General features: G+C 69.1%; 52 protein-coding genes (2 of these 52 cut by a window edge). 38 read left to right on the top strand and 14 right to left on the bottom strand.

All coding sequences use genetic code 11. The annotated features are described in order from the left end of the window. The 6 genes from atpD to ASD43_RS09720 all read left to right on the top strand — a co-directional run. A protein-coding gene (atpD, locus tag ASD43_RS09695; RefSeq protein ID WP_056416683.1) for a F0F1 ATP synthase subunit beta crosses the window boundary here: on the top strand, positions 1–959 show its 3' portion. Its footprint begins 496 nt before the window's first position; the window shows 959 of its 1,455 coding nt (coding positions 497–1,455); its start codon lies beyond the left edge, outside the window; the stop codon is at positions 957–959. A gap of 2 nt (positions 960–961) precedes the next feature. Then, positions 962–1,222, top strand: a complete 261-nt coding sequence (locus tag ASD43_RS09700) for a F0F1 ATP synthase subunit epsilon (RefSeq protein ID WP_045255374.1) — start codon at positions 962–964, stop codon at positions 1,220–1,222. Between the two features lie 74 nt (positions 1,223–1,296). Next, positions 1,297–2,043 (top strand): YaaA family protein, encoded by a 747-nt coding sequence (locus ASD43_RS09705; protein WP_056416688.1) that lies wholly within the window; start codon positions 1,297–1,299, stop codon positions 2,041–2,043. A 108-nt stretch (positions 2,044–2,151) separates the two neighbouring features. Beyond that, positions 2,152–2,943: a DUF5684 domain-containing protein gene (locus tag ASD43_RS09710; protein ID WP_149423249.1), complete on the top strand. Its 792-nt coding sequence runs from the start codon at positions 2,152–2,154 to the stop codon at positions 2,941–2,943. A 168-nt stretch (positions 2,944–3,111) separates the two neighbouring features. Continuing rightward, on the top strand, positions 3,112–3,963 hold the full coding sequence (locus ASD43_RS09715) for a PP2C family protein-serine/threonine phosphatase (RefSeq protein ID WP_056416690.1): 852 nt from the start codon (positions 3,112–3,114) through the stop codon (positions 3,961–3,963). Positions 3,964–4,020: 57 nt separating this feature from the next. Next, a complete protein-coding gene (locus ASD43_RS09720) occupies positions 4,021–6,840 on the top strand; it encodes an FtsK/SpoIIIE domain-containing protein (RefSeq protein WP_056416694.1) in 2,820 nt (939 codons plus the stop codon). 21 nt (positions 6,841–6,861) lie between these two features. Here ASD43_RS09720 and ASD43_RS09725 read toward each other — a convergent pair whose 3' ends face one another. Then, positions 6,862–7,857 carry an asparaginase gene (locus ASD43_RS09725; RefSeq protein WP_235564092.1) on the bottom strand — a complete coding sequence of 332 codons (996 nt, stop codon included), beginning with the start codon at positions 7,855–7,857 and terminating at the stop codon, positions 6,862–6,864. An 82-nt stretch (positions 7,858–7,939) separates the two neighbouring features. Here ASD43_RS09725 and ASD43_RS09730 point away from each other — a divergent pair, with 82 nt between their 5' ends. Continuing rightward, the gene (locus ASD43_RS09730) at positions 7,940–8,434 is read left to right on the top strand and encodes an OsmC family protein (protein WP_056416702.1); all 495 of its coding nucleotides are present in this window, start codon (positions 7,940–7,942) and stop codon (positions 8,432–8,434) included. A gap of 45 nt (positions 8,435–8,479) precedes the next feature. Here the strand turns inward: ASD43_RS09730 and ASD43_RS09735 are convergent, their stop codons facing one another. Continuing rightward, positions 8,480–9,259 (bottom strand): lysophospholipid acyltransferase family protein, encoded by a 780-nt coding sequence (locus ASD43_RS09735; protein ID WP_056416704.1) that lies wholly within the window; start codon positions 9,257–9,259, stop codon positions 8,480–8,482. A gap of 93 nt (positions 9,260–9,352) precedes the next feature. Between ASD43_RS09735 and ASD43_RS09740 the strand changes: the two genes are divergently transcribed. Beyond that, positions 9,353–10,372, top strand: a complete 1,020-nt coding sequence (locus ASD43_RS09740; RefSeq protein ID WP_235564094.1) for an FKBP-type peptidyl-prolyl cis-trans isomerase — start codon at positions 9,353–9,355, stop codon at positions 10,370–10,372. A 38-nt stretch (positions 10,373–10,410) separates the two neighbouring features. After that, positions 10,411–11,493 carry a 1-deoxy-D-xylulose-5-phosphate reductoisomerase gene (dxr, locus tag ASD43_RS09745; RefSeq protein WP_056416707.1) on the top strand — a complete coding sequence of 361 codons (1,083 nt, stop codon included), beginning with the start codon at positions 10,411–10,413 and terminating at the stop codon, positions 11,491–11,493. Positions 11,494–11,590: 97 nt separating this feature from the next. Here the strand turns inward: dxr and ASD43_RS09750 are convergent, their stop codons facing one another. Beyond that, positions 11,591–13,210: a Mur ligase family protein gene (locus ASD43_RS09750; protein WP_056416710.1), complete on the bottom strand. Its 1,620-nt coding sequence runs from the start codon at positions 13,208–13,210 to the stop codon at positions 11,591–11,593. A 134-nt stretch (positions 13,211–13,344) separates the two neighbouring features. On the opposite strand from ASD43_RS09750, the gene ASD43_RS09755 reads away from it, so the two are divergent. Continuing rightward, positions 13,345–14,661, top strand: coding sequence for a M50 family metallopeptidase (locus tag ASD43_RS09755; RefSeq protein ID WP_056416713.1), 1,317 nt, complete (start codon positions 13,345–13,347; stop codon positions 14,659–14,661). Between the two features lie 43 nt (positions 14,662–14,704). Here the strand turns inward: ASD43_RS09755 and ASD43_RS09760 are convergent, their stop codons facing one another. Beyond that, positions 14,705–16,588, bottom strand: coding sequence for a chorismate-binding protein (locus ASD43_RS09760; protein WP_056416715.1), 1,884 nt, complete (start codon positions 16,586–16,588; stop codon positions 14,705–14,707). A gap of 230 nt (positions 16,589–16,818) precedes the next feature. On the opposite strand from ASD43_RS09760, the gene ispG reads away from it, so the two are divergent. Both ispG and ASD43_RS09770 read left to right on the top strand, forming a co-directional pair. After that, positions 16,819–17,970, top strand: a complete 1,152-nt coding sequence (ispG, locus tag ASD43_RS09765; RefSeq protein WP_188042367.1) for a flavodoxin-dependent (E)-4-hydroxy-3-methylbut-2-enyl-diphosphate synthase — start codon at positions 16,819–16,821, stop codon at positions 17,968–17,970. A gap of 135 nt (positions 17,971–18,105) precedes the next feature. Continuing rightward, positions 18,106–18,972: a hypothetical protein gene (locus ASD43_RS09770; protein ID WP_056416722.1), complete on the top strand. Its 867-nt coding sequence runs from the start codon at positions 18,106–18,108 to the stop codon at positions 18,970–18,972. A 7-nt stretch (positions 18,973–18,979) separates the two neighbouring features. On the opposite strand, the gene ASD43_RS09775 is transcribed toward ASD43_RS09770, so the two are convergent. From ASD43_RS09775 to ASD43_RS09785, 3 genes are read right to left on the bottom strand one after another with little or no spacing between them, the layout of a single operon-like run. Further along, entirely contained in the window at positions 18,980–19,672 is a 693-nt protein-coding gene (locus ASD43_RS09775) for a nucleotidyltransferase domain-containing protein (protein WP_056416725.1), read from the bottom strand. A gap of 14 nt (positions 19,673–19,686) precedes the next feature. Then, entirely contained in the window at positions 19,687–21,102 is a 1,416-nt protein-coding gene (locus ASD43_RS09780; RefSeq protein ID WP_056416728.1) for an RNB domain-containing ribonuclease, read from the bottom strand. A 41-nt stretch (positions 21,103–21,143) separates the two neighbouring features. Next, positions 21,144–21,851, bottom strand: coding sequence for an HNH endonuclease signature motif containing protein (locus ASD43_RS09785; RefSeq protein WP_056416731.1), 708 nt, complete (start codon positions 21,849–21,851; stop codon positions 21,144–21,146). A gap of 516 nt (positions 21,852–22,367) precedes the next feature. Between ASD43_RS09785 and ASD43_RS09790 the strand changes: the two genes are divergently transcribed. Beyond that, complete coding sequence (locus tag ASD43_RS09790; protein WP_056416734.1) at positions 22,368–23,138, top strand: isocitrate lyase/PEP mutase family protein; 771 nt, start codon at positions 22,368–22,370, stop codon at positions 23,136–23,138. A 42-nt stretch (positions 23,139–23,180) separates the two neighbouring features. Beyond that, positions 23,181–24,938, top strand: a complete 1,758-nt coding sequence (locus ASD43_RS09795) for a proline--tRNA ligase (RefSeq protein WP_056416737.1) — start codon at positions 23,181–23,183, stop codon at positions 24,936–24,938. A 62-nt stretch (positions 24,939–25,000) separates the two neighbouring features. Here the strand turns inward: ASD43_RS09795 and ASD43_RS09800 are convergent, their stop codons facing one another. Beyond that, the gene (locus tag ASD43_RS09800; RefSeq protein ID WP_056416740.1) at positions 25,001–25,504 is read right to left on the bottom strand and encodes a pyridoxamine 5'-phosphate oxidase family protein; all 504 of its coding nucleotides are present in this window, start codon (positions 25,502–25,504) and stop codon (positions 25,001–25,003) included. A gap of 134 nt (positions 25,505–25,638) precedes the next feature. On the opposite strand from ASD43_RS09800, the gene ASD43_RS09805 reads away from it, so the two are divergent. After that, positions 25,639–26,679, top strand: coding sequence for a TIGR00730 family Rossman fold protein (locus ASD43_RS09805; RefSeq protein ID WP_056416743.1), 1,041 nt, complete (start codon positions 25,639–25,641; stop codon positions 26,677–26,679). On the opposite strand, the gene ASD43_RS09810 is transcribed toward ASD43_RS09805, so the two are convergent. Next, entirely contained in the window at positions 26,648–28,003 is a 1,356-nt protein-coding gene (locus ASD43_RS09810) for a flavin monoamine oxidase family protein (RefSeq protein WP_082539346.1), read from the bottom strand. The genes ASD43_RS09805 and ASD43_RS09810 overlap by 32 nt on opposite strands. Before the next feature lie 129 nt (positions 28,004–28,132). Between ASD43_RS09810 and nusA the strand changes: the two genes are divergently transcribed. The 5 genes from nusA to ASD43_RS09830 all read left to right on the top strand — a co-directional run bounded on the left by nusA (position 28,133) and on the right by ASD43_RS09830 (position 35,130). Beyond that, on the top strand, positions 28,133–29,116 hold the full coding sequence (gene nusA, locus ASD43_RS09815; RefSeq protein ID WP_045255356.1) for a transcription termination factor NusA: 984 nt from the start codon (positions 28,133–28,135) through the stop codon (positions 29,114–29,116). Positions 29,117–29,175: 59 nt separating this feature from the next. Continuing rightward, positions 29,176–29,430, top strand: coding sequence for a YlxR family protein (locus ASD43_RS17010; protein WP_082539347.1), 255 nt, complete (start codon positions 29,176–29,178; stop codon positions 29,428–29,430). Positions 29,431–29,524: 94 nt separating this feature from the next. Then, the gene (gene infB, locus ASD43_RS09820; RefSeq protein WP_056416745.1) at positions 29,525–32,344 is read left to right on the top strand and encodes a translation initiation factor IF-2; all 2,820 of its coding nucleotides are present in this window, start codon (positions 29,525–29,527) and stop codon (positions 32,342–32,344) included. A gap of 95 nt (positions 32,345–32,439) precedes the next feature. Then, the gene (gene rbfA, locus ASD43_RS09825) at positions 32,440–32,874 is read left to right on the top strand and encodes a 30S ribosome-binding factor RbfA (RefSeq protein ID WP_056416747.1); all 435 of its coding nucleotides are present in this window, start codon (positions 32,440–32,442) and stop codon (positions 32,872–32,874) included. A gap of 210 nt (positions 32,875–33,084) precedes the next feature. Beyond that, the gene (locus tag ASD43_RS09830; protein ID WP_157550941.1) at positions 33,085–35,130 is read left to right on the top strand and encodes a helix-turn-helix transcriptional regulator; all 2,046 of its coding nucleotides are present in this window, start codon (positions 33,085–33,087) and stop codon (positions 35,128–35,130) included. A gap of 62 nt (positions 35,131–35,192) precedes the next feature. Here the strand turns inward: ASD43_RS09830 and ASD43_RS09835 are convergent, their stop codons facing one another. After that, positions 35,193–36,056 carry an A/G-specific adenine glycosylase gene (locus tag ASD43_RS09835; protein ID WP_056416753.1) on the bottom strand — a complete coding sequence of 288 codons (864 nt, stop codon included), beginning with the start codon at positions 36,054–36,056 and terminating at the stop codon, positions 35,193–35,195. Between the two features lie 132 nt (positions 36,057–36,188). Here ASD43_RS09835 and truB point away from each other — a divergent pair, with 132 nt between their 5' ends. From truB to ASD43_RS09865, 6 genes are all read left to right on the top strand, one after another. Continuing rightward, positions 36,189–37,082: a tRNA pseudouridine(55) synthase TruB gene (gene truB, locus ASD43_RS09840; RefSeq protein WP_056416756.1), complete on the top strand. Its 894-nt coding sequence runs from the start codon at positions 36,189–36,191 to the stop codon at positions 37,080–37,082. Continuing rightward, the gene (locus ASD43_RS09845; RefSeq protein ID WP_056416759.1) at positions 37,079–37,447 is read left to right on the top strand and encodes a hypothetical protein; all 369 of its coding nucleotides are present in this window, start codon (positions 37,079–37,081) and stop codon (positions 37,445–37,447) included. Before truB ends, ASD43_RS09845 begins: the two co-directional genes overlap by 4 nt. A gap of 64 nt (positions 37,448–37,511) precedes the next feature. After that, complete coding sequence (locus ASD43_RS09850; RefSeq protein ID WP_235564096.1) at positions 37,512–37,958, top strand: hypothetical protein; 447 nt, start codon at positions 37,512–37,514, stop codon at positions 37,956–37,958. Further along, entirely contained in the window at positions 37,955–38,905 is a 951-nt protein-coding gene (locus ASD43_RS09855; RefSeq protein ID WP_056416764.1) for a bifunctional riboflavin kinase/FAD synthetase, read from the top strand. The genes ASD43_RS09850 and ASD43_RS09855 overlap by 4 nt, the downstream gene beginning before the upstream one ends. A gap of 202 nt (positions 38,906–39,107) precedes the next feature. After that, the gene (locus ASD43_RS09860) at positions 39,108–41,252 is read left to right on the top strand and encodes a DEAD/DEAH box helicase (RefSeq protein ID WP_056416766.1); all 2,145 of its coding nucleotides are present in this window, start codon (positions 39,108–39,110) and stop codon (positions 41,250–41,252) included. A 221-nt stretch (positions 41,253–41,473) separates the two neighbouring features. Continuing rightward, positions 41,474–42,502, top strand: a complete 1,029-nt coding sequence (locus ASD43_RS09865; RefSeq protein WP_056416771.1) for an ATP-dependent 6-phosphofructokinase — start codon at positions 41,474–41,476, stop codon at positions 42,500–42,502. A gap of 128 nt (positions 42,503–42,630) precedes the next feature. Here ASD43_RS09865 and ASD43_RS09870 read toward each other — a convergent pair whose 3' ends face one another. After that, positions 42,631–44,730, bottom strand: a complete 2,100-nt coding sequence (locus ASD43_RS09870; RefSeq protein WP_056416774.1) for a S9 family peptidase — start codon at positions 44,728–44,730, stop codon at positions 42,631–42,633. 156 nt (positions 44,731–44,886) lie between these two features. On the opposite strand from ASD43_RS09870, the gene ASD43_RS09875 reads away from it, so the two are divergent. Next, positions 44,887–46,251 (top strand): inorganic phosphate transporter, encoded by a 1,365-nt coding sequence (locus tag ASD43_RS09875; RefSeq protein ID WP_056416779.1) that lies wholly within the window; start codon positions 44,887–44,889, stop codon positions 46,249–46,251. Continuing rightward, entirely contained in the window at positions 46,248–46,583 is a 336-nt protein-coding gene (locus ASD43_RS09880) for a hypothetical protein (protein WP_056416781.1), read from the top strand. Before ASD43_RS09875 ends, ASD43_RS09880 begins: the two co-directional genes overlap by 4 nt. Before the next feature lie 75 nt (positions 46,584–46,658). Here ASD43_RS09880 and ASD43_RS09885 read toward each other — a convergent pair whose 3' ends face one another. Further along, positions 46,659–47,225 (bottom strand): TetR/AcrR family transcriptional regulator, encoded by a 567-nt coding sequence (locus ASD43_RS09885; RefSeq protein ID WP_056416784.1) that lies wholly within the window; start codon positions 47,223–47,225, stop codon positions 46,659–46,661. Between the two features lie 80 nt (positions 47,226–47,305). Between ASD43_RS09885 and ASD43_RS09890 the strand changes: the two genes are divergently transcribed. Next, positions 47,306–48,220 carry a metallophosphoesterase gene (locus ASD43_RS09890; protein WP_056416787.1) on the top strand — a complete coding sequence of 305 codons (915 nt, stop codon included), beginning with the start codon at positions 47,306–47,308 and terminating at the stop codon, positions 48,218–48,220. A gap of 93 nt (positions 48,221–48,313) precedes the next feature. Then, positions 48,314–49,774 carry an aspartate ammonia-lyase gene (locus tag ASD43_RS09895; RefSeq protein ID WP_056416790.1) on the top strand — a complete coding sequence of 487 codons (1,461 nt, stop codon included), beginning with the start codon at positions 48,314–48,316 and terminating at the stop codon, positions 49,772–49,774. Positions 49,775–49,850: 76 nt separating this feature from the next. Here the strand turns inward: ASD43_RS09895 and ASD43_RS09900 are convergent, their stop codons facing one another. After that, positions 49,851–50,720, bottom strand: coding sequence for a fumarylacetoacetate hydrolase family protein (locus ASD43_RS09900; protein WP_056416792.1), 870 nt, complete (start codon positions 50,718–50,720; stop codon positions 49,851–49,853). A gap of 88 nt (positions 50,721–50,808) precedes the next feature. Between ASD43_RS09900 and ASD43_RS09905 the strand changes: the two genes are divergently transcribed. The 6 genes from ASD43_RS09905 (at position 50,809) to ASD43_RS09930 (ending at position 55,318) form a co-directional block, all read left to right on the top strand. Continuing rightward, positions 50,809–52,125 carry a PrsW family intramembrane metalloprotease gene (locus ASD43_RS09905; RefSeq protein WP_235564097.1) on the top strand — a complete coding sequence of 439 codons (1,317 nt, stop codon included), beginning with the start codon at positions 50,809–50,811 and terminating at the stop codon, positions 52,123–52,125. A 269-nt stretch (positions 52,126–52,394) separates the two neighbouring features. Next, positions 52,395–52,763: an FKBP-type peptidyl-prolyl cis-trans isomerase gene (locus ASD43_RS09910; RefSeq protein ID WP_045255339.1), complete on the top strand. Its 369-nt coding sequence runs from the start codon at positions 52,395–52,397 to the stop codon at positions 52,761–52,763. Between the two features lie 181 nt (positions 52,764–52,944). After that, positions 52,945–53,499 carry a YceI family protein gene (locus ASD43_RS09915; RefSeq protein WP_056416795.1) on the top strand — a complete coding sequence of 185 codons (555 nt, stop codon included), beginning with the start codon at positions 52,945–52,947 and terminating at the stop codon, positions 53,497–53,499. 208 nt (positions 53,500–53,707) lie between these two features. Then, positions 53,708–53,977, top strand: a complete 270-nt coding sequence (gene rpsO, locus ASD43_RS09920; protein WP_017203073.1) for a 30S ribosomal protein S15 — start codon at positions 53,708–53,710, stop codon at positions 53,975–53,977. Positions 53,978–54,096: 119 nt separating this feature from the next. Then, entirely contained in the window at positions 54,097–54,996 is a 900-nt protein-coding gene (locus ASD43_RS09925) for a hypothetical protein (RefSeq protein WP_235564098.1), read from the top strand. Then, entirely contained in the window at positions 54,989–55,318 is a 330-nt protein-coding gene (locus ASD43_RS09930) for a transcriptional regulator (RefSeq protein WP_056416801.1), read from the top strand. The genes ASD43_RS09925 and ASD43_RS09930 overlap by 8 nt, the downstream gene beginning before the upstream one ends. A gap of 5 nt (positions 55,319–55,323) precedes the next feature. Here the strand turns inward: ASD43_RS09930 and ASD43_RS09935 are convergent, their stop codons facing one another. Continuing rightward, positions 55,324–56,328, bottom strand: coding sequence for an isopenicillin N synthase family dioxygenase (locus tag ASD43_RS09935; RefSeq protein ID WP_056416804.1), 1,005 nt, complete (start codon positions 56,326–56,328; stop codon positions 55,324–55,326). Positions 56,329–56,492: 164 nt separating this feature from the next. Here ASD43_RS09935 and efeU point away from each other — a divergent pair, with 164 nt between their 5' ends. After that, positions 56,493–57,446 carry an iron uptake transporter permease EfeU gene (gene efeU / locus ASD43_RS09940; RefSeq protein ID WP_082539348.1) on the top strand — a complete coding sequence of 318 codons (954 nt, stop codon included), beginning with the start codon at positions 56,493–56,495 and terminating at the stop codon, positions 57,444–57,446. Continuing rightward, positions 57,443–57,671: the beginning of an iron uptake system protein EfeO gene (gene efeO / locus ASD43_RS09945; protein ID WP_056416810.1), read on the top strand. The gene runs 1,004 nt beyond the window's last position; the window shows 229 of its 1,233 coding nt (coding positions 1–229); the start codon lies at positions 57,443–57,445; its stop codon lies beyond the right edge, outside the window. Before efeU ends, efeO begins: the two co-directional genes overlap by 4 nt.

A 57,671-nucleotide genomic window follows, 5' to 3' on the forward strand; every position in this document is an offset into this window, starting at 1 on the left:
TGTTCGGTGGCGCCGGTGTCGGCAAGACGGTCCTCATCCAGGAGATGATCCAGCGCGTCGCGCAGGACCACGGTGGTGTGTCGGTGTTCGCCGGCGTCGGCGAGCGCACCCGTGAGGGCAACGACCTGATCCACGAGATGGAAGAGGCGGGTGTCTTCGACAAGACCGCCCTCGTCTTCGGCCAGATGGACGAGCCGCCGGGAACGCGTCTGCGCGTCGCCCTGTCGGCTCTGACGATGGCGGAGTACTTCCGTGACGTGCAGAAGCAGGACGTGCTGCTCTTCATCGACAACATCTTCCGCTTCACGCAGGCCGGTTCCGAGGTCTCCACGCTGCTGGGCCGCATGCCCTCGGCCGTGGGATACCAGCCGAACCTGGCCGACGAGATGGGCCTCCTCCAGGAGCGCATCACCTCGACGCGCGGTCACTCGATCACCTCGCTGCAGGCGATCTACGTGCCGGCCGATGACTACACCGACCCGGCTCCGGCGACCACGTTCGCCCACCTCGACGCCACCACGGAGCTCTCGCGTGAGATCGCGTCGAAGGGTCTGTACCCGGCCATCGACCCGCTGACCTCGACGTCGCGCATCATGGACCCCCGCTACTTGGGCGAGGACCACTACCGCGTCGCGACGACGGTCAAGCAGATCCTTCAGAAGAACAAGGAACTGCAGGAGATCATCGCGATCCTCGGTGTCGACGAGCTCTCCGAAGAGGACAAGATCGTCGTGTCGCGTGCACGCCGCATCCAGCAGTTCCTCTCGCAGAACACCTACATGGCGAAGAAGTTCACGGGTGTCGAGGGTTCGACCGTGCCGCTCAAGGAGACCATCGAGTCGTTCGATGCGATCACCCGCGGTGACTTCGACCACGTGGCCGAGCAGGCCTTCTTCAACGTCGGTGGCATCTCCGACGTCGAAGAGCAGTGGGCGAAGATCCAGAAGGAGAACGGCTGACCATGGCACTGCACGTCAGCCTCGTCTCCGCGGACGCGGAGGTCTGGACGGGAGAGGCGAGCCTCGTCGTCGCCAAGACCGTCGAGGGCGAGATCGGCTTCATGAGCGGCCACGAGCCGGTTCTGGCGATCCTCGCTCAGGGCGAGGTCCGTATCACGCAGACCGACGGCACGAAGGTGCTCGCCAACGCGCAGGACGGCTTCCTCTCCATGGAGAGCGACGTCCTGACGATCGTGGCGGGCAACGCGGCCCTCATCGCGTAGCAGTCCGTACATCGCGTCCGCCCCGGCACCCCTCGTGGGTCCCGGGGCGGACGCGTCTGCATCCCCGAGGTTTCATGAAGATCCTGCTCCCGCCGTCCGAGACCAAGCGTCCTGGCGGTGACGGCGCACCGCTCGATGTCGACGCGCTGGCGCTGCCGTCGCTGCGCGACGAGCGGCTGGCCGTCGTCGACGCTCTGGTCGCTCTGTCCGCCGACGAGGATGCCGCTCGTGCGGCGCTCAAGCTCAGCGCGAAGCAGGGGGGAGACGTCCTGCACAATCGGATGCTGCGCTCCGGAGCCACGATGCCGGCGGTCGACCGGTACACGGGAGTGCTGTACGACGCGCTCGATGCGGCGTCGCTCTCGTCGGCATCCCGACGATGGCTCGGTGCGCACGTGTGGATCCATTCGGCGCCCCTCGGGCCGATCGGCGCTCTCGATCCGATCCCGCAGTACCGGCTGGCAGCGGGCGTGTCGGTGCCCGGCCTGCCTGCGCTTCGGCGGCACTGGGCGGCTCCGACGACCGCGGCGATCGCGGGGGAGCAACCCCCCTTCGTCCTCGACCTCCGCAGTGAGGCGTATGTCGCACTCGGGCCGGTTCCGCACTCCGTCGCCTCGGTGTACGTGCGCGTGGTGACGGAGCACGGGCGGGCGCTCAACCACTTCAACAAGAAGTCCAAAGGACTGCTCGTGCGGGCGCTGGCGGAGGATCGACCCCGCATCGGATCGCTGCGGGGTCTGCGCCGCTGGGCGGAGCCGCGGGGAGTCGTGCTCCGCGACACCGATGACCAGGGGATCGTGGAGCTCGTCGTCGCCGAATGACCGTCGCGCGGCTCCGCCCGCGTGTGTCGTTGCCCCGTATATCGGCGCACCGATATGGTTGGTGTCGCGGCGCGCACGGCGTCCGCTCCATCGGATCCGGAGGGATTCATGTACAACGACTATTACGACAACGGGGCGGCTCTCGCCGGTCTCTTCGCTGTGCTCCTCATCGCTCTGCTCTTCGCTGCGGCGTTCTACGTGATCTCGGCCATCTTCCTCATGAAGATCTTCGAGAAGGCCGGAGTCGAGGGCAAGTGGCGTGCGTGGGTGCCCGTCTACAACATGATGGTGTTCGCGAAGCTCGGCGACGTCTCGCCGTGGGTGGTGCTCATCGGCATCGGGCTCACATGCATCCCCTACCTCAACTTCCTCACCAGCATCGCTCTCGCAGTGGTCCTGGCCCTCGCGGCCTGGCGTGTGGGTCTCAAGCTGCAGAAGGATGCCGTCTGGGTCGTCCTCTACGTGCTGCTGTCGATCGTCTGGTACGGCATCAACGCGTTCGACAAGTCGCGCTGGAACCCGAACATCGCACCGGCCCCGTGGGCCGGTAACGGCTTCCTCGCCGACAACACCGTCTGGCAGGGCGTGCCCGTGCAGCCGCGTCCGGCGGCAGGCCCCGGCTACGGTGCACCGCAGGGATACGGCGCTCCGCAGGGGTACGCACCGCCCGCACCGCAGGGCTACACGCCTCCGGCCCAGCCCGGGTACACGCCGCCCGCGCAGCCCGGCTATGCGCCCCCGCCCGCACCGTCGAACCCACCCGCACCGTCGAACCCGTCTGCTCCCGGCGTCCCGCCGGCAGCTCCGTCGGCACCGCCCGCAGGTCCGCCGGCTCCTCCGACGGCTCCGCCCGCGGCTCCGCCGGCCCCCCCGACGGACCCCACGCAGCCTCCTGCGTGACCTCGTGACACAGAGCCCCCGACTCCGGTCGGGGGCTCTGTGCTGTCCCGGCCGCGCTCCGCGATTGCAGTGGTGTCGTCGCGAGGCGATAACGTGGAGTAATGCTGTCCACTACGATGTGTGAGTATCCCGGCGCGGCCCGACCCGCAGGACTTTCGGAGGCGACGAGTGTCTGACACGACGACGAGCACGCGACGCGTGACGGTCGCCGAGCGCCCCCTCCTGCTGTCCTGGGCGGGGGTCACCGACGTGGGACGGCGCCGCGAGACCAACCAGGACGCGTTCTTCGCGGACTATCCGTTGTTCATCGTCGCGGATGGCATGGGCGGTCACGCGGGCGGCGAGATCGCCAGCCGCAGCACGGTCACTCGCCTACAGGCGGTGGCGACGTCCGGATCCGTGGCGCGTGCGTCGATCGAGGGGGCTCTCGAGCTCGCCGTGGCGGACATCGCCGATCACCCTGAGGCCACCGACGAGGGCACCGGCACCACTCTCACCGGAGTGTTCCTCGAGTTCGACGACGAGGAGCCGCACTGGGCGGCGCTGAACATCGGAGACTCCCGGGTATATCTGCTGCGCGACGACCGGCTCGTGCAGGTGACCACCGACCACTCCGTCGTCCAGGAGCTCATCGCTGCCGGCAAGATCAGCCCCGAGGAAGCGGAGGGCCACCCGTACAGCAACGTGATCACGCGCGCGGTCGGGGCGAGCGAGCTCACGGCGCCCGATTACGTGACTCTCGACGTGCGGGCCGGCGACCGGTTCGTGATCTGCTCCGACGGGCTCACCAAGGAGCTGACGGATTACGGCATCCAGCACTTCCTGCGCGCGAACGCCGACCCCGCAGCCGCCGTCGATGCGATGCTGGCGGCCGCCCTCGAGAACGGCGGACGCGACAACGTCACGCTGGTCGTCGTCCAGGTCTCCGACGAGTCCGCGTCCGCCGACTCTCCGTCGTCCGACGCGCCGACGGCCTCGGTCGTCGACGTCTCCTCCACGGAAGAGCGTCCGGCCGACTAACGCTCCGGGGCCTGGGGACGATACCCGTGCCCTCGTGAACCGGAGTGCACTGGAGGGATGGAATCCCTCCCGATAGTCATCCCGCCCGCGCCGGTTCCCGCGCGGCGCCCCCCGACGCCCTTCGTCGCCGCTCTCGTGCCGGTCGCGGCGGGCGTCGCACTGTGGGCTGTCACCGGCTCGCTGTTCTCGCTCTGCTTCGCGGCCCTGGGGCCGCTGATGATCCTCGCCTCGCTCGTCGACGGTGCCCGATCCCGCCGCCGGTCTCGTCGAGAGGGGGCGGTGGAGAATGAGCGGGCGTGGACGCGCGTCGAGGAGCAGCTGACCGCTCAGCATGACGAGGAGCGCCGGGGACGCTGGCATCGCCATCCCGATGCCGCGGCGTGCCTCGATCAGCCGCCGCTGCGGGGATCCGACCCTGTGGATCCGCACACCGAGATCGTGGTGGGCAGCGGGGTGGGCGTGAGCGCCGTGCGCGCATCCGGTGGTGATGGGGAACGCGAGCGCGCGTTCCGCGAGCGGTGCGGTCGGCTCGACGACGTCCCCGTCACCGTGCCCCTCGGAGGAGGTGTGGCTCTGCGGGGCGGATTGCCGCTGGTGGAATCGGTGGCGCGGGCGCTCGTCCTCCAGCTGGCCCTGAGATTCGGTGTCGCGCAGCTGATGATCTGCGGAGATCGGCTCGAAGACTGGGGACTCGCCCACCTCCCTCAGGCGAAGGGGGACCGTCGCGGCGCCTTCCGCCTCGGGGTCGCTCTGGCGGGTTCGCGGCGTCCGGATTGCGACAGCGTGATCTGGATGCTGCACCGCGACGACGACGTCGCCGAGGGCATCACCACGGTGATCGACATCGACGAGCCGGGCCGGGCGTTCGTGCGAACGCCGCAGGGCGTCGTCCGGGTGTCCGTCGAGGGCCTGTCGCACGATCAGGCCGTCGCCATCGCCGTGTCCCGAGTGGGGGACGCGGAGGAGGTCGATACCCTTCCCGCGGAGGTCGCTCTCGGAGACCTCCGCCAGCAGGGGTCTCCGAGCGGCCTCCCCGCGATGATCGGCCGCGGTGAGCGCGATGACGTCGGGTTCGACATCGTCGAAGACGGACCGCACGCGATCGTCACCGGCACCACGGGCACCGGCAAGAGCGAGCTGCTGGTGTCGTGGGTGACCGCGGTCGCGACCGCGCACGGTCCCGACCGTGTGGTGTTCGTGCTCGCGGACTTCAAGGGCGGGACGGCGTTCGACCCGCTCAGGGAGCTGCCGCAGGTGGCTGCCGTCATCACGGATCTCGATGAGGAGGGGGCCCGGCGCGGAGTGAGCAGCCTGACCGCAGAGCTGCGGCGTCGAGAGTCGGTGCTCGCCGCGGCCGGAGCCCGCGATGTGCGAGAGGTCGACATGCCTCGGCTCGTCATCGTGGTCGACGAATTCGCTGCTCTCCTGCAGGAACATGCGGATCTGGGGATCGTGTTCACTGACATCGCCGCGAGAGGACGGGCGCTGGGGATGCATCTGATCCTCGGCACGCAGAGGGCGTCCGGGGTGATCCGTGATGCCCTGGCGTCGAACTGCCCGCTTCGGGTCAGCCTCCGGGTGTCGGACTCCGCCGACAGCCGAGCCGTGATCGGCACGGACGCCGCCGCCGAACTGCCGGGGGGAGTCGCGGCCCGCGGGGTCGCGCTGGTACGAAGACCGCAGGACGAGCAGGCGCGGGTGATGCGCGTCGCTCTGACCGGCGCGGCGGACATCCGAGCCGTCGCGGCCCTGTGGGCCGATGCCGAGGCGCCGCGGAGCCCCTGGCTTCCCGCTCTGGAGCGACGGATCCCGTGGAGCGAGGTCCGTGGAGAGCAGAGCGCCGGTCGTGTGATCCTCGGGCGGGTCGACGATCCGGAGCACCAGCGTCAGCCTCTCGACTCGATGGCGGTCGGGTCGGACCGCGGTCTGAGCGTGGTCGGTGCTCCCGGCTCGGGCCGGACGTCCGTCCTGCGCGCTCTCGCGGCGCAGGACGATGAGGCACTGTGGATTCCGAGCGACCCGGAGGAGGCCTGGGACATCGCCGTGGCGCTCTCCTCGGGCCGCGTCAGGCCGCCCCGCCTCGTGCTCTGCGACGATATCGACGTCAGGATCGACAGCCTCCCCGCAGAGTACGCGCAGCACGTGCTGCATCTGTGGGAGCAGATCCTGCGGAACAACACGGACACGACCTTCGTGCTGACCTCCGCACGTGCGGGCGGGGCTGTGGGGCGCGTGCTCGACATCCTGCCGCGTCGTGGTCTGCTGCGGTTGCGGAGCAGGGTCGATCACCTGGCGGCCGGCGGCGATGCGCGCGGGTTCGAGGCGGAGCGTCCGACGGGACGCATGCGGATCGGAGATCGCGAGATCCAGGTCGTCTGGGTGCCGGACACGGCTGCGCAGGTGCCCGGGACGGGCGCGGAGGATGCGGTGGCGGAGCGCACGGGCAGTCCCGGCGGCGTGAGCGTCCGGCGCACGACGCCGCGGCGTCGGGCGAGCGACGGGTGGGTACCCCGGCTCCCGCTCACCGGCCTCGTCACCGCCGGAGCCCCTGCGGTCGCCGAGGCGCTGTCCGCTGTCTTCGCGGAGTGCGACGTCCTCTGCCTGTCAGCCGCACCCGGCGGCGTCGCGCTCTCCGAACGCCCGGCGATCCTGATCGGCGAGCCCGAGGCGTGGCAGCGTGACTGGTCGCTGTGGCAGCGGGTTCGCCGAGACGGCGAGCTGCTGGTCAGAGCCGAGAACGCCGTCGAGCTGCGCCAGCTGGCCGGTGTGCGCGACCTGCCGCCGTTCGCACGGCAGCACGCCGGTCGAGCGTGGTCGATGGTGGCGGATTTCGCACCCAGACGGGTCTCGATCCCGGCTCTCGCGCCGCGACGATGACCTGTCCGCCGCGGACGGCGCTCAGAGGGCGGAGCCGGGGCGGATGCTTCCGACGTTCTGTCCGCCGCCGAGCACCTCGAGCGGGAGCACCGCCTGCAGGGTCGCGACGTCCGCGTCGGTCAGCCCTCCCGCGCGCGCGAGCAGAGTGGCGGCCACGATGGTGCTCGCTCGCGCGCCGCCGTCGAGCATCTTCACCGCGGCAGTCGTGCCGTTCGGGGCGACCATCACGATCACGCCCTCGGCGCCGCTCTTGGCGAACACACCGAGCTTCTCGATGGCGACGGTGTCGGGGCGACCAGGGCCGTCGATGGTCCAGGGATGCTCGCGGACCGCGCGCACGAGTGACCCGGCGACGCGATGCAGCGCGAACGGGGAGCGGTCCGATGCGGTGCCGATGCGGTGGATCGATCGGGCGAGGCCCGTGAGCGTGAGCGCGTAGACGGGCGCGCCGCATCCGTCGATCGCCGTGTGGGCGACCTTCTCGCCGGTGAGCCGCTCGATGACATCACGGATGTGCACCTGCAGCGGATGCGCGGGCTCGAGGTAGCCGTCGGTCGGCCACCCCGTGGCGACGCAGGCCCGCAGCATCGCCGCGTGCTTGCCCGAGCAGTTCATCCGGATCCGGGTCTGCGCACCGTGCTCGCGCACCAGTTCGTCGCGCGCGGCGGTGTCGGAGGGCCAGGCGGGAGGACAGGCGAGGTCGTCCTCGTTGAGTCCGCCCTCCGTGAGGATGTCCCGGACCAGGGCGGCGTGGCGGTCGGTGCCGCTGTGGCTCGCGGTCGACATCGCGAGCTGTTCGCCCTCGAGCGCTGCGCCCGCGGTGACGCACGCCACGGCCTGCAGCGGCTTGAGGCTCGAGCGGGGGAGCACCAGCGCATCGGGGTTGCCGTGTCGAACGACGACGTCGCTCTCGGGGGAGAGAACCACCGCCGCCCCTGCGTGTCGCGATTCGACGAAGCCGCTCCGTTCGACGACGGCGAGTTCCACGGCATCCTGAACGGTCAGAGTCTCCAGCACCCCCTCAGGATATCGTCGGTCGGCGTCCCACCGCGCCAACGATGCCGCGCCGCATGCCCGGGGCGGGTGGCAGACTGACGTCATGGCAGACCGTCTGACGCCTTTCGGCGAGCACCGTTACGCACTCACCGCCACCTGGACCGGGAACGCCGGCACCGGCACGAGCGGCTACCGCGACTATCGACGCGACGTGACGATCGAGGTCGCGGGCAAGCCCGATCTGCTCGCGTCGGCCGACAAGCCCTTCCGCGGCGATCCCGCCCGCTGGAATCCCGAGGATCTGCTGCTCGCCTCGCTGTCCGAGTGCCACCTGCTCTCGTACCTGCATGCGTGCGTCACCGCGGGAGTGGTCGTGGTCTCCTATCGCGACAGCGCATCGGGAACCATGCGCGAGGACGGTGCCGGCGGCGGGGCCTTCGTCGAGGTGATGCTGCGCCCGGAGGTCGTGGTGGCGGAGGCGTCGATGATCGACGCCGCCGAGCGCGCGCACACACAGGCGCACGAGTGGTGCTTCATCGCGAACTCGATGAACTTCCCGGTGCGACACGAGGCGACGGTCCGCGCAGCGCAGGCCTGAGTCGCTCGGCGCGATCGGACGCCACCTCGCGGGCGGGCGCGCCGGTCAGCGACGTTCGTGCGGCAGTGCCTGCTTGATCTTCTCGATCGCGCCCTGAGCGGGAGCCTCGTTGAACGCGTCGGCGAGTTCCTGGCCGGAGAGCGCGTGGATCGCCGCCATGATCTCGTCTGTCGCGAGTCGGCGGGCACGCCCGCTCGTGGCCGGGCCGTGCGGCGAGAGGTCGAGCGGCTCCCCGAACCGCACGGTGATGCGCTCCGAGAGGGTCGGCACCTTCGCTCCGACGGGCATCACCTTGTCGGTCCCGATCAGGCCGACCGGCACGACCGGTGCCCCCGTCTGCAGCGCGAGGAACGCCACGCCGGTGCGGCCCTTGTACAGACGACCGTCGGTCGAACGCGTCCCCTCCGGGTACAGCGCGACCGCGAGTCCTTCGTCGAGGAGCTGACGCTGCACGTCGAGGGCGTCGAGCGCGGCCTTGCCGGCGCCCCGGCGCACGGAGATGGCGCCGATCGATTCGAAGAAGGTCTTGCTGAGCCAGCCCTTCATGCCGGTGCCCTCGAAGTAGGTGGACTTCGCGAGGAAATGCACCGGACGAGGTGCGGCCACCGGGATCGCGATCGAGTCGATGAACGAGAGGTGGTTGCTGGCGAAGATGACCGGGCCGTCCTTCGGGACGTTCTCGCGGCCCTCGATGCGGGGCCGGTAGATGGTGCGCGCGAGCGGGGTGATGAGACCGCGACCCAGCCGGTAGGCGAATCCCGCGTGACGGGGTCCCTGCGTCTCTGCGGGCGATGTTGCGGGCTCCACCGACTGCTCTGACGTCATCAGAGCAGATTACCCCCGGATCCATGCCGCCGTGGGAATGAAGCCCCGGCGCGCGCCTCCCAGCCTCGGCCAAGGGGCGTGCGCCATGATGGGGTGTCCCTCCCGCGAACCCGAGGTCTCATCGTGCGCAAGCGTCCGCTCATCATCCTGTCCACCGTCGCTGCGGCGACCCTTCTCCTCGCCGGGTGCTCGGGAGGTGCGGATCCGGAGTCGACCGCGACGCCCGACGCCTCCGCTCAGAGCTCGTGCCTGGCCGACCTGAAGTCCGGTGCCGGATCCGACGCGGTGTCGGTCGAGGGGTCCGGTGCGGACGCCAAGATCACGGTGCCGGCCGATGCCGAGCTGACCGAGGCCCAGCGTTCCGTGGTCGTCGAGGGCGATGGCGAAGACGTCAAGCCCGGCGACCTCATCTCGTTGCGTTACCAGCTCGTCGACGCCAAGACGAACGAGGTGCTCAGCACGTCCGAGCGCGGCCCCGACGGCGTGCTCTCGGCCCTTCTCGCGGTGCAGCAGCCGCAGCAGATGGTCGATCCCACCCAGTCCACCGTCTTCACGGTCGCTGCGGAGTGCGTGCCGATCGGATCCAGCGTGGTGCTGACGCTCCCCGCCGCGCAGGAGGGATCGAACCCCAGCGTGCTGTACATCGAGACCATCGAGGAGCTGCCCACCATCGCATCCGGGTCCGACGTCGATGCGACCGAGGGGATGCCGAAGGTCGAGCTCGACGACGCGGGCTCGCCGACCATCACGCTCCCCGACACCGACGCTCCCACCGAGACCGAGGTCGCCGAGCTCAAGCAGGGCGATGGCGCCGTGGTCGCCTCGGGCGACCTCGTCACGGTGCAGTACCGCGGGGTCAAGTGGTCGGACGGCACCGAGTTCGACTCGAGCTGGAGTCGCGATGCGGCCCCGACGCAGTTCCAGACCACCAGTGTCGTGCCCGGCTTCAAGATGGCTCTCGAGGGCCAGAAGGTCGGCTCTCAGGTCGTCGTGACCATGCCTCCGAAGGACGGCTACGGCGAGGGCGAGATCAACGCGAACGACCTCACCGGCGAGACCCTGGTGTTCGTCGTCGACATCCTCGCGACGACCCCCATCGAGCAGGCTCCGTAAGCACGGCGGGAGCCGGGGGCGTGCCATAGGCTGGCGGCATGCGTCGCATCATCGTCCTCGGCTCCACCGGCTCCATCGGCACCCAGGCGCTCGACGTCATCCGTGCCAATCCTCGGCGTTTCGAGCTCGTCGGCCTCGCTGCCGGCTCCAACGCCGAGATGCTGGCCGAGCAGGCGGCGGCCTTTCAGGTCGAGAGCACGGCGCTGGGCGCCGCCGAGGCCGAGCAGCTCGTGCGCGATGTCGAGGCCGACGTCGTGCTCAACGCGATCACGGGCTCCATCGGCCTCGGATCCACTCTCGCCGCGCTGACGGCCGGGCGCACGCTGGCTCTGGCCAACAAGGAGTCGCTCATCGTCGGCGGGGAGCTCGTGCTCGCCGCGGCCGCACCCGATCAGATCGTCCCCGTCGACTCGGAGCATTCGGCGATCGCCCAGGCCCTGCGCAGCGGTGCCCACTCGGAGGTCCGCCGGCTGGTCGTCACGGCATCCGGCGGGCCCTTCCGCGGACGCTCGCGTGACGAGCTGCGCGAGGTCACCCCTCAGCAGGCGCTCGCGCATCCGACGTGGGACATGGGTCGGATGGTGACCACGAACTCCGCGACGCTCGTGAACAAGGGGCTCGAGGTCATCGAGGCCCATCTCCTGTTCGACGTCGCCTACGACGACATCGACGTCGTCGTGCATCCTCAGTCCATCGTGCACTCCATGGTGGAGTTCATCGACGGCTCCACGATCGCCCAGGCATCGCCGCCGGACATGCGTCTGCCGATCTCGCTCGGTCTCGACTGGCCGAACCGCATCGGCGGCGTCGGACGTCCGCTCGACTGGACCAGTGCGACGTCCTGGACCTTCGAACCGCTCGACGACGGAGCTTTTCCCGCGGTGGCTCTCGCCAAGGCGGTCGGTCGTGCCGGGGCCACCTTCCCCGCGGTCTACAACGCGGCCAACGAGCAGGCCGTCGACGCGTTCCACGAGGGGCGGCTGCCGTTCCTCGGCATCGTCGACACGATCTCGCGGGTCGTCGACGCGCACGAGCCTCCCGACACCCTGACGGTCGAGTCGCTCGCCGAGGCCGAGGCCTGGGCGCGCCGCACCGCCGACCAGCTGATCGCGAAGGGCTGATCCCACCGAGGAATCTCACGGATCACACGGATCAGGCGGACAAGCCGGATCACGCGGATCAGCCCGACCTGGCGGGGCGGGCCGATCCCGAAGACTCTCAGTCCTCGTCGGCGTACGGAACCGGCCAGTGCGAGTCGGGGACGGGCCACCCGGCGGCGCGCAGCGCGCGACGCGCCAGCTCCCGTGCCGAGTACGGCGTGCGCACGCCTCGGATGTCGCGGTAGTCCTGATGTCCGGGCCCTGCCCACAGGATGGAGTCGCCGTCGCCGACCATGCCGACGGCGGCGATGATCGCCGCCTCCGGTGGTGAGTACTCGTGGATCTCCGCGTCCGGGCGGGCGGCGCGCGCACCGGCGACGAGAGTCGCCCGGATCGAATCCGGATCCTCGAAACGCGGATGGTGGTCGGTGACCACGAGGATGTCGCTGCCCTCGACCGCGGTGCGCGCCATGTCATAGCGCTTGCTGGCATCTCGGTCGCCATCGGCGCCGAAGAGCATCAGCACCCGACCCGGGGTGACCCGGCGGACGGCCGCGAGCGTCTTCTCGAAGGCATCGGGGGAGTGCCCGAAGTCCACGAACACGACGGGGCCCTCATCGCCCGAGACGAGCTGGGTGCGTCCGGGCAGGTGCGCGTCGATGAGTCCGCCGTCGAGCGCCTCGACGATGCGATCCCAGGCGTAGCCACCCTCGAGGAGCATGACGATCGCCAGGGCGGCGTTCGCGGCCATGTGCGGCCCGATTACCGGCACGGTCGTCGTCAGCGAACCCGCGGGGCCGGTCAGCGTGAACGTCGTGCCGGAGGCGCGCTCGTCGTCGATCACGACCACCCAGTCCGCGGCGGAGGCGGCCTCCGGATCTGCGGAGATCGTGGGGGTGCCGACGGTGACCACGGGGATCTCGGCGCGCTCCACCACGACCGCGCCGTTGAGGGAATCGAGGCACACCACGCCCCGGACCGCACGGTCGGGGCGGAACAGCGGAAGCTTCGCCTCGAAGTACTCGTCCATGTCGGCGTAGTCGTCGAGGTGATCGTGGCTGAGGTTCGTGAAGCCGGCGACATCGAAGCGGATGCCGTCGACACGGTGTCGGGAGAGGGCCTGAGCGCTGACCTCGACGGCCACCGCCTCGACCTCGCGCTCACGCATGAGGGCGAGCAGCGCGTGCATCTCGGAGGCCTCGGGCGTCGTGAGTCGCGACACGATGACCTCGCCGGCGATGTGACGCTCGGCGGTGGAGGAGAGACCGGTGACGACGCCGAGCTGGTCGAGGATGCCCTCGAGCAGGTGCGAGACGCTGGTCTTGCCGTTCGTGCCGGTGGTGGCGAACAGCAGCGGCAGGGGGTCGCCGGCTCCGGTGCCGTAGACCCACGCGCTCAGAGCGCCCAGCACGGCGCGCGGATCGTCGACCACGAGGATCGGGAGCCCCGCGGAGGCGGCGATCTCAGCACCGGCCTCGTCGGTGATGATCGCGACGGCGCCCTTGTCGGCGGCGGCTGCGGCGAACTCGGCGCCATGGCGGTTCACCCCCCGGATCGCGACGAAGGCTTCGCCGGCGCGGAGGTCGGCGGTGGCGAGGGTGATCCCCGACAGGGTGACACCGTTCACCTCGCCGCGCACCTCTCGGGCGAATCGGGAGGCGAGTTCGGACAGCTCACGCCGGGGCGGGTTCGCGGGGCGGAGCACGGGAGGCAGGCTCGGTTGTTGTTCAATCGACATGTCCTCTCCATGATCTCACGGCGGCGGTGCGATCTCCGGGTGCGGCACGTCCGCCCGCACACCGCGGTGCGGCGCGTCGTGGCCTCGGAGACTCGTGGGGCTCATTCCTAGGCTGCGCGCACTAACGTGATCACGTGGATGTCCTGCTCTATCTGGGTGGCATCGTGTTCATGCTGATCGGCCTCGGCCTCTCGATCGGTCTGCACGAGGTCGGTCACCTCCTGCCTGCGAAGCTCTTCGGCGTGCGCGTCGGCCAGTACATGATCGGCTTCGGGCCCCGGCTGTGGTCGAAGCGCATCGGGGAGACGGAGTACGGCTTCAAGCTGCTGCCGCTGGGCGGCTTCATCTCGATGTCGGGCATGTACCCGGCCTCCACGGCCGCAGGTCCCGCCAAGGGACTCTTCCGCGCCCTGGTGCAGGACGCGCGGTCGGCGAATGACGAGACGATCGCCGCAGGCGCCGAGGACCGGGTGTTCTACCGTCTGCCGGTCTGGAAGCGCGTGATCGTCATGCTCGGCGGTCCGCTGATGAACCTCATCCTCGCCGTCGTGATCTTCACGGTGCTGGTCTCGGGCATCGGCGTGCAGCAGGGGACCACGACGATCGCCTCGGTGAACGAGTGCGTGCTCCCTGCCGGATCGACCGCAACCGAGTGCGCGGCGGACGACCCCGCGACGCCGGCCGCCGAGGCGGGCATCCGGCCGGGAGACGTCCTCGTGTCGGTGGGCGGGCAGGCCGTCTCGACCTTCGCCGAGGCCACGGCCATCGTGCAGGCGGCACCTGGCAAGACCCTCGATCTCGTGGTCCGTCGCGACGGCGCGGAGAAGACACTGCGCATCACTCCCGTCGAGGCCGAGCGGACGATCACGGATGCCAGTGGCCAGCCGGTGCTCGGGGACGACGGCGACCCGGTCGTCAAAGACGTCGGCTACGTCGGCATGGCCGCCCAGATGGGCTTCGTGCAGCAGCCCCTCTCGGCGGGACCGCAGATGGCGGGTGACACCGTCTCGCGCGTCGGGTCGATGATCCTGACACTGCCTGTGCGCATCTGGGACGTGGGAGTCTCGCTGGTGACAGGAGGTGAGCGGGATCCGAACGGACCGCTGAGCGTGGTGGGTGTCGGTCGCCTGGCCGGTGAGGTCGCCGCCACGGACGCCCCGGTCCTCAACCGCTTCTCGGTGCTGCTCAGCCTGCTGGGCTCGCTGAACGTGGCGCTGTTCGTGTTCAACCTGATCCCGCTGCTGCCGCTGGACGGAGGTCACGTCGTGGTGGCGCTGTGGGACGGCATCCGCCGCGCCTGGGCGACGCTGTTCCGTCGTCCGCCGCCCGCGCCGGTCGACGCCACGCGCCTCGTGCCCCTCACCGTGGTCGTCGCGACGCTGCTCATCGCGATGGGTGCGGTTCTGCTGCTCGCCGACGTGTTCAACCCCGTGAAGCTCTTCGGCGGCTGATCGCCGCTCTGTCTCCGCGGGCGAGGCTCACGGCGACCCGCGTTCAGGACAGGGCGTGCGAGACGAGACGCTCGAGGGTGCGGATGCCGTCGCGCGACAGGATCGATTCGAGGTGCCCCTGCACGGACGCGAAGTGCGGCCCCCGCAGCGCGTAGACATCGCCGGTCGCAGGGTCCGCCGACATCTCCGCGGCTCCCGCCGACGTGGTTCCGGCGGCCACCCTGGCGGTGAACGTGTTGTAGAAGCCGATCGACGCGTCCTCGCCGAACACCGGCACCGCCTTCTGGAGTCCCTGATGCGGGGCGTCGAGCGGCACCAGGGGGATCCCCAGGCCGTCGCTCAGGATCTGGTGGCTGAGGCAGACCGCGAGCAGGGGGGCGCCGGTGTCGACCCGACGCGAGACGACGTCGCGCATCCGGGCGATCCGCGGGCTGTCGAGATCGCGCGGGTCGCCGGGGCCCGGACCGGCGACGACGAGGTCGGCGGCGGCGAGCTCGTCGTCCGTCACCTCGCTCCAGGGGCGGTTGGTCACGTCGAGGCCGAGATGCCGCAGCTGATGCGCCAGCATCGTGGTGAACCGGTCCTCGGCGTCCACGACGACGGCCGAGGTGCCGGTGAACGGACCGGTGAGACCGTCGCCCTGCGGGTTGAGCCAGAAATCCGCGAGCCGGGCGTTGCGCGAGGCGAGCAGGGACTCGATCGTGGGGTCGGCAGCGAGGGAGCGCGGCTCGCCCGGGGCATCGGCGTCCTCCCGTGCTTCTGCCGCACCGTCCCTGTCGATCGCGCCGATCGCTCCGAGCACCCCTGCCGCCTTGCCGTGGGTCTCGGACACCTCGCCGTGCGGATCCGAGTGGCGGACGAGGGTGGCACCGACCGGCACGCTGAGCGCGCCGTCCTGCACGTAGACGGTGCGGATGAGGATCGGGGCGTCGAGGTCGTGTCCGCCCTCGGCGTTGGGGGTGAACAGGGCGGCGACGCCGGAGTAGTACCCGCGCGGCTTGCGCTCGTGACGGCGGATGACCGCGCAGGCGTTCTGCATGGGGGAGCCAGTCACGGTCGGCGCGAACATCGTCTCGCGGAGGATGTCACGGGGATCCAGCGTGCTGCGTCCGCGGAGCATGTACTCGGTGTGCGTGAGCCGCGACATCTCCTTGAGGTGCGGGCCGGTGATGCGCCCGCCGTCGGAGCACACCGCGCTCATCATCTTGAGCTCCTCGTCGACCACCATGAACAGCTCCTCGGTCTCCTTGGTGGAGGAGAGGAAATCGACCAGGGTGTCCTTCGTGGCACCGCCCGCCGGGTGACGGAACGTGCCCGAGATGGGGTTCATCGTCACGACCCCGCCCCGCGCCACGACGTGAGCCTCGGGGCTGGCCCCGACAGCGATGTGGTCGGGGGTGACGACGGCAAAGGTCCAGTACGCGCCGCGTTCGTGAGCGAGCAGAGCACGGAACCAGGTGAGTGCCGCCGTGCGGTCGTCGACGTCGATGTTCGCCGTGAAGTCCCGGCGGATCACGAAGTTCGCGCCCTCACCGCGTCCGATCTCGTCGGCGATCACCGTCTCGACGATCGCCGCGTACTCCTCGTCGGCGATGTCGAAACCGCCGTCTCGCAGCGGGACAGGTTCGGCCGGCAGTGCGGTGAGCAGCTCGGCGGTCGGAAGATACAGGTGCTCCTCGACGACGAGGCAGCGCAGCGGGGCGCCGTCGTCCTGGGCGACGAATCCGCGCTCTCGCACCTGGCGGTAGGGCACCATCGCGAAGATCTCCCGGTCGGTGCCGTCGATCGTGAGGGGGATGTCGGCGAGGAGGTCGACATCCAGGACGTCGCCGGTGAGCAGCTCGACGGATTCGGCGCCGTCGCGCGCGATGAGCACGAACGATGCCGCGGGATCAGCGGTGAGCTCGGAAAGACGTGAGAGGGTCATCGATGTCTCCTGTGCGTGGCTCCGGCTCGGCTCAACGAAAAGACCGCCCCGGAGGCGGTCTGGATTCGTGGGAACGCGAACACACCGCCTAGGAGGCGGGCCACCAGGTGAGGTTCGCGAGCATGGGCTGAAAACTATCACACCACCGACCGCGTCCCCGTTCGCGTGACGGAGGTGGAGAGTGGTCCCGCTTCCAGCCTGCGTGCATCAGGGCGGCGTAGGCTGGGGGGGTGCCAGCAGTCAATCTCGGGATGCCGAAGATCCCCGAAGTCCTCGCCCCACGTCGCAAGACCCGCCAGATCAAGGTGGGCAAGGTGCTCGTCGGCGGCGATGCCCCCGTGAGCGTCCAGTCGATGACCACGACGAAGACGACCGACATCAACGGGACCCTTCAGCAGATCGCCGAGCTCACCGCATCCGGCTGCGAGATCGTGCGCGTGGCCGTGCCGCATCAGGACGACGCCGATGCGCTGAAGATCATCGCGATGAAGAGTCAGATCCCGGTGATCGCCGACATCCACTTCCAGCCCCGCTACATCTACACGGCGATCGACGCCGGTTGCGGCGCCGTGCGCGTCAACCCCGGCAACATCCGCGAGTTCGACGGCAACGTCGGCAAGATCGCCGAGGCGGCGAAGGCCGCCGGCGTCTCCCTGCGTATCGGCGTGAACGCCGGATCGCTCGACCGTCGCATCCTCACCAAATACGGCAAGGCGACGGCCGAGGCCCTCGTCGAGAGCGCCGTCTGGGAGGCGTCGCTGTTCGAGGAGCACGACTTCCACGACTTCAAGATCTCGGTCAAGCACAACGACCCGATCGTCATGGTCAAGGCCTACCGTCTGCTCGCCGAGCGGGGAGACTGGCCGCTGCACCTCGGCGTCACCGAGGCGGGGCCCGCGTTCCAGGGCACGATCAAGAGCGCCACGGCGTTCGGCATCCTGCTCGGAGAGGGAATCGGCGACACCATCCGCGTGTCGCTCTCGGCGCCCCCTGCCGAAGAGGTCAAGGTCGGCCACCAGATCCTGCAGTCGCTGAACCTCCGCGAGCGCAAGCTCGAGATCGTCTCGTGCCCGTCGTGCGGACGCGCGCAGGTCGACGTCTACACGCTCGCCGAGAACGTGACCGAGGGGCTCAAGGACATGACGGTGCCGCTGCGCGTCGCGGTCATGGGCTGTGTCGTGAACGGGCCGGGCGAGGCGCGCGAGGCCGATCTCGGTGTCGCCTCCGGCAACGGCAAGGGACAGATCTTCGTCAAGGGCGAGGTCATCAAGACCGTGCCCGAGGCGGACATCGTCGCCACGCTGATCGAAGAGGCCAACCGGATCGCCGCCGACATGGGACCCGAAGCACCTCTCGGCACCGCGCAGGTCGTCACGGTCTGACGGCCGGAACGCGTCCCGACGCCGTCGGCATCGCGCAGGTCGCCTCGGTCCCACGACCAGATCTCGTCCGCACCCGATTCCGGCGCTCGCCTCCTCCCACGAGGGGCGGCGCCCGTGAGCATCTCAAGGAGCCCCATGCCCTCGTCAACCGTCGTGTCCTTCGCCGGCGGCGATGTCTCGGGATCGAGCACCGTCACCCGGGTCGAATCGACATCCGAGGGCGCCGTGGTCATGGTGGACGCCACACCGTTTCATCCGGTCGATCACACGTGGCCGGATCAGCCCGGTGACAGCGGCGAGATCACGCTCGACGGGTCGGCGGTGCGCGTCACGGAAGCCGTGATGGCCGCGGTGTCGGACGAGGGCCGGTTCGCGGTCGGCTCCGACATCCCCGTGAAGCGCGGCGCGGAGGGATGGACGTGGCTCGTCGGTCATCCGCTCGAGGGCGATGTTCCGTCCTGGCTGGTCGAGGGCGCACGCGTGGAACTCTCGGTCGACTCGTCCAGGCGAGCCGGTCTCAGCCGGGGTCACACGGCGTGCCATCTCGCGTCTCTGGCGCTCGATCTCGCCCTTGCGGATCTGTGGCGCAAGGACCCGGGAGAAGATGCTCTGGGTGCCCCGGACTTCGAGGGCAAGGCCAATCAGTCGAGCCGCATCCATGCGGACGGTGCCGTCGACGAGTACCGCCTGGGCAAGAGCCTGCGCAGGGCCGGCTTCGACACCGAGACGTTCGCCGCGACTCTCGCGGACCGTGAGGCGTCGATCAACGCGCGGCTGGCCGACTGGGTCGACTCGGATGCATCGAGCAGGGTGGTCACAGAAGGTCCGACGATCGTGGATCGGCGCAGCTGGCAGTGCGAGCTTCCCGACGGCACGGCCGAGATCCTGTGCGGCGGCACGCACGCGGCATCCCTCGACGAGTTCGTCTCGATCTCCGTGACGCTCGACCTGACCGATCCGCAGCTGCTGGTCATGACGACGCGGGCCGTTCCCGCGTCCTGAGCCCGGTTCAGCGCACGAACCCGCTCTGCACCCTGCCGCCCGCACGATCGAGCTCGTCGTCGACGCGGTCGGCGAAGGTGGCGTAGTCGCGGTCGAGCAGCGGGATGCTCAGCCGGTCGGCGCGCTCGCGACTGAGCGTCCGGAGCCGCCGGGGGAGCCATTTGCCCGTCGCGATCCAGCGTCCCTCGCTGAGCAGCATCAACTCCGCGATCCGCTCGAACAGGATGGCGGCCTCGACCTGCTGCTCGAGGGGGTCTGCGGCGTCTCTGAGGTCGTCGAGCACATCGGTGATGACGTAGCGACGGAAGGCGGACTCCTGCGCACTGAGTGAGGGGCCCTCGTCGAGGACGCTCTGCCAGCGACGGCGGAGTGAGGCGAGACGGCCGTCGTCTCGGAACGCAGTGCCTTCGACGAGCATGTGCACGGTCACCGGCCTGTGCTGTGCCACACCTCGGTCGGCCCACTCCTCGAAACCCGCGGGTGTGTACGCGAAGACCTCGAAGATCTCGCCCTCGAACTCATGAGTCGAGGCCTCGCTCCTCTGGTCCTCGGCCTCGAAGAGCTCGTCTCCGAGGAGCAGCAGGTCGATGTCGCTCGTCGTGGTGCGCTCGCCGCGTGCGGTACTTCCCGCCACGATGGCGATGTCCGCTCCGGGGTAGCGGGCGGCGACGAATCGTTCGGCGACGGCGAGGTGGTCCACGCCGCAAGCGTATGTCAGACGGAGAACTCGATCTCGCCTCCGGCGATGTCGACGCTCACGACTCGCAGCGGTACGACACCTCCGGCGACGGCGCCGTCCGGAACCGGCGCGGAGGCGGTGACGGCGGGGTCGGCGAGCTGGACCGTGGCGCGCTCGCCGCGGATCTCGATCACGGTCGCATCGACCGTGGAGCCGACCAGGGGAGTCATCAGTGCGGCCTCGACGCAGTTGATCGTCGCGGAATCGAGCCGGGACGCGCGTTGACCGGACTCCTGCATCAGGGCGGGGAGATCGGCGAGCGACTCGCGAACCCAGCCCGGCACCTCACGCCCCTCGGACACGGCGAGGCAGATCGCGAGCGACCACCGATCGACGAGACGACGCAGAGGTGCCGTGGCGTGTGCGTACGGAGCGGCGATGGCCGCCTGCTCCGTGTCGGGCGGCACCGAGCCGTCGAAGGTCACGTACCCCGCTCCGCGGAAGAGCGACGCCGCCGCCTCGAGGATCGGGAGGGTCATGGGGTCTGCGCGATCCAGCTCGCGCAGATAGTCGCCGTATCTGCCCGTCGTCCAGGGGCGGCCGAGCGCCTCGGTCTGATGACGGAACGCGGCGAAGGCCTTCTCGTCGGGTTGCGGCATGGTCCGCAGGATGCCGATGCCGGCGTCGATCATCAACGTCGCGGCCGCCATACCCGTCATGAGGGAGAGCTGCGCGTTCCATTCCTCGACGGGGAGCGGATGCCGTCGCTCGATCGAGTAGGTTCCGTCGGCGCCGCGCACGACCTCTTCGTCCGGAAGATTCAAGCTCGCTCCGCCGCGGAGCTTCTCCTGCGTGATCCGCAGAGCTCCGATCTCCGGCAGCAGTGCGGCCGGTCCGTCCTCGCCCCGGTCGAGTGACGCCTGAGTGCTGGCGTAGTCGAGCTGGGCGCGCGAGCGGATCAGTGCGCGCTCGAGCCGGAAGTCCTCGACGACCCCCGCCGAATCGAGGGCGAAGGTCCAGACGAGCGCGGGACGATCCACATCCGCCAGCAGCGAGGCGCGATCCTCGCTCAGTACCTTCGGATGCAGCGGGATCGCGCCGTCGGCCGCGTACAACGTCTGACCGCGACGGCGGGCCTCCTCGTCCACCGCGCCGCCGGGCGTCACGAATCCCGGCACATCGGCGATCGCGTAGCGGACGGTGTATCCGGAACCCCGCCGTTCGAGGTGGAAGGCCTGATCGAGGTCACGCGACCCGCGGGGATCGAGCGTGGCGAAGGCGATGTCGCGCAGGTCGAGTTCGGGCGTCACGGCCTCCGACGCCGCTGCCTCGGCAAGCACGGCGGCAGGGAATTCTGCGGGCGCGTCCAGGGATTCCTTGAGCGTGGCGAGCGCCGTGGCGAGTTCCGTCTGCGCGGCGGACGGAGCAACGTGGGATCGGCGCTGAGGCATGCCCCCACACTATGTCGCCCGCCGTGAATGGGAGGAACCCCTCAGAAGGGTGGTGGTGTGTCGTCTTCGGTGGTCGTGGTGTTCTGCGCCGGAGGTTCGTCGACGTATATCCGGCCGGTCGGGCTGGTCCAGGCGAAGACGCCGTCGCCGAGATTCTCGACATGCCAGGGCGTGCGGTGTGTGAAGGAGTGATGGCGTCGGCAGAGGTCGCCGAGGTTGCCGGCGTCGGTGGTGTCGCCTGTCGCGTGGTCTCGCGTGTGGTCGACGTCGCACACGCGGGCGGGGTATCCGCAGGTAGGGAACCGGCATCGCTGGTCTCGCGCGGTGAGGTGTCGTCTCACCGCGGCGGAGGGCCGGTAACGGTCGACCGCGAGCAGGGCCCCGGTGATCGGATGGGTCAGGACCCGATCCCACCCGGCCGCGGTGCCTGCGAGGAGCCGCGCGGTGCGGAGGTCGATGGGGATGCACCCGTCGAGTTCGCCCGGGACGGTGCTCGCCCCGATCAGCGACAACACGGGGACGGTGATCGACACCGTCGCTCGGATGGCTCCGAGCATCCCCTCTGCCGTGTCGTGTCCGGCCGGTGCACCGGTCAGGAGAAGGTCGAGGGCGACATCGCAGCGGGCCTGCCCCAGCGTGCGCTCGCCACGGGATGAAGGAGAGGTGGATTCGCTCGACGGATGGGACAGAGCCTCTTTCGCGATCGCGTTGATCCGCTCGAACGCGCCGTGCACGAGCGCCCGCCACACCCGGGGAACCGCGTCGCCACGACCTCGGCGTCGAGCATCCGCCGTGGCACCGTCCGGTCGCTGACACGCAGAGCGGCGCCGAACTCCGCCGCGACCGCCCGCGTAGCCGATCGACGCCGTCTGCAGTCGCCTCCTCGACCTGCCCGGCCGCCTCGACGGCGATCCGCGACCCGAGAGCGAGAAGTCCGTCGCGTGCGGCGAGCAGAGACGAGATCGTGCGATCGACTTCGACGAGCATCTCGGTGACGGCGCCGAGCGCGGCCACCTGCTCCACCGTCGCGTCCTTCAATGCCGTCATAGCCGCATCACACCGCCGACCACCGCCATTCCTGCCCCAGATCAGGGCCGAAAACCCGCCCCCAGGTCCAGGACATCGACATGCCGGAACACGACAACGGCTCGCAGACAGAACAGTGCTGCGAGAGTCGAGTCGATGAACGTCGGCGCACTGTCCCGAACCTGTGATTCGCGTGTCCGTCCGGCCCCGACCGGAATGCTGGGCGTTAGCGTGGGGGCATGACCACTGCTGCGAAAGCCCAGACCCTGATCGGACTCTACGAAGCACCGGAGATCCTCCGCGTCGTGAATGTGTGGGACGTCGTCTCCGCCCGCGCCGTCGCGGCACTCCCCGAGACGAAGGCCATCGCCACCGCGGGGCACGGCATCGCCGCATCGTTCGGTTTCGAAGACGGCACCATCACCCGCGACATCATGATCGACATGGTCGGACGCATCGCGGCGGCCGTCTCGGTGCCCGTGACCGCCGACCTCGATGACGGATACGGCGACGCCGGCGAGACGACCCGCCTCGCGATCGGCGCAGGTGTCGTGGGCGCCAACATCGAGGACCGCCTCAAGCCCTTCGACGAGTCCGTCGCGGCGGTCGAGGCCATCGTCAAGGCGGCGGAGGCCGAGGGAGTCCCGTTCGCTCTCAACGCCCGCACGGACGCCTTCGTTCGCGCCGGCCACCGCCCGGTCGCCGAGAGCATCGCCGACGCGATCCAGCGCGGCCGCGCGTTCCTCGACGCGGGAGCCACGGCGGTGTTCGTGCCGGGGATGCTCGACGCCGCCATCACCCGCCAGCTCGTGGAGGGGCTGGGGGAGGGGAAGCTCAGTGTCATCGGGCTCCCCGGCACCCTCGCGGCTTCCGAGTACGAGAAGCTCGGTGTCGCCCGCATCTCGTACGGACCCCTGCCGCAGCGGGTCGCGCTCACCGCGACCCAGGAGCTCGCGGCGAGCCTGTACGCGGGCGGCGTGATCCCCAACGGACTCCCTGCGCTCAACTGACGCACCGTGAAGACGAGTGGCCGCGGTCAGTAGACTTGCCCCGTGGTCACTCGTCTTTCGAACTTCTTCCTCCGTACGCTCCGTGAAGACCCTGCAGGCGCAGAGGTCGCGAGCCACAAGCTGCTGATCCGCGCCGGATACATCCGACCGCAGGCCGCCGGGATCTTCGCCTGGCTGCCGCTCGGTCTGCGGGTCAAGGCCAAGATCGAGACCGTCGTCCGTGAGGAGATGGCCGCGGCCGGTGCCCAGGAGGTGCACTTCCCCGCGCTGATGCCGCGTGAGTCCTACGAGGCGACCGGTCGCTGGGAGGAGTACGGCGACCTGCTGTTCCGCCTCCAGGACCGCAAGGGCGGTGACTACCTGCTCGCGCCGACGCACGAGGAGGCCTTCACGCTGCTGGTGAAGGACCTCTACTCGTCGTACAAGGACCTGCCCCTGACGATCTATCAGATCCAGGACAAGTACCGCGATGAGGCCCGTCCCCGTGCCGGCCTGCTCCGCGGGCGCGAGTTCACGATGAAGGACGCCTACTCCTTCGACGCGTCCGACGAAGGCCTCGATGTCAGCTATCAGGCGCAGCGAGACGCGTACGAGCGCATCTTCCAGCGCCTCGGACTCGAGTACGTCATCGTCCAGGCGGATGCGGGGGCGATGGGAGGCTCGCGCAGCGAGGAGTTCCTGCACCCGACGCCCGTGGGCGAAGACACGTTCGTGCGCAGTGCCGGCGGCTACGCCGCGAACGTCGAGGCGTTCACCACGGCCGTCCCCGAGGCGGTGTCCTTCGACGCCGATGCGTCGCCCGTCATCTTCGACTCGCCCGACACTCCGACCATCGAGACCCTGGTCGCACACGTCAACGCGCATCTCGACGGCGAGTACACCGCGGCCCACACGCTCAAGAACGTCGTGCTCGCGCTCACCCACCTCGACGGCTCCCGTGAGCTCGTCGTCGTGGGTCTCCCCGGTGACCGCGAGGTCGACCAGAAGCGCGCCGAGGTCGCGTTCGCGCCGGCCGAGGTCGACACCGCCACGGCCGACGACTTCGAGAACAACCCGCTGCTGGTCAAGGGATACATCGGCCCCTGGTCGACCACCGGCGCCGTGCTGGGCGAGGAATCGGCCACCGGCATCCGCTACCTCGTCGACCCTCGCGTGAGCGAGGGCACCTCGTGGATCACCGGAGCGAACATCGACCAGAAGCACGCCCACTCCGTCGTCGCGGGTCGGGACTTCTTCGCCGACGGCGTCGTCGAGATCGCGAACGTCCGTGCGGGCGACCCCGCACCCGACGGCTCGGGCCCGGTGGAGCTCGCCCGCGGCATGGAGATCGGCCACGTCTTCCAGCTGGGGCGCAAGTACGCCGAGGCGCTCGGTCTCAAGGTGCTGAACGAGAACGGCAAGCTCGTCACGGTCACGATGGGCTCCTACGGGATCGGCGTGACCCGCATCCTCGCCATCATCGCCGAGCTGAACAACGACGAGAAGGGGCTCATCTGGCCCGCATCCGTCTCTCCGTTCGACGTGCAGGTCGTGGCCGCAGGGCGCGACCAGGTCGCGTTCGACGTGGCGGCGGACCTCGCCGCACAGCTCGAGTCGAGCGGACTCGACGTGCTCTACGACGACCGCCCCAAGGTCTCTCCCGGGGTGAAGTTCGGCGACGCCGAGCTCGTCGGCGTCCCGAAGATCGTCATCGTCGGCCGTGGTGCCGCCGACGGCCAGGTCGAGCTGTGGGACCGCAGCACAGGAGACCGGGATGCCGTGTCGATCGTCGAGGCCGTGGAGCGGCTCACGCAGCGCTGATCTCTCATGCAGAACGCCGCGCGTCCCTCGGGGCGCGCGGCGTTCTGCGTCAAGGGATGCGGTCAGCAGACGATGCGCCCGTGGTTCATGGTGTCGTCGTCGGGGGTGTCTCGCGTGACCAGAGCCTTGAGCATCCCGGCCGCCAACGCGATCTTGCCCTTCGACGGCTCCCAGAACTCCGTCACGGTGGGGGTGACCTTCAGCAGCGCGATGCCGGGGGTGTCGAGCCCGTCCTCGAACCAGATGTCGAGCGACGGAGAGTAGAGCTCCTCCATCTTCGCCCGGTCGCGGACGACCGACGCGTTCCCCGCGACCGACACGTAGCGCATGCCGCCGGCATCGCAGTAGGAGAGCCCCACCTGGCGGTGCTCCTTCACCTCGTCGACCTTCTCGGTGTCCTCCGCGGTGAAGAACCAGATGTCGCCGGCCTCGTCCATCTGCCGGGTCGACATCGGGCGGCTGACCAGATTGCCGTCGTCGTCGATCGTCGTCAGCATCGTGAAGTCGATGTCCTCCACGAGCTCGGTGACTCGTGCCAGTGCCTCAGGTCCGGTGATCTCTGTCATGCCGACAATGCTGGTGCACCGCGGGCGGACGCGCACGGGGTTGACAGGTCCCGTGGCACGTGCTGCGCCGAGGGCTGTCGACTCCCGGTCCGTGGCTCGTGCGTCTCGACGGTCGCGTGTGACAGGCTGGAGGCATGACCGACGACGTGCTGCCGGAATCGCTGAGTGCCGAGATCAACACCGTGCTCGATGAGGCGGGGGTCACGACGGACCGACGACTCGTCCTGCGCATGATGCGCACCGCGCTGCTTCTGGGCGAGGATGGCACCGACCGGCTCGACCTCAAGATCGCGTCCGCGGCGCTGGCCGAGATGCGCGACGCCTTCCGGCTCTTCGCCCCTTTCGAGGGAGTGCCCAAGGTCACGGTCTTCGGTTCCGCCCGCACGCGGCAGGACGATCCTCTCTACGTCCAGGCGCGAGCCGTCGCCGAGGCTCTCGCCGCGGACGGCTGGATGGTCGTGACGGGCGCCGGCCCCGGCATCATGCAGGCCGCCGCCGAGGGTGCGGGTCCTGCGCTCTCGCTGGGCGTGTCGATCCGGCTGCCGTTCGAGGAGAAGGCGAACAGCCTCGTCGCGGGGAGCGATCACGTCGTCGCGATGAAGTACTTCTTCACCCGCAAGCTGATGCTGATCAAGGAATCCATCGGATTCATCTGCCTCCCCGGCGGCTTCGGCACCCTCGACGAGATGTTCGAGCTCCTCACTCTGCAGCAGACGGGAAAGGCCGAGCCGACCCCCATCGTGCTGCTCGACGAACCGGGCGGCACCTTCTGGAACGGGCTCAAGCGGTTCATCGATGAAGATCTCGCGCCCACCGGGGTGATCTCCGAGGGTGACTTCGACCGCGTCGTCATCACGGACTCGGTCCAGTCGGCGGCCGCCGTGATCGCCGGGTTCTGGCGCAACTACGACTCGCTGCGGTGGGTGGGCGACACGCTCGTGCTCCGCCTGCGCGCAGAGCCGACCGATGCCGAGCTCGACGCACTCAACGAGCAGTTCGCCGGGATGCTGATCAGCGGCCGCATCGAGCGGTCCGCGCCGCGGTCACCCGAGGTCTCCGACGACGATGTGCTGCATCTGCCGAGGCTCGCGCTCCACCTGGACCAGCGACAGGTCGGCAACCTGTTCCGTCTGATCGGCGCGATCAACGCGCTGGAGTCTGCTCCCGCGCTCTGATGCCTGCCGCGAAGGCGGCCGGGTCGACCGACCGACCGAGGATGCGCTCGGCGGCTCGGTGCCCCGAATAGTAGGCGGCCCCCACCGTGGCGGGTTCGTCTCCCCAGGTGGCCTCGCCCGCGAAGTGCAGCACGCCGTCGACCGGGCCGGCGAGGTCGTCGTGATCGCGGTGCGAGGACCCGACGGCGAGATGCGAGTACGACCCGTTCGAGAACGGGTCGTGTCCCCACCGGGTGATCCACCGTGCCGTGGGGGCTCCGACGGCGTCGCCGTACAGCCTGTGCAGGGCGGCGAGCACGTCCGCGACGATCTCGTCGTCGGTGAGTTCCTGCATCCGCTTCCCGAACGGGCCGGCGGCGAAGGTGAGGAGGGTGGGCAGACCGCTGACGGCCGACACGTCGTACCAGGAGTGCCAGTGCTCGCCCGCCTCGCCGAGTGCCCGCAGCACATAGCTGTCTTCGTCCCAGAAGCGCACCGGGAACTGGAGGAAGATCTTGTTGAAGACGCCCATTCCGAGACGCTCCACGGGGCCTGCGACGGCATCGGGCAGCGGAGGGGTGAAGTCGATCGAACCGGCCTTGAGCACGCCGAGCGGCACCGTGACCAGCGCGGTGCGGGCCGAGAATTCGCCCTCCGCCGTCGTGACGGTCACTCCGTCCGCGGTGCGCGCGACGCGCGTCACGACGTGGTCGAACCGGATGTCGAGGCCGGCGGCGATGCGCCGGGGGAGCTCATCGTACCCACGGGGGAAGATCACCTCGTCGCCGTCGATCTCGTCCTCGTCGAGCCCGTGCGCGTCGAGGTCTCCGATCCACGCCCCGCACTGCTCCTCGACCCGGTGGCGGAAGAACTCGCGGATCTCGTCGATCCGCTCCGGCGCAAGGCCCGATCTGTCGAGGGCGCGCTCGGTGACGTCGAGGTAGGTGTCGCCGGGAGAGGAGGCCGCGATCTCCTCGACGAGCAGGCGATCGGCCTCGGCGACGTCCTCGACCCACTGCGCGGTGGCGGCGGCGTCCATACGCGCACCGTCTCCGTCGAAGTTCTCGATCGGTCGGCCGCCGGCCTGGAAGCTGCCGACCGTGTACTCGATGCTGGGGATGCCGAGCTCCTGCACGAGTTCCCAGAGTGGCGAGTCGTCGATCCCGTGGACCCACGAGGCACCGAGGTCGACGGGGAAGTCCGCGGAGCGGTCGGTGTTCATCCGTCCGCCGATGCGGTCGCGACCCTCCAGCACGAGCACCGACTCGCCGGCGTCCGCGAGCATCCGCGCCGCGGTCACGCCCGACATCCCGGCGCCGATCACGATCGTGTCGTACGTGGTCACTGGATCCTCCTGCGGGTGTCACCGGGCTGCGCGGCGCCGCACTCGTGGCACGGGCGGTGGGCACAGGGTATCGTGGTACGGATGTCGCGTGTGCACACCCGCGCGACGAGAGCTGAATAGGGAGTTGTCATGGATATCGAACTGAGTCTGCTGCGTGGGATCGAGAAGGAGAAGGCGATTCCCTTCGACGAACTCGTCTCGATCATCGAACAGGCCATCCTGACCGCCTACTCCAAGCACGTCTCCGAAGACGGCGCCACCCCTGAGGGCGTGCGCGTCGAGCTCGACCGCCGCACCGGCCACGTCGCCGTGCTGCAGGTCGTCAAGGACGACGAGGGCGCGATCATCGGCGAGGAGGATGCGACTCCCGGTGACTTCGGTCGTATCGCCGCTTTCGCCGCGAAGCAGGTCATCAGCCAGCGTCTTCGCGACATCGCCGACGACGTCGTGCTCGGCGACTTCAAGGACAAGGAAGGCGACATCGTCGCCGGCGTCGTGCAGCAGGGGCCGAACCCGCGCATGATCCACGTCGACCTCGGAGCCGTCGAGGCGATCCTGCCGCCCGAGGAGCAGGTCCCCGGCGAGGTGTACGCGCACGGTTCGCGTCTGCGCGTGTACGTCACCAGCGTCGCCAAGGGACTCAAGGGTCCGCAGATCACGGTCTCGCGCACGCACCCCGGACTCGTCCGCAAGCTGTTCGCGCTCGAGGTTCCCGAGATCGCCGCCGGGCTCGTCGAGATCGTGTCCCTCGCGCGCGAGGCCGGACACCGCACCAAGATCGCCGTCAGGGCGAACGACCCCGCGATCAACGCCAAGGGCGCCTGCATCGGCGAGATGGGGCGACGCGTCCGCGCCGTCACCGAGGAGCTCGCGGGGGAGAAGATCGACATCGTCGACTACGACCCCGAGCTCGCTCCCTTCGTGGCCAACGCGCTGTCGCCGGCGAAGGTGACCAGCTCGTTCATCCTCGATGCGAACACCAAGGCCGTGCGCGCACTCGTGCCGGATTACCAGCTCTCGCTGGCGATCGGCAAGGAGGGGCAGAACGCGCGCCTCGCCGCCAAGCTCACCGGTGCGAAGATCGACATCCAGCCCGACAGCGTCCTCGACTGACCACGCGGCACGTACGACTCGCGGCTCTCACGTGAGTCGTACGGGAACTCAGGTGTAAGATGGAACCCGTACGAACGTGCGTCGGCTGTCGCACGCGTGCTCCCCGCTCCACTCTGCTCAGGGTGGTGTCCCAGAACGACATCCTCATCCTCGATGAGAGTGCTGTCCTGCCGGGGCGCGGCGCGTGGGTGCATCCGACACCGGAATGCATGGAAGCCGCTCTGCGGCGCCGCGCCTTCGGAAGAGCACTGCGCGTGACCAGCGAACTGGACACGCGGAACATCGCACAGCATCCACCAAGAAACAAAGGCTGAACAGCTATGGAAACAAAGTGAACGGCTCGAAATGAGACCCGTCCGCGACTAGTGGTCTGCCCTGTCTGGGTGGACCGACTCAGACAGGAGAATTGTGGCTGGTAAACCACGCGTACACGAGATCGCCGCCGAACTCGGCGTCGACAGCAAGATCGCACTTGCAAAGCTCAAGGAACTCGGAGAGTTCGTCAAGAGCCCCTCTTCGACCATCGAACCGCCGGTGGCGCGCAAGCTGCGCGCGGCGATCGAGGCGGATGCTTCGCTGAAGCCGTCCGCAGACACCACGTCGGCCGCGAAGCCCGGTGCCGCCAAGACCGGTGCCGCGAAGCCCGGTGCCGCCAAGACCGGTGCTGCCAAGCCCGCGGCCGCACGGCCCGGCGCCCCGACCCCCGGCCCCAAGCCCGGTCCGAAGCCGGCACCCGCGCCCGAGCAGCCCGCTGCTCCGGTCGAGGAGGCTCCGGCTCCGCAGGCTGCACCCGCAGCGGCGACCCCCGGACCCGCCGAGGTGAAGCCCGCCGAGGCGAAGTCCGAAGAGGCGAAGCCCGCCGATGGTGGAGCGCCGAAGCCCGGTGCCCCGCGCCCCGGCAACAACCCGTTCTCGTCGGCTCAGGGCATGGGCCAGCGCCCGGCCGGCCCTCGTCCGGGCAACAACCCGTTCGCGTCGGCTCAGGGCATGGGCCAGCGCCCGAGCCCGACCCCCGGCAACATCCCGCGTCCGCAGGCGCCTCGTCCCGGCGCGCCGCGTCCGGGTGCGCCTCGTCCCGGTTCCCCCCGTCCCGGCGCTCCGCGCGGTGGTCAGGGTGGTCGTCCCGGCGGCGCACCGTTCCAGCAGCGTCCCGGCGGCCCCGGTCGTCCCGGCGGTGCCGGTGGACCCGGTGGTGCAGGTGGCCCCGGCGCACGTCCCGGTGGCGGCTTCGCAGGTCGTCCCGGTGGCGGCGGAGGCCGTGGTCGTGGTCCCGGTGGAGGTACCGCAGGTGCCTTCGGTAAGGGCGGCGGCAAGAGCAAGCAGCGCAAGTCGCGGCGGGCGAAGCGGCAAGAATTCGAGATGCGGAGTGCTCCGGTCGTCGGTGGCGTCAACGTCACCCGCGGTAACGGAGAGGTCATCCGCATGCGCCGTGGCGCGTCCATCGCGGACTTCGCCGACAAGATCGAGACGCTGACCGGCTACACGGTCCAGCCCGGAACCCTCGTGACGATCCTCTTCAACCTCGGCGAGATGGCCACGGCCACCGAGTCGCTGGACGAGGCGACGTTCGAGGTGCTCGGCGAGGAGCTCGGCTACAAGATCCAGATGGTCTCGCCCGAGGACGAGGACAAGGAGCTCCTCGAGGGCTTCGGTCTCGACCTCGAGGCCGAGCTGGAGGCGGAGAGCGAGGACGACCTCGAGATCCGTCCCCCGGTCGTCACCGTCATGGGTCACGTCGACCACGGTAAGACCAGACTGCTCGACGCGATCCGTCAGACCAACGTCATCGACGGTGAAGCGGGTGGCATCACCCAGCACATCGGTGCGTACCAGGTCTGGACGGAGCACGAGGGCATCGAGCGGGCCATCACCTTCATCGACACCCCGGGTCACGAGGCGTTCACCGCCATGCGTGCCCGTGGTGCGCAGGTGACCGACCTCGCGATCCTCGTGGTCGCGGCCGACGACGGCATCATGCCGCAGACGGTCGAGGCTCTCAACCACGCCCAGGCGGCCAATGTGCCGATCGTGGTCGCGGTGAACAAGGTCGACAAGCCCGACGCCAACCCGGCCAAGGTCCGTCAGCAGCTGACCGAGTACGGTCTGGTCGCTGAGGAGTACGGCGGAGACGTGCTGTTCGTCGATGTGTCGGCTCGTGCCAACACCGGCATCCAGGAACTCCTGGACGCGGTGCTGCTCACCGCCGATGCGGGTCTCGACCTCACCGCGAACCCGAACAAGGGCGCGCGTGGTGTGGCCATCGAGGCGAAGCTCGACAAGGGCCGCGGATCGGTCGCCACGGTGCTCATCCAGTCCGGAACGCTCCGGATCGGAGACGCCATCGTCGCCGGAACCGCGTACGGACGAGTTCGTGCGATGGCCGACGAGAACGGCGAGCAGGTCCTCGAGGCCTACCCGTCGCGTCCCGTGCAGGTTCAGGGTCTCAACTCGGTGCCTCGTGCCGGTGACGTCTTCATCGTGACCGAGGAAGACCGTATGGCCCGTCAGATCGCTGAGAAGCGTGAAGCGGTCGAGCGCAACGCTCAGCTGGCCAAGGCCCGCAAGCGCATCTCGCTCGAGGACTTCACCCGTGCTCTCGAGGACGGCAAGGTCGAGTCGCTCAACCTCATCATCAAGGGTGACGTCTCCGGTGCCGTCGAGGCGCTGGAGGAGTCGCTGCTCAAGATCGAGGTCGACGACTCGGTGCAGCTCCGCATCATCCACCGCGGTGTCGGTGCGATCACGGAGTCCGACGTGAACCTGGCGACGATCGACAACGCGATCATCGTGGGCTTCAACGTCCGTCCCGACACGAAGGCGCGCGAGCGCGCTCAGCGTGAGGGCGTCGACATCCGGTTCTACTCGGTGATCTACAACGCGATCGACGAGATCGAGAGCTCGCTCAAGGGCATGCTCAAGCCGGAGTACGAAGAGATCCAGTCGGGTGTCGCCGAGATCCGCGAGGTGTTCCGCTCCTCGAAGTTCGGCAACATCGCCGGTGTCATCGTGCGGTCGGGAACGATCACGCGAAACGCCAAGGCTCGTGTCATCCGCGATGGCGTCGTGATCGCCGATGGCCTCGCCATCGAGTCGCTGCGTCGCTTCAAGGATGACGTCACCGAGGTGCGCACGGACTACGAGGCCGGTATCGGCCTCGGCAAGTTCAACGACATCCAGATCGGCGACGAGATCGAGACGACGGAACTGGTCGAGAAGCCGCGCGGCTGATCGAGTTCGATATATCTTCGGGCGTCCTTCGCTCCGGCTCCTCAGCGGGCCAGCGAGACGAAGGGCGCCCGAAGGGTACGCAGAGGGAGAGAACAATGGCTGGTGAACGTCAGGCCCGTCTGGCCGATCGGATCCGAGTGATCCTTGCCGAGCGACTGGAGAAGGGGCTGCGCGACCCGCGCCTCGGCTTCGTGACCCTCACCGACTGCCGCGTCAGCGGCGATCTGCAGCACGCCTCCGTCTTCTACACCGTGCTCGGCACGGAGGAGGAGCGGATCGCCAGCGGTGCCGCCCTGGCATCGGCGACGGGCATGCTGCGCAGCGAGGTGGGACGACAGCTGAGCACCCGACTGGTGCCGACGCTCGAGTTCATCCCGGATGCTCTGCCCGAGAACGCCGACCACATCTCCGCGCTGCTCCGCGAGGCGCAGCAGCGTGACGCGGAGGTCGCGGCGCTCGCGTCGTCGGCGTCGCATGCGGGAGAGGCTGACCCCTACTTGCATCCGGATGAGGACGACTCGCGCTCCTGACCTGTGCCTGCCCCGCTCCGAGTGCGAGGGCTTGCTACCCTCACCTGAACGAGCGGATGCTCGTACGGACTCGGGGGGTTCGGCATCGACGGATCGAGTGCGCGGGGGGCGGTCTCGATCGACCCCGCCTCACTGGAGGCTCTGGTCTCCGCATTGCTGGATGACGACCTGAGCTGTGCTCCGCACGTGGTCGCGAGGCTCGTGTCGGAGGTGACGGGAGACACGGCGACCGTCAGGGCCGTGGCGGCCAGGCTCGATTTCGCGCAGCGCCAGGGGCTCAGGGCGCTGCCGTCACCGTTGCCGTCGGTGCCCGAGATCGACGCGCTCTACGAGAGCGTGCAGCTCGCCGACCGCGATCGTGATCTGCTCCTCGCGGTGGCGCTGCACTTCAGCGACTCCCTCGAGCCGATCCTCGCGATCGACGGGCGCACCGCCGCTGAGCTGGCATCCGGCCCGGTCGGGGATCTGATCGAGATGCACGCCGGAAGGATCCGACTGATCGATCCCCGGCTCGCCATCTGGCTGCAGGCCAGGACGCCCGGCTCCGACACCGCGGCGGTGCACGCGCGTCTGCACCGTGTCTTCCTGGCCCGCGGGGAGCAGGTGTGCGCGGACTGGCATGCGGCGAGGTCGTCCGCGTCCCCGAGCCCGGTGGCCGCGAGCGAGCTCATTCGCACGGCCCGCATCCTCTCGCAGGCCGGGCGGAGCGGGCGGGCGTTCCAGATCGCCGGCGAGGCGGCGTCCCACACGTCCGGCGCGGAGCACGACGAGGCCACGCTCGTGGCCGGGGTCTCGGCGATCGCCGCGGGCCACGCTGTGGATGCCGTGCGACTGCTCGTCGGGCTGTACCCCGATGCCGCCGAGCGCCACCGCCTGCAGGGTCTCGGGGGTCTGCTGGTCGCTCAGGCCTGTGTCCGGGGCGCCGTGCCGGAGCTGGACGCCCACACGTTCACGCCGCGGACCGACGACCTCGACGACTGGTATTCCTGGACGCGGGCCTCGGCGCTCGCGGCGTTCTTCTGCGCCGAGCGCGGTGATCGCCGGGGGATGCGTGCCTGGCTCGATGCCATGCGGGAGGGCAGCGCCAAGGTGGGCGCGGACCGCTGCCTGCGCGACCCCGTCGTGGCCCTCTCGTGGTTGGTTCTCGGCGACAGGGACATCGACGACGTGCAGGGGACAGGCCCGCTCTCGCGGGGAATCCTCGGCGCGCTTCATGCGGGTATGGAAGGGGACTTCGATCTCGGCCTCCGCCTGCTGGCAGCCTGGGACACGGGGATGGCCGCGGAGGTCGATCCGCTCGTCGCCGGGTTCGAGCGCAGTCCGCTGGTCGCCGCCTACCGCGCGGTGGTCGAGGTGCTGCTGCTGATGTGGCGGGGCGATATCGGTGCGGCCCGCATCAGGATGATGAGGGCGGCTGTCGCACTGCCCGTCGCACTGCCGTTCGCGGGCCTCGGCGTGGTGATCACCCGCCGTCTCGACCTCGCCGTGCTCGGCAGGCTCGGCCCCTTCGCCCGCGCTCTCACGGCCGCGCTCCCGACGCCGCAGCGGATAGATCGGCTGGTGGATCGGGGCATAGAGGCCTTCCTTGCCGGCGAGGAGGACGAGGCCATCGCGCTGATGCGACTGTGGCACGATCGCGGGGCGCCCCGGCCGGCTCTGTCGGTGCCGGGGCTGGAGGAGGCGAGCATCGAGCGCGACGAAGACCCGCCGCGGTCGGCGCCGATCGAACCGCCCGAGATCGCCCTCGCCCGCAGGCTTCGCTCCCGCATCCTGAACCTGCCCGGACAGGAATGGCGGGCCGAGCGCGCCTCGATCTCCGAGGCGGCACGCACCCTCCGATCCCCGTTCACCCGCGGTCGCGTCGAGGCCATGATCGGCATCCGGTGGATTCGCGACGGCGAGGTCGCGGTCGGCCGCGACTACCTGGCGGCCGCCCGGCATCTGCTGGAGGTGTCGGGTGCGACCGCCTGGTCTCGCGCGGTGGAGAGCCGGATCGACCGGGTGGATGCCGAAGAGACGGCGCCGCTCGCGAAGGATCCCCTCTCCTCGTCGCGGCGGGTGTGGGAGGCGCAGCTGACCGCCCGCGAACTCGAGGTGGCCATGCTGGCCGTCGAGGGGGCGTCGAACCGTGACATCGCCGATGCGCTGCACGTGTCCGTGCGAACCGTCGAGGTGCACCTCGGGCGGGTCTTCGGCAAGCTGGACGTGCGCACGCGCGTCGAGCTCACGATCCTGGCCCACCGGATCGGTGGGTAACGTGCCCGTTCGGCACGGATCGGCGTCCTGGTGAGGGGCGAGTGCTCAGCGGGGGAGGGAGATCAGCGGGGGAGAGAGATCAGCTCGCCGTCGGCCTCGGCCAGACCGTCGGCGATGAGGGAGTCGATGGCACGGTGTCGCTGCAGCGAGTCCGGCCACTCGGGCAACACGGATTCGAGCGACACCGAGTCCGGAGCCGCGTCGCGGAGGATCTTGAGCACCGCCCCGCGCGCCTGTCGATCCGAGCCTTCGAACGACGCCTGACGGCGCCGCGCATCGCCGGTGTCCGGCCGACCGGCGGCGACCCAGGCGCAGCCCCCGAGGAGGGGGCAGGCCTCGCACCGGGGCGATCTCGAGGTGCACACCGTCGCGCCGAGCTCCATCGCCGCGGCGTTGAACACGGCGGACTCTCCGACGTCCTCCGGCAGGAGCTCTTCCATGAGCACCAGATCTCGGCGGGACGGAGGTCCGGGCTGCGCCTGCCCGAGGACCGCCCGGGCCAGCACCCTGCGGGTGTTCGTGTCGACGACGGGGTGACGGTCGGCGTAGGCGAACACGGCGACCGCCCGTGCCGTGTAGTCGCCGATCCCGGACAGTCTCAGCAACGCCTCCACGTCGCGCGGCACGACGCCGTCGTGGCGTTCCGTGATCTCGACGGCCGCCCGGTGCAGCCAGAGTGCACGGCGGGGATAGCCGAGGTTGGCCCACTGCTGCACGACCTCGGCCGTCGTCGCCGCGGCGAGGGCCGACGGCGTGGGCCAGCGAGCGAGCCATGCCTCCAGATGCGGGATCACTCGATTCACCGGTGTCTGCTGCAGCATGAACTCGCTGACCAGCGTCCCCCAGGCGCCGAACTCGTCGTGGAACTCCGACCGTCTCCACGGGAGGTCGCGCGCGGCGTCGCGGTACCACCGGGCCAGAGGCATCGTCACGGCATCGGCGGGAGGGGGAGTCGAGCGCACCTCGACAGCCTAGGCGAACGGTGCCGGGCAGTGACCGCCCCGACGACCCTCGATGTCCGTGCCGATGCGGGGTCGGCCGCACCGTAGGCTTGAGAGATGGTCTCGCCCGGCATCCTCCTCGTCGACAAGCCCGCTGGGCTGACCAGCCACGATGTCGTCGCCCGCACGCGGCGCGCCCTCGGCACCCGCAAGGTCGGGCACGCCGGCACGCTCGATCCGATGGCCACGGGGCTGCTCGTGATCGGTGTCGAAGGAGCCACGCGACTGCTGACGTTCATCGTCGGCGCGGACAAGACATACGAGGCGACGATCCGACTCGGACAGACCACGGGAACCGACGACGCGGACGGCGAGGTCCTGACCCGCGCCCCCGAGCAGGCCTGGGCCGCGGTGACCCCCGAGCGCGTGGCCGCCGGCATCGCATCGCTCACCGGTGCGATCTCCCAGGTCCCGAGCTCCGTGTCCGCGATCAAGGTCGACGGACGCCGTGCCTACGATCGTGTTCGCGACGGCGAGGAGGTCGTCCTCGCCGCGCGCGAGGTCACCGTCTCCCGGTTCGATGTCCTCGCAGAGCGCCGCGGTGAGGGCTTCCTCGACCTCGATGTCGTCGTCGACTGCTCCTCGGGCACCTACATCCGCTCGCTGGCCCGCGATCTGGGTGCCGACCTCGGCGTCGGCGGTCACCTGACGGCGCTGCGCCGCACGCGCGTCGGGGACTTCGACGTCGCGGATGCCGTGCAGATCGAGAAGGCGACGGAGTCCGCGCTGCTCACCCCTGCGGCCGCAGCCGTGCGCGTGCTCGATGCCCTGCGGGTGTCGGGCGACGAGGCACGCGACCTCCGGCACGGCAAACGGCTCGCACAGCAGGCCGTGCGCCTGAACGGGGCGCTCGCTGCCGCGATCGATGAGGATGATGTCCTCGTCGGCGTGGTCGAGAAGCGCGGCGCCGACCTGAAGAGCGTCATGAACATGCCCGAGGTGCAGCGATGATCCTGTGGCTCACTCTCGCGCAGGTGGCCGTCGCGGTCGTCGCGGGTCTCTTCTGCCTCGTCGCCGGGCTCGCAGGCAGGCGTCCGAGCGACTACTCGGTGGGTGCTCTCGCCCTCGTCGAGCTGCTGCTGATCGTGCAGGTGGTCGTCGCCATCGTCGCACCGCTCGCGGGCAACCCTCCCACCGGCGATCTGCTCGAATACTGGGTCTACCTCGTCTCGGCCGTGCTGCTGCCGATCGGCGCCGTGCTCTGGGCTCTCATGGAGCGCAGCCGCTGGAGCACCGTCATCCTCGGGGTCGCCGCGCTCGCCGTCGCGATCATGGTGTGGCGCATGCACGTCATCTGGACGATCCAGATCGCCTGAGCCGCTGGGGCGCTGCCGTGGCGCGCATCTCGTGCCCCGGCCCGGAACTAGAATGGGTGGCGCTATGAGCACCACCGTCCCCACCTCCCGGATGACCGGCATCGGCCGCGTCCTCGTGATCGTCTACGCCGTGATGGCACTGGCCGCGACCGGTCGGAGCTTCGTGCAGATCTTCCGACAGTTCGACGAGGCGCCGGTGGCGTACGCGCTCTCGGCACTCGCCGCCGCCGTGTACATCCTCGCGACGCTCGCCCTCGTGCTCGCCGGCCGTCGCGGCTGGTACGTCGTGGCCTGGGTGGCGATCGTGTTCGAGCTCGCCGGCGTGCTGGTGGTCGGGGCACTGAGCATCTTCCTCCCCGATCTGTTCCCGCACGACACCGTGTGGTCGATGTTCGGTCGCGGGTACCTGTTCATCCCGCTGGTCCTGCCGGTGTTCGGCATCTGGTGGCTCCGCACCCACCGGCCGGTCGAGAGGACCGCGGCACGGGCGTCCGTCGAGGTCGGCGCGTGATCGTCTTCCGCGACCCGAACGAGGTTCCGAACGACTTCGGCGCCTCCGCCGTCGCGATCGGCAAGTTCGACGGGGTGCACGCGGGACACCGCGCGGTCATCCGCCGCCTGACGGAGGTCGCCGCCGAGTCCGGTCTGCGCACCGTCGCGGTCACGTTCGACCGGAACCCGCTCGCGGTGCTCCGCCCCGATCGGTGTCCCGAGAACGTGGTCACGGTCGACCGCAAGCTCGAGCTGCTCGGTGAGCTGGCTCTCGACGCCACCCTTCTGCTGACCTTCGACGCGGAGTTCGCCTCCCGCAGTGCCGAGGACTTCGTCACCGGCATCCTCGTCGATGCGCTCCGGGTCTCGACCGTGCTGGTGGGCGAGGATTTCCGATTCGGCCGCGGTGGAGAGGGCACGCCGGCGCTGCTTCGGGAACTCGGGCCGCGGCACGGGTTCACGGTGGAGGTGGTCGACGACGTCTTCCTCGACGGCTCCGACCGCCGGGTGTCCTCGACCTGGATCCGGGAGCTGCTGATGGCCGGAGACGTGACGGCCGCCGCGCGGGTGCTCGATCGCAACGTCGACGTGCGCGGCGAGGTCGTGCACGGTCTCAAGCGCGGCCGCGAGCTGGGCTTCCCGACCGCCAACCTCTCGGCATCCGTCGACTCCTTCGTGCCGGCGGACGGTGTGTACGCGGGGTGGCTGATCGATCACGTGACCGGCATCCGTCATCGTTCCGCGATCTCGGTGGGCACCAACCCCACCTTCGACGACGTGCTCGAGCGTCAGGTCGAGGCCCACGTCATCGGCGAGACGGACCTCGATCTCTACGGTCATGACGTGACCGTCGAGTTCGTGAGCCGTCTGCGCGGCATGGTGGCCTTCGAGGGCATCGGGAAGCTCAAGGATCAGATGGCCGCCGACGTCGACGACGCGGAGCGCGTGCTCGCCGCGGCACGCTGACGGGATTCCGACTCTCCTGCGATGTTCCGCGTCCTCCGGCGTGATGGCATAGGATTGGCGTCGGTGGTTCACGGTCCTCGCGTCAGTCGTGTCGACGATCACCGGAATCACCGTTCGTACGGTCCTGGCTCACGCCACACGCGGACATCGAGAACGGCCTCTGCATCCCCGGGATGCTTCGGCCTTCACGCTCAGGAGGAGCATGCCGACCACGGCAACCGCCGCATCGCGGCGCAAGAAGACGTCTCGTCGCGATGACGAGGCACCACTCATCCCGATCCTCGCGCGCAAGGTGCGCGAGATCGAGGCGAAGTCCCAGCGCGGAAAGCTCGGCCCGACCAATCGGGTCAAGTTCCAGGTGATCGCCTTCCTGGTGCGCGAGGAGCGCGCCAGGGTGAAGGCGGACACCGAGATCGTCGATTCCGCCAGGGCGGAGCTGCTCAAGCGGCTCGACGGCGTGGCGACGATCCTGGCGAAGACCGCGGCGCGCGACACCTCACTGATCCAGCTGCTCGAGGCGGATCAGGCGACGTCGCCGGTGGCGAAGCGCATGCGTCGCGACTGGCTGCTCGAATCGGGTGCGGAGCTCGCGCCCGAGGAACTGATCATCGCGGACGTCGCTCCGGTGCAGACGCCCGTCGTCTCCGCGGCGATCGCCGAGCGCCAGGTCACGCCGCCGTCCGTCGAGGCGCGCCAGCTCGCCAACCCGTTCCTGGTGCCCGACCTCACGCCTCGCGCGGCCACCACGCCCCGCCGTCGTCTGGACGGCTGGGAGCTCATGGGCCCGCTGTACAAGTCGTTCGAGACGGGAGCCGGGGGAGGGGCGGCCAGCATGGATCTGCCTCCCGCGCCCGAGTACGACCACCTCTCGCCCAAGGGGCTCGAGATCATGGTGCACCAGTCCCGGTTCCTCGAGGCCGTGCGAGAGGGCCATCGGAGCTTCCTGCTCGCCGATGAGCCCGGCCTGGGCAAGACCGCGCAGTCGGTGCTGGCCGCCTCCGTCGCCGGGGCCTACCCGCTGCTGGTCGTCGTGCCCAACGTCGTGAAGATGAACTGGGCCCGCGAGGTCGAGCGGTGGACGCCGCAGCGGCGCGCGACGGTGATCCAGGGCGACGGAGCGGACATCGACGCCTTCGCCGACATCTTCATCGTGAACTATGAGATCCTCGACCGGCACATGTCGTGGCTCGCCTCGATCGGACTGCGGGGCATGGTCGTCGACGAAGCGCACTTCATCAAGAACCTCAGCTCGCAGCGTTCGCAGAACGTGCTGTCGCTCGCCAACCGGGTGCGCGAGCGCACCCCGGGCGGAAAGCCGCTCATGCTGGCGCTCACCGGAACCCCGCTCATCAACGACGTCGAGGACTTCGACGCGATCTGGCGCTTCCTCGGCTGGACCACGGGCGAGAAGCCCGGACCGGAGCTGATGGAGAAGCTCGACGCGACCGGGTTCACGCCGGCCGACAAGGCCTTCTATCCCGAGGCGCGTGAAGCGGTGATCTCGATGGGGATCGTCCGTCGGAAGAAAAAGGACGTCGCCGCCGATCTGCCGGACAAGCTCATCGCCGATCTGCCCGTGCAGCTCGACGACGAGTTCGGGCGCAGCATCCGCCAGGCGGAGCGCGAGCTGGGCGAGCGGCTCGCCGCGCGCTACCGTCGCATCCTCGAGGCCCGCGGCGACCGCGGGCTCGCGCCGGGGGAGATCGACGACGACATCGTGCGTCTCGTCTCGCAGAACGAACTCGAGGAGTCCAAGGCCGCGGGAACCGGGGGCGACAACGTCTTCACCATGGTCCGCCGGATCGGACAGGCCAAGGCGCATCTCGCCGCGGACTACGCCGCTCAGCTGCAGCGCTCCGTAGGCAAGGTCGTGTTCTTCGCGAAGCACATCGACGTGATGGATCAGGCGGAGGCGCACTTCGCGTCTGTCGGGATCCGTGCGGTGTCGATCCGTGGAGATCAGACCACGACGACGCGCCAGCAGGCGATCGACGACTTCAACGGCGATCCGGGAGTCGGCATCGCCGTCTGCTCGCTCACCGCGGCGGGTGTGGGCCTCAACCTGCAGGCCGCATCGAACGTCGTGCTCGCGGAGCTCTCGTGGACGGCCGCCGAGCAGACGCAGGCGATCGACCGCGTGCACCGAATCGGTCAGGACGAGCCGGTGACCGCCTGGCGGATCATCGCGGCGCACACGATCGACGCGAAGATCGCGGAGCTCATCGACCAGAAGCAGGGGCTCGCCGCCCGTGCACTCGATGGCGAGGCCATGGACCAGGCTGCGGCAGAGCCCGTGCAGCTCGGTGCGCTCATGCACCTGCTCCGGGAGACGCTCGCCACCTCCTGAGCGAAGCAGTCCTCCGAGATCGGCGTCAAGAACCACGGTTCTTGACGCCGATTTCGCGCCGTACAGGGCGTGATCGCGAATATTCGGGAGATCGTGGCCGAACCTCGGGCAAGATCCGCGGTTTTCCTCCTCTCGAATGGCGCCCGCACGTCGCAGACCGATAGTGTCGATCGCAGGCACCGTCGCCTGTTCCCTTTCCCCTGAACCCGTCTGAGGCAAGCATGAAGATCGGCATTCTGACGAGCGGCGGCGACTGCCCCGGACTCAACGCGGTCATCCGCGGCATCGTGCTCAAGGGCACCACCACGTACGATCTCGAGTTCGTCGGCATCCGCGACGGATGGCGCGGAGTCGTCGACGGCGACTTCTTCCCGCTCACCCGTCACGAGGTCAAGGGACTCTCGAAGGTCGGCGGCACGATCCTCGGCACGAGCCGGACGAACCCGTACGAGGGGGAGCGCGGCGGAGCGGAGAACATCGCCAAGACCCTGTACGGCCACAAGATCGACGGAATCATCGCGATCGGCGGCGAGGGGACCCTGGCCGCGGCCGACCGTCTCGCGAAAGACGGCATCAACGTCATCGGCGTGCCCAAGACGATCGACAACGACCTGCGGGCGACCGACTACTCCTTCGGCTTCGACACCGCGGTGAACATCGCCACGGACGCCATGGATCGACTGCGCACCACGGGCGACTCCCACCAGCGCTGCATGGTCGCCGAAGTCATGGGACGTCACGTCGGATGGATCGCGCTGCACGCCGGCATGGCTGCGGGCGCCCACGCGATCTGCATCCCCGAGGTCCCGATGTCGATCGACGACATCTGCGATCTCGTCTCGAGCGCCCATGATCGCGGTCGCGCCCCGCTGGTCGTGGTGTCCGAGGGCTTCAAGCTGCTCGGCATGGACGAGGCCTTCAGCGACAAGGGCCTGGATGCCTTCAACCGCCCGCGTCTCGGCGGCATCGGCGATCAGCTCGCCCCGGCCATCGAGCGGATCACCGGCATCGAGACGCGTGCGACGATCCTCGGCCACATCCAGCGCGGCGGCTCCCCGTCGGCATTCGACCGCGTGCTCGCCACGCGCCTCGGTCTGCACGCCGCAGACGCGATCGTCGAGGGCTCCTGGGGACAGATGGTCGCCATGCAGGGCACCGACATCGTGCGGGTCCCGTTCGCCGAGGCGCTGGGCGAGCTCAACACGGTTCCGCGCAGCCGGTACGACGAGGCCGCGGCGCTCTTCGGCTGAACACGGCACTCGGCTGAACACGGCACTCGGCTGAACACGGGACTCGCCCGAACGCGGGATGCGTCGAAGCGGAGCATCCTGAGTCCGGACCGTCGTCCTGATCCCGCGGGGTGCCCACCCCGCGGGTCTCACTCCCGGGCGAGCCCCACCGTGTCGAGGATCCAGGCCAGCTCGAACGCGCGCTCCCGCCACGAGTTGTAGCGCCCGCTGACGCCGCCGTGCCCGGCGACCATCTCGCACTTGAGCAGCGCGTCCGCGGCACCGGCGACGCGCAGCGCGGCGATCCACTTCGCCGGCTCCACGTAGAGCACGCGCGTGTCGTTGAGTGAGGTCACCGCGAGGATGCGGGGGTAGGCGACGCCGTCACGGACGTTCTCGTAGGGCGAGTACGACTTCATGTACTCGTACACGTCGGCCCCGTGCAGCGGGTCTCCCCACTCGTCCCATTCGATGACGGTCAGGGGGAGCGACGGATCGAGGATCGTGGTGAGGGCGTCCACGAAGGGAACAGCCGCCAGCACTCCGGCGAAGAGCTCGGGAGCGAGGTTGGTGATCGCCCCCATCAGCAGTCCACCCGCGCTGCCGCCCTCGGCGACCAGCGTCTCGGCGGAGGTGATCCCCTCGTCGACGAGGTGCCTGGCGCACGCCACGAAATCGGTGAACGTATTGCGCTTGTTCAGCAGTTTGCCGTCCTCGTACCACTGGCGCCCCATTTCACCCCCGCCGCGGACGTGCGCGACGGCGAAGACGATGCCGCGGTCGAGCTCCGAGAGGCGTGCGACCGAGAAGCCCGGGTCGATCGAGTGCTCGTACGACCCGTAGCCGTAGAGGTGCACGGGGCGAGGCTCGGCTCCGGGGGTGCCGAACGAGCGCTTCCAGACGAGTGAGATCGGCACTCTCGTGCCGTCGGATGCCGTCGCCCAGGCGCGCTCCTGGCCGTAGTCGAGCGGGTCGTAGCCGCCCAGCACCGACACCTGCTTGCGCAGCTCGAGCTCACGGGTGGCGAGGTCGAGCTCGTAGACCGTCCCGGGAGTGACGAACGAGGTGTACCCGAGCCGGAGGAACGGCGAGTGCCACTCGGGGTTGCCGCTGACTCCCGCCGAGTACAGTGGCTCGTCGAAGACGACGTCCTCCACGTCATCCGTCGCGTAGTCGAGGAGTCCGACGCGCTCCAGTCCCTCGCTGCGGTACTCCACGGTCGCGAAGTCGCGGAACGCGTCCATGCCGAGCAGTCGCCGGCCCGGCTCGTGCGCGAGCACCACACGCCGTTCGCCGAGAGGGTCGGCGGCGGTCACCGAGACGAGCTCGAAGTCCAGAGCGCCGTCGTTGTGCAGGATGTAGAGCCGGTCCTCGCCGTCGACCACGGCGTGCTCGAGCGAGTATTCGACGCCCTCGCGACGCGGCCACACGATCTGCGGCGCCGCGGTCAGGTCACCGGACAGGTCGACGAGGTACTCCTCGCTCGTGATGCTGGAGCCGACGGCGATCACGAGGTACTTCCGGCTGCGCGTGATGCCCGCGCCGAGCCAGTACTTCTCGTCGGGCTCGTGGAAGAGCTTCACGTCATCCGTCACGGGGGTGCCGAGGCGGTGCAGCCAGAGGGTGTCGGGACGCCAGGCGTCGTCGCGCGTCGTGTAGAGGATGCCGGTGCCGTCGGGGGTGAAGAACGCGCCGCCGGTGTCGGGGATCTCGTCGGCGAGGGTCTCGCCGGTCACGAGGTCTCGAACGTGCACCGTGTACAGCTCGTCACCCTCGAAGTCGGTGGCCCAGAGCATCTTCGTGGCATCGTCCGAGGTGTCGAAGGCGCCGAGCGAGAAGAACTCGTGTCCCTCTGCCTCGACGTTGCCGTCGAGCAGCACCGTCTCTCCCGGGACCGGGACGCCGGGTTCGAGGACAGGAGGAGTCCAGTCTCCCTCGGCCGCGGCGGTGCGGCAGTGGATGCCGTACTGGGCGCCCTCCTCGGTGCGGCTGTAGTACCACCAGTCGCCGCGGCGGGTGGGGACCGAGAGGTCCGTCTCCTGAACGCGTCCCTTGATCTCCTGGAACAGCGTCTCCCGCAGCGGAGCCAGGTGATCGAGTTCGGCGTCGGTGTACGCGTTCTCGGCCTCGAGGTGCGCGATCACCTCGGGGGAGTCCTTCGCGCGAAGCCACTCGTACGGATCGTCGAACGTGTCGCCGTGGTGAGTGCGGAGGGTCGAGCGGCGGTCTGCGATCGGAGCATCAGTCACGGGATCCACGCTAGCCCAGGTCGAGTTGACCGGCACTCGGGAGGGTGGGAAGATTCAACGGGGCCGGTTAACGGAAGTCAAACCCACGGTGAACTCTTCGTTCGTCACGTCGATCCCGTCGACATCTCCTTCTTCCTCAACGACCGAAAGCGACCGGTGGAAACCGCAGCCCTCATCGTCGTGCTGGTGATCCTGCTGGCACTCTTCTTCGACTTCACCAACGGGTTCCACGACACCGCGAACGCGATGGCCACGCCCATCGCGACCGGCGCCCTCAAGCCCAAGACCGCGGTCCTCCTCGCGGCCGTGCTCAATCTCGTCGGAGCCTTCCTCTCGACGGAGGTCTCGAAGACCGTCTCGCACGGCATCATCCGGGAGGACACGATCCAGGGCGATGCGTTCCTGCCCATGATCTTCGCCGGGCTGATCGGCGCGATCACCTGGAACATGCTGACCTGGCTGCTCGGCCTGCCCTCGAGCTCCTCGCACGCGCTTTTCGGCGGACTGATCGGCGCGACGCTGGTCGGCGTCGGCGTGGGAGGAATCGACTTCGGCATGGTGCTGTCGAAGATCATCCTCCCGGCTTTGATCGCCCCGCTGACCGCCGGCATCATCGCCTTCGCGGCCACCAAGCTCGCCTACTCGATCACCCGGCGCTACGACGGCAAGCCCGACGGACGCGACGGCTTCCGGTGGGGACAGATCTTCACGTCGTCGCTCGTCGCCCTCGCGCACGGCACGAACGACGCGCAGAAGACCATGGGTGTCATCACGCTCGCGCTGATCACCGTCGGCTGGCAGAGCAGCTCGCAGGCGGATCCGCACCTGTGGGTCATCATCGCCTGCGCCGTCACGATCGCCCTCGGCACGTACCTCGGCGGATGGCGCATCATCCGCACACTCGGCAAGGGGCTCACCGAGGTCAAGCCGGCGCAGGGGTTCTCGGCCGAGAGCTCCACCGCCGCGACGATCCTCGCCTCCAGCGCGTTCGGCTTCGCGCTGTCGACCACTCAGGTCGCCTCGGGCTCGGTCATCGGCTCCGGCCTCGGCCGTCGCGGTTCGACCGTGCGCTGGCGGACAGCCGGGCGCATCGCGATCGGATGGCTGCTCACGCTTCCCGCCGCCGGCGCGGTCGGCGCTCTCGCGGCGCTGTTGATCACCTGGCTCGGCACCTGGGGCATCGCGATCGATGCGGTGCTCGCCCTCGTGGTCATCATCGGACTGTTCCTGCGTTCGCGCAAGGACGCCGTGACGCCCGCGAACGCGATGAGCGACGTGGCGGAATCCGGTCTCGCCATCGAGCACCCGGACATGCCGCCGCCCACCCGCCGTCAGCAGCGGGCGATCGAGGCGAAGGCCGAGGCCAAGGCGCGCGCCGACGCGCGGGAGAAGGCCAAGGCGAAGGCCAAGGCCGCGGCCAAGGAGAAGGCCGCGGCCAAAGCTGCCAAGCGCGGACCGAGCACCGGTGCCGCGCCCAGGATCGACAATGCCGGGACGACGGACAGCGAGGAGGCGAAGTGAGTGTCGACATCGACTGGAGTGCGTTCCTCCAGGTCTTCCTCGCCGCGCTGATCGGCGCATGCGCCGTCGTGACCTTCTATTCGCTGGGTCTGCGCCTGCTGGTGCGCAGCGGCCGCGCGCCGGTCGTGAGCCCGGCCGAGTTCACGGATGCCATCACCGTGATCACCGAGAAGGAGCTGCGTCGCGCGGCCAAGCAGGCGGCGAAGGCCGCGAAGAAGAGCCCGCTGACCGAGGCGCAGCGTCGGATCGCACTGCTCGGCGCCTACGGCTGCTTCGCGCTGTGCGCGGTCGCCGTCGTCGCCGGCATCCTCATCATCGTCGTCGGGCACTGATCGTCGACGGCCCCCGAGTCATCGTCCCGCGCTGAGCACCCGCTGAGCACCCGCTGAGGTGCCGCTCCTGCGTCCTCAGCGCAGCAGCCCCGCCACGAGTCGGTCGATGATCTCGTCGGTCGAGGTGTCGGGGTCGATGGGCGTGGTCAGCCGGTCGAGCAGGAGACCGTCGATGGCGTAGTGGAACAGCGCGATCTCATGCCGTCCGCCGGGCAGAGAGGCGGAGGCGTTGAAGGCGACGTCGGCCTCGAACCCCGCCCGCTGCCAGGCACCGAGCAGCGCGGCGACCTCGGGGCGTCGGCTGCTCTCGAGCCTCAACTCGAACAGTGCCACCGTCACGTCGCGGTCATCGCTGAGTCGTCTGACGATGTCACGCAGGTAGTCGGCGAACAGCTCGGCGCTCGGGGTCGCCGACGCCCGACGCGCCAGGTCGTCTTCGCTCGGCGCCAGACGCTCCCCGATCCGATCGACCAGTCCCTCGATGAGGGCATCACGACTGCGGAAGTAGTTCGACGTCGTGCCGACCGGGAGTCCTGCGACCACGTCGACCCCGCGATGGGTGAGTCCGCGCGAGCCCTCCGTCGCGAGGATCGTCAATCCCGCGTCCGCGATGAGCCGCCTGCGTGCCTCGTTCTTCGCCATCCGAGAACCCTATCGTGATCACTACACCTGACGTGGTGCCGAGCCGGGGCCGGTGTCGGAGCGCGGCCTAGGCTGGGAGCATGTCAGCGCATTCCGAGAGCGAGCACGTCTTCGGTCGCCACCAGCCCGCGTCCCACGTGATCATCCACGTGAGCGATCCGCACTTCCTCGCCGAGGGTGCGCGACTGGGCGGGCGGTACGACGTCGAGTCGAACTTCGCCCGGACGCTCGAGGCCGTCCGCGCCGTGCATCCGCACCCCACGGCGATCGTCGTCACCGGCGATCTCGCCGATCTCGGCGAGCCGGATGCCTATCGTCGGCTCCGTGCGGCGGTCGAGCCGGTGGCCGAGGAGCTGGGCACCACCGTGGTGTGGGTGGCCGGAAACCACGATGAGCGCCCGGCGCTGCGCGAGGGACTGCTGGATCTGGAGCCGACCTCGGATCCGGTGACGGGCGTCTGGGATCTCGACGGACTGCGGCTCATCGCCCTCGACACGAGTGTTCCGGGCTGGCATCACGGCGATCTCGACGAGGGCCAGCTGTCGTGGCTGCGGGAGATACTGCGTGAGCCGGCCCCGCACGGCACACTGCTCGCGATGCATCACCCGCCGCTGCCGAGTCACCTGCCGCTGTTCGACATCCTCGAGCTTCGTCATCAGGACGAGCTGGCCGAGGCGATCCGGGGGAGCGACGTGCGCGGGATCCTCGCCGGGCACCTGCACTATTCCGCACACGGGACGTTCGCGGGTGTGCCCGTCAGCGTCTCGTCGGCCACCTGCTACACCATGAACGTCGCGCGTCCCGCGGCCGACGTCAACGGCATGGATGCGGCGCAGGCGTTCCAGATCGTGCATGTGCGCGCCGACACGATCACGCACACCGTGGTGCCGGTCGTCGACGCGCCGACCGGAGACGTGTTCTCGCAGGCCTGGGTCGAGCGCATGGCCGCGCTCAGCCCCGAGGAGCGGCTCGAGGTCTTCTCGCGGAAACGCTGATCGGGACACGTATCCCGGTGTGCGCATGTGCTCGGGCGTAGACTTGGGGCATCCCCCGCACTTCACACTCGCCACTACCCACAAGGATGTGACATGGCTTCTGCCGCGCCTACCCGTACCCGCACCGAGACCGATTCGCTCGGGAGCATGGAGATTCCCGCCGACGCGTACTGGGGGATCCACACCGCTCGCGCCGATGCGAACTTCCCGATCACCAAGCGTCCGATCTCGGTCTACCCCGATCTGGTGGTCGCTCTCGCGATGGTCAAGCAGGCGAGCGCCCGTGCGAACCGACAGATCGGCGTCCTCGATGCCGAGCGTGCCGATCTGATCGATCGTGCGGCACAGCGGGTCATCGACGGCGAGTTCCACGACCAGTTCACGGTGGGCGTCATCCAGGGTGGCGCCGGCACCTCGACGAACATGAACGCGAACGAGGTCATCACCAACATCGCGCTCGAGCTCGCGGGTCGCGAGAAGGGCGACTACGCGTTCCTGTCGCCCATCGATCACACCAACCGCAGCCAGTCCACCAACGACGTCTACCCCACCGCGGTGAAGATCGGCCTCTCGCTCACGCTGCGCTCGCTGCTCGAGGAACTCGATCTCCTGCGGATCTCCTTCCTCAACAAGTCCCGCGAGTTCCACGACGTGTTGAAGGTCGGTCGCACGCAGCTGCAGGATGCCGTGCCGATGACCCTCGGCCAGGAGTTCCACGGCTTCGCCTCGACGCTCGGCTACGACCACACGCGTCTGACCGAGAACGCGTCGCTGATGTTCGAGATCAACATGGGCGCGACGGCGATCGGTACGGGAATCACCACACACGCCGACTACGCGCCCGCCGTGCTCAAGCACCTGCGCGAGATCACCACTCTCGACCTCGTGACCTCTGCCGACCTCGTCGAGGCCACCAGCGACACCGGCTCGTTCATGTCGTTCTCGTCGACCCTGAAGCGCAACGCGATGAAGCTGTCGAAGATCTGCAACGATCTGCGTCTGCTGTCGTCGGGGCCGCAGGCCGGATTCGGCGAGATCAACCTCCCGGCGATGCAGGCCGGCTCCAGCATCATGCCGGGCAAGGTCAACCCGGTGATCCCCGAGGTCGTCAACCAGGTCGCCTTCGCCGTCGCGGGTGCCGACATGACCGTGACGATGGCGGCCGAGGCAGGTCAGCTGCAGCTGAACGCCTTCGAGCCGGTGATCGCGCACTCGATCTTCCAGTCGATCACCTGGATGCGTCAGGCCATGTGGACGCTTCGGGTGAACTGCGTCGACGGGATCACCGCGAACCGTGACCGTCTCGGCGCCATGGTCGGCGCATCCGTCGGCGTCATCACCGCACTCACCCCGTTCATCGGCTACGCGGCGGCTGCCGCCCTCGCGAAGACCGCTCTCCTCACGAACCGCAACGTCGCGGATCTGGTCGTCGAGGCCGGACTCATGTCTCGCGACGAGGTCATCAAGCAGCTGTCGCCTGCGCGTCTGTCGGGTCTCGAGGCGATCACCGCCGCGATCCCGATCATCGCCTCCGAGGATCTGATCGAGATCTGAGCGGACTCCGCACACGACGAAGGGCCCGGCGGAGTCGCCGGGCCCTTCGTCGTCCGCGATGATGCGGGGTCTGCGGTCAGTCCTGCACGCGGCAGTGGGTCGTGAGTTCGCCGATGCCGTCGATGCCGACGGTGACGGTGGAACGGTCGCGGAGGAAGATCTGCGGATCGCGGGAGTAGCCCGCACCGCCGGGGCTGCCGGTGGAGATGAGGGTTCCCGGCAGCAGGGTCAGCGACTGCGAGAGGTGCGCGATGAGCTTCGCGACGGACCGCACCATCTGGTCGGTGCTGGCGTCCTGCACGGTCTGCCCGTCGACGACGGCCCAGATGTGGAGGTCCTGAGGATCCGCGATCTCATCGGCCGTGACGGCGAAGGGGCCGGTCGGGGTGAAGCCGTCGAACGACTTGCAGCGCGACCACTGCGCCTCGGAGAACTGCACGTTGCGCGCCGTGATGTCGTTGACGACGGTGTAGCCCCATACGTGCGACAGGGCCTCGGCCTCTGCGACGTCCTTCGCCGGGGTGCCGATGAGCACCCCGAGCTCGGCCTCGTAGTCGACGGCCTCGCTCAGCGCGCGCGGCCAGGAGGTGGTCTGCTCATGGCCGGTGAGCGAGTTCGGCCACAGCGTGAACACCGTCGGCGCCGCGTCGGTCTTCAGACCGAGTTCGCTGGAGTGCGCGGCGTAGTTGAGTCCCACGGCGAGCACCGCCGGGGGAGCGATGACGGCGGATGCGTAGTCCCAGCCGTCGAGCGGATGCCGGGGCGCCTCGCCGTCGGCGACCGCCGAGCGCAGCGCGGCGAGAACCGGCTCACCGCCCTCGATCAGCTGCTGCAGAGTCGCAGGAGGGTCGGTGAGGAGATCGGAGACGAGGATGGCGTCGGCCCCCTCCACCACTGCGAGATGCACAGTCGAGGAGTCGGCACGGCGCAGATGAGCGAACCGCATACTCCTACGCTATCCGGTGCCGCCCCGGATCGGCTGGAGGAAGTCGCCAGACCCGGGCGGAGGAGCTTGTTCGCCATATGCTTTCGCTATGAGTTCCGGAGGACCGTCCCAGCCATCGCCCTACTCGCCGCCGCCCGCACAGCCGCAGCAACAGGGACAGCAGCCGCAGCACGGGCAGCCGCCGCAGTACTCGGCCCAGCAGTACGCGCAGTCGAACTACATGCCGCCGCAGTTCGCGCAGCAGCCCGTGTACGCGTCGGTGCTCGCGCAGCCGACCCCGTACTCGCCGCCGGCTCCTGCCGCGCCGTCGCCGGCACAGGGACTTCCCCCTCTTCCGCCCGGGCGACGGGGCGGCCGGATCGCTCTCTACTCGCTCTTCGGCTTCCTCGGTCTGCTGATGCTCGCTCTCGTGGCGTATTTCGGCCTGTTCCTCGGAGCGGCGGCGTCGGTCATCGGCCTGGTGCTCGCTCTCGTGCCGCTGGCCATCGTCTTCTTCGTCGTGCGCATGATCGACCGGTGGGAACCGGAGCCCAAGTCGCTGGTGTTCTTCGCGATCGCGTGGGGAGCCATCGCCGCGGTGGGCCTCACCCTGCTGGTCGATCTCGGTCTCACCGCGGTCCTCGGATTCCGCGACGAGGTGGCGGGAGCAGTGGTCCAGGCCCCGATCGTCGAGGAGTTCTGGAAGGGCATCGGCGTCTTCCTGATCTTCCTGATCGCGCGCCGATCGTTCGACGGTCCGGTCGACGGCGTCGTCTACGGTGCGCTGGTCGGCGCCGGCTTCGCCTTCACCGAGAACATCCAGTACTTCGCGATCAGCCTCATCGAGGGTGGCGGCGGGCAGCTCACCGTGACCTTCATCCTGCGGGCGATCATGTCGCCGTTCGCGCACGCGATGTTCACCTCGCTCACGGGCCTGGCTATCGGCCTCGCGGCCCGTCGCCACGCCTCCAGCGGCGCGGCGCTCGGATTCGGCATCCTCGGCATGCTCGGCGCCATGCTGCTGCACGGCCTGTGGAACGGATCGTCCTTCGTGAACTTCTTCCTGCTGTACTTCGTGCTGCAGGTTCCGCTGTTCGTCGGCTTCATCTTCGGCATCATCGCGTTGCGGCGGGAGGAATCGCGCCTCACCAGGGCGCGACTCGGCGACTACGCCTCCGCCGGATGGTTCACCCCCGAGGAGGTCACGATGCTGGCGACGCCGGCCGGGCGTAAGACCGGGCTGGCCTGGGCATCGCAGCTGCGCGGCGACCGACGTCCCCTCATGCGGCAGTTCATCAAGGACGCGACGATGCTCGCCTCCGTGCGCCAGCGGGCGATCACCGGCCGCGACCCGATGGCCCCCGCCGACGAGCAGGCGCTGCTCGCGCGCACCCGTGCGGCGAGGGCGGCCCTGCTGGCGTACTGATCGCCGCGGCGGGGGAGTGATCGCCTCGAGCGGTGTCGGGTCTGCCGTGGCAAAGACTCAGCGCCCGGTGCTGCGGCGATGCCTGCATGTCTACCGGGCGCTGAGTTGATCTGTAAACAGGGTGCACCCGGTATCGACGGGTGTCAAGACCTTCCGCGCTCGTGAGGGCGGTCGCGCTGCCGGGGCGAGCGGGCAGGTTCTGACGTGTTCGCTGTGAGCGGGCGCCGTCGCGTTGACCCTGCCCCCGGTGCTCGGGTTGGATGGACATCATGACTGATCGCACAAAGCCTGAGTTCGACGCCCCCACCGGCCCCGCACCCGCGGAGCTCGTGGTCCGCGACATCATCGAAGGAGACGGGGCCGAGGCGAAGCCCGGCGACACCGTCACCGTGCACTACGCCGGAGTCGAGTTCGAGTCCGGTGAGGAGTTCGATTCCTCGTGGGGTCGTGGTGAGACCATCCAGTTCCCGCTGCGCGGCCTGATCCAGGGATGGCAGGACGGAATCCCCGGCATGAAGGAGGGCGGCCGACGTGAGCTCGTCATCCCGCCGCACCTCGCCTACGGTCCCGTCGGCGGTGGGCACTTCCTCTCCGGCAAGACGCTCATCTTCATCATCGACCTCGTGAAGGTCGGCTGACACCGACGAGCGACGAAGGCGCCGCACCCCGTCGGGGTCGGCGCCTTCTGCGAACGCGGACGACATTCGTCGCATACAGCGGAATATATGCGTACGCATGTAAGTTGTTACGCGTGACGCCGTGAACACGGCCCCTCATCCCTGCCGCCACCCGCGGCCCCCGTCTCCCGAGGAGAAAACCATGACCAGCATCGACATCCCGGGCTACCGTCCCGGCACCTACGTCCTCGACCCCGCCCACAGCGAGGTCACCTTCAGTGTCCGCCACATGATGATCTCCAAGGTGCGCGGCACCTTCGGTGTGAAGAGCGCGACGCTCACCGCCCCGGAGAACCCCCTCGAGACCACGGTCGAGGCCAGCGTCGACGTCACGTCCGTCGACACGAAGGACGAGGGCCGCGACCAGCACCTCCGCTCCGCCGAGTTCTTCGACACCGAGAACTTCCCGACCATGGACTTCGTCTCCACCGGTGCACGCGCCGAGAAGGGCGAGCTGTTCGTCGACGGTGACCTCACGATCCGCGGCATCACCAAGCCCGTCACGTTCGAGGTCGACTTCGGCGGCTTCGGCTCCGACCCGTGGGGCAACTACAAGGCGGGCGCGTCGGCGAAGGCCGTCATCAACCGCGAGGACTTCGGTCTGACCTGGAACGCCGCACTCGAGACCGGCGGCGTGCTCGTCGGCAAGGACGTCACGATCAACCTCGACCTGCAGGCGGCTCTGCAGCAGGACTGATCCCGCATCGCATCGGAGGACCCCGGGCCCGTGAGGGCTCGGGGTCCTCTCTGCATCCGGGGCCTGAGCGTTCGGAGTCTGCTCGCGTCGTGCGACGGGGTGGATGCCTGGTAGACTCGACAGGTTGCCGTTTGATCGGCCGCGGATAAAGAGAGCTCACGCATCAGGCGTCGGGCACCGCGCAACAAGCAGAGAGGGGATCGAATCTATGGCACTGGAAGCAGACGTCAAGAAGGCGATCATCGAAGAGTACGCGACGCACCCCGGTGACACCGGATCCCCCGAGGTGCAGGCCGCGATGCTGACGCAGCGCATCAAGGACCTCACCGAGCACCTGAAGGAGCACAAGCACGACCACCACTCGCGTCGTGGCCTCTTCCTGCTCGTGGGTCAGCGCCGTCGTCTGCTCGGCTACCTCCAGAGCGTCGACATCGAGCGTTACCGCTCGCTGATCGCTCGCCTGGGTCTCCGCCGATAACGCAGAGCGCTCGCGTGTACAATCGCGCAAAACATTCTTGAGAAGGCCGTCCCAGGTGTGGGGCGGCCTTCGTCATATCCGGGGTTGATCTCTCGATCGCTTTCCAGTAGGAAAGTAATGTGCTTTCCTACTGGAAAGCGATCGGAGGACACACGATGGAGCAGAAGCCGGTCCAGGGACAGGAGGCGCTCGCACCGCCGAGCGCGGAGCTCGCCCAGAGTTATCTCGACGAGGCGGATGCGGTGGTGCATCGACGCGGGCGTGTCGTCGATCGGCGAGGGCTGGCGTGGTTGCAGATCGCGAACGCCGTCATCACCGCCGTGTACCTCGTCGCGATGGCGGCGGCCCTGCGTGGCGACCATCACGCGGGGGCGAGCCAGGTGATGCTCTTCGGGTTCCTCCTGTGGGGGCAGCTGGCCAGCGGCATCGCGCAGCGCAATGGGATGCAGTGGCGCCTGACGCGGTCGCGTTGGCTGCTGTGGGTCTCAGGCGCGGTGTTGACGGTCGCGGCACTCGTCGTATTCGGCTTCGTGGTCTGGGATCCCCGATTTCCGACGATCGGGATGTGGATCCCTGCCGCGCTCGTGCTCATCGGGTATGGCGGCTACGGGGTGGTGCAGCTCGCTCGGGCAGCTGATGACGGTCCCCCTCCACGGTCGCATCCTGCCCCGCTACCGCGCGGCGTGCGGTGGGGAACGATCGGCGTCGGCGTCGCCGTCGGTGTGCTTGCGATGCTCGGGTCCTCGTCGGACGGGAATCTCACGAGCGCGCTGCTCTTGCTCGTCGTGCTGATGTTGTTCGCCTGGCTCATGGCGGGACGCACGGAGATGGGGCTCCCGGCCGTCGGTGCCTCCTGGCGCTGGCCTCACCTCGCTGCCTTCGCCGTATCCGCCTCCGTGCTGTCGCTGGCGGTGCTCGTCGATGACATTCCGGTTCTGGTCGGCGTGCTGAGCGGTCTGGGCATCATCGCGCTGTTCATCGCCGTCTCGTTCGCCCCCGGACGTGATCTGCGTGAGTGAGAGTCCATCTCGGCCGCACCCGCGGACCAGGCTCGACGACAACTTCGCGTCTCCGATCCGCTTCTCGCTCCTGGCATCGCTCGGCGACGGCGTCGAACTGGATTTTGCGGCGTTGCGCGAGATCCTCCAATGCGGTGATTCGCCATTGAGCAAGGCCATCTCGCACCTTCAGGCCGCGGAGTACGTTGTCGCCCGCAAGGGTAGCCTCGGCAATCGCCCACGCACGTGGGTCCACTCGACAGCGGCCGGTCGCGCGGCTTTCGCCGGCCACCTCCAGGCGCTGCGGGAGATCGTCGCGCTCGGCGGCGGCCCCTCGCTCTGATCGGTTCAGTTCCGGGGCGACACCAGGTCGGGGTGGTGGATCGCCGCGACATCGGGATGCGCGCGAAGGCGCGACTTCATCGCGTTCTCGCCATAGGTCGCGTGGATGGGGTTGCTCGGGTCCTCGGTGATCCCGGTCGCCTCGGCGGCGAGATCCGCGGGGAGCTCGAGCAGAGGCAGCTGCTGATCCAGCGCGGGGTTGAAGAAGAACGGGATCGAGATGCGCTCCTCGGGGGCGCGAGGCGAGATCACCCGGTGGTTGGTCGCCTTGAGGTAGCCACCGGTGGCGTACTCCAGAAGCTCACCGATGTTGACGACGAAGGCGCCGGGGACCGGCGGTGCGGACACCCATTCGCCGTCGCGCTCCACCTGGAGACCGCCCTTGCCCGGTTCGACCCACAGCAGCGTGAGCACGCCCGAGTCCTTGTGCGCGCCGACGCCCTGCTGCGGCTCGGGGTCGTGCGTGCCCGGATAGCGGACGATCTTGATGAGGGTCGACGGGTCGTGGAAGGGCTCGTCGAAGTAGGACTCGTCCGCCCCCAGGGTGAGCGCCCACGCGCGCAGCAGCTTGCGGGCGATCTCGGTCAGGGTGTCGTGCCATTCGGTGACGACGGCCTTGAGTTCGGGCTGCGCGGCGGGCCACAGATTCGGACCGGTCAGCCGATTGAAGGCCGGGCCTCCCTCGAGGGGCTCGCGCTCGGGGCCGATGTCGATCTGCTCCCGCCAGTCGACCTTGCCCTGCGTGCGCTCTCCGCCGATACGCGTGTAGCCGCGGAAGTGCGGACTCTTCACGTTCTCGATGGCGAGCTTGTCCTCCTCCGGCAGCGCGAAGAAGTCGAGGGCCGCACGATGCAGGCGTTCCTCGAGAGCGGGGGAGATGCCGGTGCCCGTCAAGTAGAAGAACCCCACGTCATGGGTCGCGGCGCGCAGATCGTCACGGAACCGCGCCGCGGCCTCGGGGCCGGCGTCGAGCTGGGACAGGTCGAGGATGGGGAGCGAGAGATCAGCCATGACCCGAGCGTAATTCGGCCCCGTCGCGGGTGGCGCTGTGTTGCGTCGCGTTACCCGTGGGCGGCCCGGTGGGCGTGTGGTGAAACACGCATGGGCGGTGGTGCTAAAGTCTCTGGAGGTAAGGGATGCCTTACCTCATTTCTTGTGTCAGAGAGTGTTCCTCCGTGCTCGCCACCTTCCTCATCGGCCTCCGTGAAGGCCTCGAAGCCGCACTCGTCGTCGGCATCCTCGTCGCCTACCTCCGTCGGCTCGGACGCGGCGATGCGCTGCCGAGGCTCTGGACCGGAGTCGGCCTCGCCATCGCCCTGGCGCTGGGCATCGGGGCGATCCTCACCTTCGGCGCCTACACGCTCACCTTCGAAGCGCAGGAGCTGATCGGCGGTCTGCTCTCCCTGCTCGCGGTGGGCATGGTCACCTGGATGATCTTCTGGATGCAGAAGGCCGGCCGCACCATGAAGGCGACCCTCGAGGGCGGGCTCGACCGGGCGCTCACCCAGGGCGGCATCTGGGCGCTGATCGCGATCGGGTTCGTCTCCGTCGCACGCGAGGGCATCGAGACCACGCTTCTGCTGTGGTCGATGCTGCAGTCGTTCGGTGACGCACCGACCGCGCTCATCGGTGCCGTCCTCGGCCTGCTCGTCGCCGTGGTGGTCGGCTGGCTTCTCGCGCGCGGTGCGGTGCGACTCGACCTCCGTCGGTTCTTCACCTGGACGAGCGGATTCCTGGTCATCGTCGCGGCCGGTGTCCTCGCCTACGCCGTCATGGATCTGCAGGAGGCCGGAGCGCTGCCAGGGCCTTTCACGGCCGCGGCACCGATCGACGCGGTCACGGGCGCCGTGGCGCTCGGCTGGGCTGCCTTCCCCTTCGGCTGGGCCTTCGACGTCACGAGCGTCATCGCTCCGGACAGCGCCTGGGCGACCGTCCTCCAGGCGACCGTCGGCTTCATGCCGCGCATGACCTGGCTGCAGGTCGCCGCGTGGTCGGTGTACATCCTCATCGTCGGATTCTTCTTCGTTCGCGGGCTGCGATCCCGTCGCCCCGCCACCCCTCGCCCGTCTGCGACCGTGTCCTCGGACAGCGGCGCGACGGCCACCCTCACCCAGCAAGGAGCAGCATGACCACCTCTCGTCGAATCCTCGGTGCCGTCGCCGCAGCAGGCGCGGCCGGGCTCGTCCTGAGCGGATGCGTCGCGAAGAGCGACGTCGCCTCCGGTGCGGCGTTCGATGTGTCGTCGACGGATTCCGCGTGCGCCGTGTCCGGTGCCACGGCGGCGAGCGGCACCCTGACCTTCGACGTGAAGAACGACAGCGGGCAGACGTCCGAGTTCTACCTCCTGGCTGAGG

Origin of the sequence: Microbacterium sp. Root553, assembly GCF_001426995.1 — a bacterium.
Taxonomy (GTDB): domain Bacteria; phylum Actinomycetota; class Actinomycetes; order Actinomycetales; family Microbacteriaceae; genus Microbacterium.

Coding starts and splice junctions, on each gene's coding strand:
- truB (WP_056416756.1), top strand. CDS start 36,189: ATGGTCTCGCCCGGCATCCTCCTCGTCGACAAGCCCGCTGGGCTGACC.
- ASD43_RS09700 (WP_045255374.1), top strand. CDS start 962: ATGGCACTGCACGTCAGCCTCGTCTCCGCGGACGCGGAGGTCTGGACG.
- ASD43_RS09730 (WP_056416702.1), top strand. CDS start 7,940: ATGGCAGACCGTCTGACGCCTTTCGGCGAGCACCGTTACGCACTCACC.
- ASD43_RS09750 (WP_056416710.1), bottom strand. CDS start 13,210: ATGTCGATTGAACAACAACCGAGCCTGCCTCCCGTGCTCCGCCCCGCG.
- dxr (WP_056416707.1), top strand. CDS start 10,411: ATGCGTCGCATCATCGTCCTCGGCTCCACCGGCTCCATCGGCACCCAG.
- ASD43_RS09835 (WP_056416753.1), bottom strand. CDS start 36,056: ATGCCTCTGGCCCGGTGGTACCGCGACGCCGCGCGCGACCTCCCGTGG.
- ASD43_RS09705 (WP_056416688.1), top strand. CDS start 1,297: ATGAAGATCCTGCTCCCGCCGTCCGAGACCAAGCGTCCTGGCGGTGAC.
- ASD43_RS09800 (WP_056416740.1), bottom strand. CDS start 25,504: ATGACAGAGATCACCGGACCTGAGGCACTGGCACGAGTCACCGAGCTC.
- ASD43_RS09935 (WP_056416804.1), bottom strand. CDS start 56,328: ATGGCTGATCTCTCGCTCCCCATCCTCGACCTGTCCCAGCTCGACGCC.
- ASD43_RS09770 (WP_056416722.1), top strand. CDS start 18,106: ATGCCCTCGTCAACCGTCGTGTCCTTCGCCGGCGGCGATGTCTCGGGA.
- ASD43_RS09910 (WP_045255339.1), top strand. CDS start 52,395: ATGACTGATCGCACAAAGCCTGAGTTCGACGCCCCCACCGGCCCCGCA.
- ASD43_RS09720 (WP_056416694.1), top strand. CDS start 4,021: ATGGAATCCCTCCCGATAGTCATCCCGCCCGCGCCGGTTCCCGCGCGG.
- nusA (WP_045255356.1), top strand. CDS start 28,133: ATGGATATCGAACTGAGTCTGCTGCGTGGGATCGAGAAGGAGAAGGCG.
- ASD43_RS17010 (WP_082539347.1), top strand. CDS start 29,176: ATGGAACCCGTACGAACGTGCGTCGGCTGTCGCACGCGTGCTCCCCGC.
- ASD43_RS09780 (WP_056416728.1), bottom strand. CDS start 21,102: ATGCCTCAGCGCCGATCCCACGTTGCTCCGTCCGCCGCGCAGACGGAA.
- ASD43_RS09845 (WP_056416759.1), top strand. CDS start 37,079: ATGATCCTGTGGCTCACTCTCGCGCAGGTGGCCGTCGCGGTCGTCGCG.
- ASD43_RS09850 (WP_235564096.1), top strand. CDS start 37,512: ATGAGCACCACCGTCCCCACCTCCCGGATGACCGGCATCGGCCGCGTC.
- ASD43_RS09710 (WP_149423249.1), top strand. CDS start 2,152: ATGTACAACGACTATTACGACAACGGGGCGGCTCTCGCCGGTCTCTTC.
- ASD43_RS09735 (WP_056416704.1), bottom strand. CDS start 9,259: ATGACGTCAGAGCAGTCGGTGGAGCCCGCAACATCGCCCGCAGAGACG.
- ASD43_RS09805 (WP_056416743.1), top strand. CDS start 25,639: ATGACCGACGACGTGCTGCCGGAATCGCTGAGTGCCGAGATCAACACC.
- ASD43_RS09865 (WP_056416771.1), top strand. CDS start 41,474: ATGAAGATCGGCATTCTGACGAGCGGCGGCGACTGCCCCGGACTCAAC.
- ASD43_RS09890 (WP_056416787.1), top strand. CDS start 47,306: ATGTCAGCGCATTCCGAGAGCGAGCACGTCTTCGGTCGCCACCAGCCC.
- rpsO (WP_017203073.1), top strand. CDS start 53,708: ATGGCACTGGAAGCAGACGTCAAGAAGGCGATCATCGAAGAGTACGCG.
- ASD43_RS09860 (WP_056416766.1), top strand. CDS start 39,108: ATGCCGACCACGGCAACCGCCGCATCGCGGCGCAAGAAGACGTCTCGT.
- ASD43_RS09760 (WP_056416715.1), bottom strand. CDS start 16,588: ATGACCCTCTCACGTCTTTCCGAGCTCACCGCTGATCCCGCGGCATCG.
- ASD43_RS09790 (WP_056416734.1), top strand. CDS start 22,368: ATGACCACTGCTGCGAAAGCCCAGACCCTGATCGGACTCTACGAAGCA.
- ASD43_RS09915 (WP_056416795.1), top strand. CDS start 52,945: ATGACCAGCATCGACATCCCGGGCTACCGTCCCGGCACCTACGTCCTC.
- rbfA (WP_056416747.1), top strand. CDS start 32,440: ATGGCTGGTGAACGTCAGGCCCGTCTGGCCGATCGGATCCGAGTGATC.
- ASD43_RS09905 (WP_235564097.1), top strand. CDS start 50,809: ATGAGTTCCGGAGGACCGTCCCAGCCATCGCCCTACTCGCCGCCGCCC.
- ASD43_RS09900 (WP_056416792.1), bottom strand. CDS start 50,720: ATGCGGTTCGCTCATCTGCGCCGTGCCGACTCCTCGACTGTGCATCTC.
- ASD43_RS09885 (WP_056416784.1), bottom strand. CDS start 47,225: ATGGCGAAGAACGAGGCACGCAGGCGGCTCATCGCGGACGCGGGATTG.
- ASD43_RS09895 (WP_056416790.1), top strand. CDS start 48,314: ATGGCTTCTGCCGCGCCTACCCGTACCCGCACCGAGACCGATTCGCTC.